General features: G+C 38.3%; 51 protein-coding genes and 2 riboswitches (2 of these 53 running past the window's edge). Of the genes, 17 read left to right on the forward strand and 34 right to left on the reverse strand.

Annotated elements, in window-relative coordinates; translation table 11 throughout:
* From HXV90_RS08150 to HXV90_RS08165, 4 genes are all read left to right on the forward strand, one after another.
* Positions 1-671, forward strand: partial view of a PucR family transcriptional regulator gene (locus tag HXV90_RS08150; RefSeq protein WP_269898783.1) — the 3' end only. It extends 1,048 nt beyond the left edge of the window; the window shows 671 of its 1,719 coding nt (coding positions 1,049-1,719); its start codon lies beyond the left edge, outside the window; it ends in the stop codon at positions 669-671.
* Between the two features lie 131 nt (positions 672-802).
* Positions 803-2,560, forward strand: coding sequence for an ABC transporter ATP-binding protein (locus HXV90_RS08155; protein ID WP_269898784.1), 1,758 nt, complete (start codon positions 803-805; stop codon positions 2,558-2,560).
* 14 nt (positions 2,561-2,574) lie between these two features.
* Entirely contained in the window at positions 2,575-3,252 is a 678-nt protein-coding gene (locus HXV90_RS08160; protein ID WP_103117749.1) for a response regulator transcription factor, read from the forward strand.
* Entirely contained in the window at positions 3,249-4,322 is a 1,074-nt protein-coding gene (locus HXV90_RS08165) for a sensor histidine kinase (RefSeq protein ID WP_269898785.1), read from the forward strand. Before HXV90_RS08160 ends, HXV90_RS08165 begins: the two co-directional genes overlap by 4 nt.
* Before the next feature lie 24 nt (positions 4,323-4,346).
* On the opposite strand, the gene HXV90_RS08170 is transcribed toward HXV90_RS08165, so the two are convergent.
* Positions 4,347-4,934, reverse strand: coding sequence for an NAD(P)H-dependent oxidoreductase (locus HXV90_RS08170; protein WP_269898786.1), 588 nt, complete (start codon positions 4,932-4,934; stop codon positions 4,347-4,349).
* 121 nt (positions 4,935-5,055) lie between these two features.
* Between HXV90_RS08170 and HXV90_RS08175 the strand changes: the two genes are divergently transcribed.
* The gene (locus tag HXV90_RS08175) at positions 5,056-5,493 is read left to right on the forward strand and encodes a MarR family winged helix-turn-helix transcriptional regulator (RefSeq protein ID WP_016994314.1); all 438 of its coding nucleotides are present in this window, start codon (positions 5,056-5,058) and stop codon (positions 5,491-5,493) included.
* A 523-nt stretch (positions 5,494-6,016) separates the two neighbouring features.
* Positions 6,017-6,820, forward strand: a complete 804-nt coding sequence (locus HXV90_RS08180) for a YqcI/YcgG family protein (protein ID WP_016994316.1) — start codon at positions 6,017-6,019, stop codon at positions 6,818-6,820.
* Here HXV90_RS08180 and HXV90_RS08185 read toward each other — a convergent pair.
* The gene (locus tag HXV90_RS08185; RefSeq protein ID WP_269898787.1) at positions 6,767-8,080 is read right to left on the reverse strand and encodes an amino acid permease; all 1,314 of its coding nucleotides are present in this window, start codon (positions 8,078-8,080) and stop codon (positions 6,767-6,769) included. The genes HXV90_RS08180 and HXV90_RS08185 overlap by 54 nt on opposite strands.
* A gap of 17 nt (positions 8,081-8,097) precedes the next feature.
* Positions 8,098-9,033: an arginine deiminase family protein gene (locus tag HXV90_RS08190; protein ID WP_048389934.1), complete on the reverse strand. Its 936-nt coding sequence runs from the start codon at positions 9,031-9,033 to the stop codon at positions 8,098-8,100.
* Between the two features lie 123 nt (positions 9,034-9,156).
* Between HXV90_RS08190 and HXV90_RS08195 the strand changes: the two genes are divergently transcribed.
* Complete coding sequence (locus tag HXV90_RS08195) at positions 9,157-9,627, forward strand: NUDIX hydrolase (RefSeq protein WP_269898788.1); 471 nt, start codon at positions 9,157-9,159, stop codon at positions 9,625-9,627.
* A gap of 3 nt (positions 9,628-9,630) precedes the next feature.
* Here the strand turns inward: HXV90_RS08195 and splB are convergent, their stop codons facing one another.
* Entirely contained in the window at positions 9,631-10,659 is a 1,029-nt protein-coding gene (gene splB, locus HXV90_RS08200; RefSeq protein WP_112117699.1) for a spore photoproduct lyase, read from the reverse strand.
* Positions 10,660-10,670: 11 nt separating this feature from the next.
* Complete coding sequence (locus HXV90_RS08205) at positions 10,671-10,895, reverse strand: transcriptional regulator SplA domain-containing protein (RefSeq protein ID WP_004232790.1); 225 nt, start codon at positions 10,893-10,895, stop codon at positions 10,671-10,673.
* Between the two features lie 371 nt (positions 10,896-11,266).
* Here HXV90_RS08205 and HXV90_RS08210 point away from each other — a divergent pair, with 371 nt between their 5' ends.
* Complete coding sequence (locus HXV90_RS08210; protein WP_269898789.1) at positions 11,267-14,365, forward strand: copper amine oxidase N-terminal domain-containing protein; 3,099 nt, start codon at positions 11,267-11,269, stop codon at positions 14,363-14,365.
* A gap of 151 nt (positions 14,366-14,516) precedes the next feature.
* Here HXV90_RS08210 and HXV90_RS08215 read toward each other — a convergent pair whose 3' ends face one another.
* The 7 genes from HXV90_RS08215 to ribE form a co-directional block, all read right to left on the reverse strand.
* Positions 14,517-15,362, reverse strand: coding sequence for a GNAT family N-acetyltransferase (locus tag HXV90_RS08215; RefSeq protein ID WP_066037655.1), 846 nt, complete (start codon positions 15,360-15,362; stop codon positions 14,517-14,519).
* 13 nt (positions 15,363-15,375) lie between these two features.
* On the reverse strand, positions 15,376-15,924 hold the full coding sequence (locus tag HXV90_RS08220) for a histidine phosphatase family protein (protein WP_066037654.1): 549 nt from the start codon (positions 15,922-15,924) through the stop codon (positions 15,376-15,378).
* 100 nt (positions 15,925-16,024) lie between these two features.
* On the reverse strand, positions 16,025-17,332 hold the full coding sequence (locus HXV90_RS08225; protein ID WP_269898790.1) for an ATP-binding protein: 1,308 nt from the start codon (positions 17,330-17,332) through the stop codon (positions 16,025-16,027).
* A 321-nt stretch (positions 17,333-17,653) separates the two neighbouring features.
* A complete protein-coding gene (locus HXV90_RS08230; protein ID WP_269898791.1) occupies positions 17,654-19,093 on the reverse strand; it encodes a spore germination protein in 1,440 nt (479 codons plus the stop codon).
* 138 nt (positions 19,094-19,231) lie between these two features.
* Positions 19,232-19,714, reverse strand: a complete 483-nt coding sequence (gene ribH, locus HXV90_RS08235; RefSeq protein ID WP_048389922.1) for a 6,7-dimethyl-8-ribityllumazine synthase — start codon at positions 19,712-19,714, stop codon at positions 19,232-19,234.
* A 15-nt stretch (positions 19,715-19,729) separates the two neighbouring features.
* The gene (gene ribB, locus HXV90_RS08240; protein WP_048390479.1) at positions 19,730-20,359 is read right to left on the reverse strand and encodes a 3,4-dihydroxy-2-butanone-4-phosphate synthase; all 630 of its coding nucleotides are present in this window, start codon (positions 20,357-20,359) and stop codon (positions 19,730-19,732) included.
* Between the two features lie 24 nt (positions 20,360-20,383).
* Positions 20,384-21,022 carry a riboflavin synthase gene (gene ribE / locus HXV90_RS08245; RefSeq protein ID WP_269898792.1) on the reverse strand — a complete coding sequence of 213 codons (639 nt, stop codon included), beginning with the start codon at positions 21,020-21,022 and terminating at the stop codon, positions 20,384-20,386.
* 199 nt (positions 21,023-21,221) lie between these two features.
* Positions 21,222-21,347: riboswitch (FMN riboswitch) on the reverse strand.
* A gap of 116 nt (positions 21,348-21,463) precedes the next feature.
* Positions 21,464-21,589: riboswitch (FMN riboswitch) on the reverse strand.
* Positions 21,590-21,809: 220 nt separating this feature from the next.
* Between ribE and HXV90_RS08250 the strand changes: the two genes are divergently transcribed.
* The 3 genes from HXV90_RS08250 to HXV90_RS08260 all read left to right on the forward strand — a co-directional run bounded on the left by HXV90_RS08250 (position 21,810) and on the right by HXV90_RS08260 (position 24,565).
* Positions 21,810-22,934 carry a YibE/F family protein gene (locus HXV90_RS08250; protein ID WP_112117694.1) on the forward strand — a complete coding sequence of 375 codons (1,125 nt, stop codon included), beginning with the start codon at positions 21,810-21,812 and terminating at the stop codon, positions 22,932-22,934.
* Entirely contained in the window at positions 22,931-23,707 is a 777-nt protein-coding gene (locus tag HXV90_RS08255; RefSeq protein ID WP_269898793.1) for a YibE/F family protein, read from the forward strand. The genes HXV90_RS08250 and HXV90_RS08255 overlap by 4 nt, the downstream gene beginning before the upstream one ends.
* Before the next feature lie 240 nt (positions 23,708-23,947).
* Complete coding sequence (locus HXV90_RS08260) at positions 23,948-24,565, forward strand: HAD-IA family hydrolase (RefSeq protein WP_048389915.1); 618 nt, start codon at positions 23,948-23,950, stop codon at positions 24,563-24,565.
* A 46-nt stretch (positions 24,566-24,611) separates the two neighbouring features.
* Here the strand turns inward: HXV90_RS08260 and HXV90_RS08265 are convergent, their stop codons facing one another.
* The 4 genes from HXV90_RS08265 to HXV90_RS08280 form a co-directional block, all read right to left on the reverse strand.
* Positions 24,612-25,436, reverse strand: coding sequence for a methyl-accepting chemotaxis protein (locus HXV90_RS08265; RefSeq protein WP_048389914.1), 825 nt, complete (start codon positions 25,434-25,436; stop codon positions 24,612-24,614).
* Between the two features lie 97 nt (positions 25,437-25,533).
* A complete protein-coding gene (locus HXV90_RS08270) occupies positions 25,534-26,514 on the reverse strand; it encodes a VanW family protein (RefSeq protein WP_269898794.1) in 981 nt (326 codons plus the stop codon).
* Positions 26,515-26,815: 301 nt separating this feature from the next.
* Positions 26,816-27,424 carry a CAP domain-containing protein gene (locus tag HXV90_RS08275; protein ID WP_269898795.1) on the reverse strand — a complete coding sequence of 203 codons (609 nt, stop codon included), beginning with the start codon at positions 27,422-27,424 and terminating at the stop codon, positions 26,816-26,818.
* Positions 27,425-27,655: 231 nt separating this feature from the next.
* Complete coding sequence (locus HXV90_RS08280) at positions 27,656-28,285, reverse strand: transmembrane-type terpene cyclase (RefSeq protein WP_016995451.1); 630 nt, start codon at positions 28,283-28,285, stop codon at positions 27,656-27,658.
* A 157-nt stretch (positions 28,286-28,442) separates the two neighbouring features.
* Here HXV90_RS08280 and pgeF point away from each other — a divergent pair, with 157 nt between their 5' ends.
* Positions 28,443-29,207 carry a peptidoglycan editing factor PgeF gene (pgeF, locus tag HXV90_RS08285; protein ID WP_048389906.1) on the forward strand — a complete coding sequence of 255 codons (765 nt, stop codon included), beginning with the start codon at positions 28,443-28,445 and terminating at the stop codon, positions 29,205-29,207.
* Between the two features lie 36 nt (positions 29,208-29,243).
* On the opposite strand, the gene HXV90_RS08290 is transcribed toward pgeF, so the two are convergent.
* The 10 genes from HXV90_RS08290 to HXV90_RS08335 all read right to left on the reverse strand — a co-directional run bounded on the left by HXV90_RS08290 (position 29,244) and on the right by HXV90_RS08335 (position 42,140).
* Positions 29,244-30,356: a Ger(x)C family spore germination protein gene (locus HXV90_RS08290; RefSeq protein ID WP_269898796.1), complete on the reverse strand. Its 1,113-nt coding sequence runs from the start codon at positions 30,354-30,356 to the stop codon at positions 29,244-29,246.
* Positions 30,353-31,435 (reverse strand): GerAB/ArcD/ProY family transporter, encoded by a 1,083-nt coding sequence (locus HXV90_RS08295; RefSeq protein ID WP_054550732.1) that lies wholly within the window; start codon positions 31,433-31,435, stop codon positions 30,353-30,355. Before HXV90_RS08295 ends, HXV90_RS08290 begins: the two co-directional genes overlap by 4 nt.
* Before the next feature lie 28 nt (positions 31,436-31,463).
* Complete coding sequence (locus HXV90_RS08300; RefSeq protein WP_269898797.1) at positions 31,464-32,858, reverse strand: spore germination protein; 1,395 nt, start codon at positions 32,856-32,858, stop codon at positions 31,464-31,466.
* A gap of 153 nt (positions 32,859-33,011) precedes the next feature.
* Positions 33,012-34,385: an amino acid permease gene (locus tag HXV90_RS08305; RefSeq protein WP_257961404.1), complete on the reverse strand. Its 1,374-nt coding sequence runs from the start codon at positions 34,383-34,385 to the stop codon at positions 33,012-33,014.
* Positions 34,386-34,630: 245 nt separating this feature from the next.
* Complete coding sequence (locus tag HXV90_RS08310) at positions 34,631-34,840, reverse strand: hypothetical protein (RefSeq protein ID WP_016995612.1); 210 nt, start codon at positions 34,838-34,840, stop codon at positions 34,631-34,633.
* A gap of 45 nt (positions 34,841-34,885) precedes the next feature.
* The gene (locus HXV90_RS08315) at positions 34,886-36,400 is read right to left on the reverse strand and encodes an NCS1 family transporter (protein WP_257961405.1); all 1,515 of its coding nucleotides are present in this window, start codon (positions 36,398-36,400) and stop codon (positions 34,886-34,888) included.
* Between the two features lie 124 nt (positions 36,401-36,524).
* A complete protein-coding gene (gene preA, locus HXV90_RS08320) occupies positions 36,525-37,787 on the reverse strand; it encodes an NAD-dependent dihydropyrimidine dehydrogenase subunit PreA (RefSeq protein WP_048389894.1) in 1,263 nt (420 codons plus the stop codon).
* 193 nt (positions 37,788-37,980) lie between these two features.
* Entirely contained in the window at positions 37,981-39,348 is a 1,368-nt protein-coding gene (locus tag HXV90_RS08325; RefSeq protein ID WP_269898798.1) for an NAD(P)-dependent oxidoreductase, read from the reverse strand.
* A gap of 99 nt (positions 39,349-39,447) precedes the next feature.
* The gene (hydA, locus tag HXV90_RS08330) at positions 39,448-40,851 is read right to left on the reverse strand and encodes a dihydropyrimidinase (RefSeq protein WP_048389890.1); all 1,404 of its coding nucleotides are present in this window, start codon (positions 40,849-40,851) and stop codon (positions 39,448-39,450) included.
* A 44-nt stretch (positions 40,852-40,895) separates the two neighbouring features.
* Complete coding sequence (locus HXV90_RS08335; protein ID WP_009370856.1) at positions 40,896-42,140, reverse strand: Zn-dependent hydrolase; 1,245 nt, start codon at positions 42,138-42,140, stop codon at positions 40,896-40,898.
* Between the two features lie 139 nt (positions 42,141-42,279).
* Here HXV90_RS08335 and HXV90_RS08340 point away from each other — a divergent pair, with 139 nt between their 5' ends.
* The 3 genes from HXV90_RS08340 to HXV90_RS08350 all read left to right on the forward strand — a co-directional run bounded on the left by HXV90_RS08340 (position 42,280) and on the right by HXV90_RS08350 (position 46,517).
* Positions 42,280-43,449, forward strand: a complete 1,170-nt coding sequence (locus HXV90_RS08340; RefSeq protein ID WP_048389885.1) for a PucR family transcriptional regulator — start codon at positions 42,280-42,282, stop codon at positions 43,447-43,449.
* 172 nt (positions 43,450-43,621) lie between these two features.
* Positions 43,622-44,983, forward strand: a complete 1,362-nt coding sequence (locus HXV90_RS08345; protein ID WP_269898799.1) for an aspartate aminotransferase family protein — start codon at positions 43,622-43,624, stop codon at positions 44,981-44,983.
* Between the two features lie 13 nt (positions 44,984-44,996).
* Entirely contained in the window at positions 44,997-46,517 is a 1,521-nt protein-coding gene (locus HXV90_RS08350; RefSeq protein WP_269898800.1) for a CoA-acylating methylmalonate-semialdehyde dehydrogenase, read from the forward strand.
* A 92-nt stretch (positions 46,518-46,609) separates the two neighbouring features.
* On the opposite strand, the gene HXV90_RS08355 is transcribed toward HXV90_RS08350, so the two are convergent.
* The 5 genes from HXV90_RS08355 to HXV90_RS08375 all read right to left on the reverse strand — a co-directional run bounded on the left by HXV90_RS08355 (position 46,610) and on the right by HXV90_RS08375 (position 49,860).
* On the reverse strand, positions 46,610-46,927 hold the full coding sequence (locus tag HXV90_RS08355; RefSeq protein WP_048389879.1) for a DUF378 domain-containing protein: 318 nt from the start codon (positions 46,925-46,927) through the stop codon (positions 46,610-46,612).
* A 182-nt stretch (positions 46,928-47,109) separates the two neighbouring features.
* Entirely contained in the window at positions 47,110-47,595 is a 486-nt protein-coding gene (locus HXV90_RS08360; RefSeq protein WP_112117680.1) for a methylated-DNA--[protein]-cysteine S-methyltransferase, read from the reverse strand.
* Positions 47,582-48,496 carry a DNA-3-methyladenine glycosylase family protein gene (locus tag HXV90_RS08365; protein WP_115673431.1) on the reverse strand — a complete coding sequence of 305 codons (915 nt, stop codon included), beginning with the start codon at positions 48,494-48,496 and terminating at the stop codon, positions 47,582-47,584. Before HXV90_RS08365 ends, HXV90_RS08360 begins: the two co-directional genes overlap by 14 nt.
* 14 nt (positions 48,497-48,510) lie before the next feature.
* Positions 48,511-49,068 (reverse strand): bifunctional transcriptional activator/DNA repair enzyme AdaA, encoded by a 558-nt coding sequence (locus HXV90_RS08370; protein WP_269898801.1) that lies wholly within the window; start codon positions 49,066-49,068, stop codon positions 48,511-48,513.
* A gap of 24 nt (positions 49,069-49,092) precedes the next feature.
* Complete coding sequence (locus tag HXV90_RS08375; RefSeq protein WP_269898802.1) at positions 49,093-49,860, reverse strand: isocitrate lyase/PEP mutase family protein; 768 nt, start codon at positions 49,858-49,860, stop codon at positions 49,093-49,095.
* A gap of 470 nt (positions 49,861-50,330) precedes the next feature.
* On the opposite strand from HXV90_RS08375, the gene HXV90_RS23510 reads away from it, so the two are divergent.
* Entirely contained in the window at positions 50,331-50,468 is a 138-nt protein-coding gene (locus HXV90_RS23510; RefSeq protein ID WP_403019993.1) for a hypothetical protein, read from the forward strand.
* Positions 50,469-50,614: 146 nt separating this feature from the next.
* Here the strand turns inward: HXV90_RS23510 and HXV90_RS08380 are convergent, their stop codons facing one another.
* Together HXV90_RS08380 and HXV90_RS08385 are read right to left on the reverse strand one after the other, a co-directional pair.
* Entirely contained in the window at positions 50,615-51,913 is a 1,299-nt protein-coding gene (locus HXV90_RS08380; protein ID WP_048389869.1) for an MFS transporter, read from the reverse strand.
* A gap of 22 nt (positions 51,914-51,935) precedes the next feature.
* A complete protein-coding gene (locus tag HXV90_RS08385) occupies positions 51,936-53,969 on the reverse strand; it encodes a CocE/NonD family hydrolase (protein WP_115673434.1) in 2,034 nt (677 codons plus the stop codon).
* Positions 53,970-54,292: 323 nt separating this feature from the next.
* On the opposite strand from HXV90_RS08385, the gene HXV90_RS08390 reads away from it, so the two are divergent.
* The gene (locus HXV90_RS08390) at positions 54,293-54,943 is read left to right on the forward strand and encodes a TetR/AcrR family transcriptional regulator (RefSeq protein ID WP_048390477.1); all 651 of its coding nucleotides are present in this window, start codon (positions 54,293-54,295) and stop codon (positions 54,941-54,943) included.
* 82 nt (positions 54,944-55,025) lie between these two features.
* Here HXV90_RS08390 and dinG read toward each other — a convergent pair whose 3' ends face one another.
* Positions 55,026-57,671: the 3' portion of an ATP-dependent DNA helicase DinG gene (dinG, locus tag HXV90_RS08395; protein WP_115673435.1), read on the reverse strand. The gene runs 126 nt beyond the window's last position; the window shows 2,646 of its 2,772 coding nt (coding positions 127-2,772); the start codon falls outside the window, past its right edge; it ends in the stop codon at positions 55,026-55,028.

Genomic DNA, 57,671 nt, shown 5'->3' on the forward strand with positions numbered 1-57,671 from the left:
CCGATAATATTGCAAAAAAATGTATGAATTTAATTTATGAGCACTCTAGCACAATTAATGGGGAAATTACATGCCTTTATCGCAACAATCAAATCATTATATTAGTTGGACAGCAAGACAGCAAACAAGATTTCACGATCAATGAAACAAAGCAATACGCAGAAAACATTCTCCAATTATTAGTACAGCAACATACGCAAAGTTCTTTCTTAATGGGAATTGGCAAAGAATATAAACATATACGTTTTGTCCATAAAAGCTTTGCAGAGGCACATGAAGCTCTCCGTCTTATGCACCGCTTCGAAGAGCGTGGAGCAGTGGCTCATTATGCGGATCACTCCATTTATCATTTTTTAGATTCGAATATTAATGAAGTGCAGCTAAAGGACTTTTTCTTAGAAAGCTTGGGTTCTGTCTTTGAGCATGATCTATTACATGGGACAAGCTATCTACTTACATTAGAAAATTACTTTATCAATCATATGAATCTAAGTGAAACAGCCAAGGAAATGTTTATCCATCGCAATACGTTAATTTATCGGATTGAAAAGATTAAAGAAATTTTAAAAACCGATTTAAAAAGCTATGAGGAGCTGTTACAAATCCAGCTAGCCTTAAGAATCTATCGCTTGCTTGGTAAGTCTTTATACCACGATGAATTTGCAGACTAGTATCAAAAGGTGGTGATCGCATCACCTTTTTTGATGACCATTCATTTCATATTCAGTTCATAAACGCATGCTATAGTAAAGCCATAGAAACGAAATACATTGTTTTCAGACAATGAAGGAGGCTTATTTCTTTGCAAGAAACATCAAATGATATGTCTAAACAAAAAGATTGGCGCCGTTTTATACAGTTAGTAAAACGGGCCGAACCACCGATATGGCTACTTGTCATCGCTTTAGTGATGAGTTTAGCAACGACAGGTGTAGGGTTTATTGTTCCATTATTTACAAAACAATTAGTGGATGGCTTTTCGTTAGAATCGCTTAATTATTGGCAAATTATCGTACTAGGTATTGCCTTTATCGCACAGGCTATTGCCAGTGGATTATCCATCTATTATTTAAATCGAGTTGGACATCATGTTGTGGCAAAATTACGTGACCAGCTATGGCGAAAGCTGTTGCATTTACCAATTCCCTATTATGATGAACATGATACAGGCGAAACATTGAGCCGTGTTACGAATGACACAGGGGTTGTGAAAGAGCTTATAACAGAGCATTTAGCAAACTGTTTATCTGGCGTTATTTCCATTATAGGTTCTATCATCATTCTTCTATTTTTAGATTGGAAAATGACATTAGTCATGCTGATTGCCGTACCACTGGCTATGGTGATCTTAATGTTGTTAGGGCGACGTATGTTTGTGATTTCAAAAGGGATGCAAGATGAAACAGCAAAATTTACGTCTGTATTAAATCAAGTTTTACCTGAAACGCGCCTAGTCAAGGCTTCAAATGCTGAGCAAATTGAATATGAGCGTGGAAAAAAGGGCATTACCAATCTCTTTACATTTGGCTTAAAAGAAGCAAAAATTCATGCACTGATTTCCCCGCTGATTTCATTCGTTCTGATGTCTGTGCTTGTAGCTATTATTGGCTATGGTGGTGTCCGTGTTTCCTCTGGAGAGCTGACGGCTGGCGATATGGTGGCATTTATTTTATATTTAATCCAAATCATTATGCCAATGACGCAATTAACGATGTTCTTTACCCAGCTCCAAAAAGCCATGGGTGCTACAGAACGAATTAGTGCATTGCTTGAATACGAAGAAGAACATATTGAAGAAGGCTTAACAGTAGAAAAAGTAGATCAACCCATTTATCTTAAAAATGTTGATTTTTCTTATGGTGAGGAGCCCATTTTATCCGATATTAACTTCACAATTGAGCCAGGCAAAGTAACAGCCATCGTTGGACCAAGTGGTGGCGGTAAAACAACCACATTTTCACTGCTAGAACGATATTATCAGCCAACGAACGGCAGTATCACACTAGGAGATACACCAATCGAAACTTTTTCACTCCACTCTTGGCGCAGTCAAATCGGCTATGTAGCGCAGGAAAGTGCCCTGCTATCAGGAACAATTCGAGAAAATATTTGCTATGGTATAGACCGTGAAGTGCAAGATGATGAGCTAGAAAAAGTGGCTAAAATGGCCTATGCAGATCAATTTATTAACGAGCTTCCAGATAAGTTCGATACTGAAGTTGGAGAACGAGGCATCAAGCTTTCAGGAGGACAACGACAGCGTATCTCTATCGCAAGAGCGCTCTTACGTAATCCGCAAATATTAATGCTGGATGAGGCAACATCAAGCTTAGATAGTAATTCAGAAATTTATGTACAAAAAGCATTAGACAACTTAATGCAAGGACGCACAACACTAGTCATTGCGCACCGTTTATCGACAGTGGTAGATGCCGATCAAATATTGTTTATTGAGAAAGGGCATATTACAGGCTGTGGTACACACGAAACACTCTTTGAAACACATGCTATGTATCGTGAGTTTGCCATGCAGCAATTACGCATTAAAGACGTAGAATAAAGGGGTTTGTTGAGATGACAAAACTATTAGTCGTGGATGATGATGCACATATTCGCGAATTGGTAAAAGTGTTTCTGCAAAACGAGGGCTTAGAAGTAATAGAGGCTATCGATGGTGTCGATGCACTGTCTAAATTAGACACTGAGAAAGTCGATATGGTCGTGATGGATATTATGATGCCCAACATGGATGGCTGGGCATTATGTGAGGAAATACGTTCATTCAATACAGATCTACCAATCCTTATGCTAACAGCTAAAGGAGAAACCTCTCAAAAAATCAAGGGCTTTCATTTAGGGACAGATGATTATCTTGTGAAGCCATTCGAGCCTGCCGAGCTAATCGTACGTGTTAAGTCTATTTTAAAAAGATATCGTATCTCCCTTTCTCAAGTTGTAGAGGCTGGTCATGTCAAATTAAATCGCCATACACATGAAGTGGAAATGAACGGCGAGACGATTCTCCTTCGTTTGAAGGAGTTCGAGCTATTATTTACACTTGCAAGCTATGTTGGCAAAACCTTTTCCCGTGAACAGTTGATCGAAGAAATCTGGGGCTACGACTATGAGGGAGATGAACGAACAGTTGATGTCCATATCAAAAGAATACGAGAACGCTTTCCACAGGAGACGAGTGGCTTTGTCATTCGCACCATTCGTGGTCTTGGTTACCGCTTGGAACTAGGCACATGAGAAAACGAAGATTCTTGTTAAGATTAGCGCTGGTCTTTTGCCTGTTTCTGATTGCAAACACCGTTTTCGCTTTTATTTCCTATCATGTAACTTCATGGCTGTATGGACGGTTAGGAACTGAGCCTCATGGATTTTGGCTACAACTAGCAACAGTGATTGGGGTGTTTGCACTCTTTGCCTGTTCAGCTGCCATTATCTTTTTAATCGGACTAAATCGACAACGTAACTATTGGGATACGATTGTAGATGCATTAAGCCGCATGGCAAAAGGTGATTTTGATGTTCAGCTGGATTTGAGAGCAGATGAGGAGGATCAATTTGGGCAATTGATTCATGGTATTAATCATATGGCTGTTGAGTTAGGTGAACTGGAAAGAATGCGTCAGGAGTTCATTTCCAATGTCTCCCATGAAATTCAATCACCTTTAACATCTATTAATGGCTTTGCCAAGGCTTTGAAAAATATTAACCTACCTGAAGAAAAACGTCAGCATTATCTAGCTATAATTGAATTAGAAAGTAATCGTCTATCAAAAATTAGCGACAATTTACTCAAGCTAACTTCCTTAGAATCGCAGCATCATCCATTTGAGCCTATAACTTATCGACTCGATAAACAACTACGCAATGTTGTGCTGGCACTAGAACCGAATTGGTTAGCCAAACAGATTGACTTTGATCTCGATCTTGATAACCTGAGCATCACTGCAGATGAGGATTTGATGAATCAAGTCTGGATGAATTTACTGACAAACAGTATTAAGTTTACACCTACCAATGGAACCATCTCATTATCTATGAAAAAGCAGTTCGACACGATAACCGTTCGGGTTCAAGATACTGGCATAGGCTTAACCGAAGAACAACAAAAGCATATTTTCGAAAGGTTTTATAAGGCCGATCAATCGCGAACTGCTGGAAATGGCGGTAGCGGATTAGGGCTAGCCATTGTCAAAAAAATAATTGAGATGCATCATGGAACCATTGCTGTAGAAAGCCAAATAGCAGAATATACAAGATTTTTGATTACTGTCCCCATCGACAGTACGCCAACTCATGCAAACGACTAACCCCGTCTGCATGAGTTGTTTTTTCTAGTATGCTACTTTACTAAAGTATCGATATACTTTATTTAGTTTTTGCTGTTGCTTCCCCTTTTTACTTTCCATATTACCAAACTCAAAAAACTTCACTTTTTTCATTCCAACAAATTTAAACAACGCCCTTTTCATTAAAATTTTATGTGCATTGTTTAACCATAAAAATGGATAATTGGTTGGCCCCTTCATCGTGGACACACAGACTACAGTTTTCCCTTTTAAAAGACCCTCTGGAAATAAACCCTTTGTATCTCGATAAGCAAAATTTGCTGCAAATAATTGGTCGATATATCCTAACAGCATGGCTGGCGGTCTCCCCCACCAGATCGGATAAACAAATACAATTTGATCTGCCCAAGAGAGCTGTTGGCGGTATTTTTCCATTTTCGGATCCCGATACATATCACGACGTCGTTTATGTTCATGGAAAATTAAGCGTGGATCGAACTCTTCTTCATATAAATCTAGTATCTGAATCTCCTCGATGGCAGGATTCTCTCGACACCCCTTTATCACTTCTTGTAAAAAAGCATAATTTAAACTTTTATGGTTGGGATATGTATAAACAATTAACGTTTTCATTGTGCGCCTCCTCATTACTTATCATTTGATAACAAAATAATAATTCATTTCATTTTAGTTGTCAAATGATAATTGTTTTAGGACAAGTTATTTGTTATCTTGACAGTAAGAGGTGATCCCATTGAATAAAAGCGCTTTATTTCATCAGTTTGTAGCATTTACAGCCACAATCCATCAAGTGACACATGATCTCACACAAAATGTTAACACTGCGAATATCACACCGCTACAATATAAAATTCTTGAATATATTAAAGTAAGCCAACCTGTCACACCAACGGAAATCAGTGAATGTCAGCATATGTCCCTACCCAACACAAGCCGTGAACTTCGGAAATTGCAGGAACGGCAGCTAATCGAAAAATTTAACGACACAGCCGACCGCAGAAAGCAGTATGTCCGTTTATCCAAAGAGGGTGAAAAAATGATGGAGGAGGCATTTGCCTGTATCGAAGAACGCTTTTTACAGCTTATTCAACACGCAACACAGGATGATCTAAAGGACATCCAACATGCTCTAACCATTTTAGAGGAAAAGGTTTTACAGCAAAACGGCTAAGACCATGCTGCTTTTCGGGTGTGGTGATCGCTACTATTGGAGAAGCAGGAGGCGAGATCTTTTTTGACTGAAATTGCTCTTGCTTTGGTTTGAAGTGATCATTTTTTCAAAACCGATCTTTTCTTTGCTCGAAGTGATTATTTTTTGTTCAAAACCGCTCTTTCCTTTGCTCTAAGTGATCACTTTTCAATCGCTACCGCTCTTGCTTTGGTTTAAAGTGCTCGCTTCTGATTCAAAGCCGCTCTTTTATTGGCTTGAAGCACTCTCTTTTCATGCAAAGCCGCTCTTTTCTTGGTTCGAAGCGCTCTCTTTTACTTCAAATTGCTCATCTCCTTGCTCGGAGTGATCACTTCTAAACCGAAACTGCTTATTCTTCTTTATGGAATTATTCATCTTACACGCAAAAAGGTTAGCCATAATTTGACTTGAATCATTAAAAATCTTTAGTGTCACGCACCACAGATTCGTAACCACTTTGTCTTTTCTTTAATAGTATAAAGGTGAGTAGAAGGAGGAGTCTCAAGTGGAAGTAGTGTTTGATCGGGAGTGGATTGAAGAACAGTTTGATACACTTCCATTATGGCAACGGTCAGCCTATACAGATTTTGCTGCCACGATTGCGGATGAAGCAAATACGTTTCCGTGTATACCAGCAAGAATGGGCTTTTTATCAAACCATTTGCGCTATAGTTTTGTCGGGGATCCACGGGAAGAGCAATCGATTAAAATGTTAGCACAATGCTTAAAGGACTATACGAAAGCATCACGAACTTTCGGGAAGTATACAACTCTTACTGTGTTCTTTCATACCCCTCACGATATGCAAGATAGCTTTGAGGTAGCAGATTATCAGCAGTTATTTTGGTCCATATTAAATAATTTAACCAATTTGGATGAGATGAATTGGCCTGAAGGAATACCAATGGAGCCTACTCACCATGAATGGGAGTTTTGCTTTCATGGTGAACCCTATTTTATCTCTTGTGCAACACCAGCCCATAAATTGCGAAAGAGTCGTCATTTTTCCACTTTATTAATGGCCATTCAACCCCGTTGGATATTCGATGATATAAACGACACCACAGCCTTTGGGCGAAAAATCAAAAAGCTCATTCGTCAGCGGATTGCAGACTACGACACAGTTCCAGGACATCCAGATTTAAAATGGTATGGGCAAGAAGATAGTTATGAATGGAAGCAGTACTTCTTAAGTGATGATAACCATAGTCCATCCAAATGTCCTTTTTTAAGGATGTCTCAGGAAAACGGTTCATTACGTAATGTTTTTTTGCCTTTTCACAACAATCCAGGTCGCCACACTGATTAAGGCTATAAAGAGCAGGCTCACATAAAAACCGAGTCTGCTTGTTTTTTCACCTAAAGTTCCAGATACCGTCACAGCAATGAGCAACATCCCCATAGCATTCTTTACATGCCCCCACTTAGTTAACTCCATGAGCTTCCAGTAGGTTACTAAAATAAAAAGCCAATTATAGATCAACATTAAACCCGCCGCTGTAATCAAATATTCGAAGATTTTTTCTGGCATCAAAAAACCAATTACAATCGTAATTACTAGCCCACTCGTTAAAAATAAAAAGGCTGGAAAAGGAACTTTCATTTTTCCTTTCTTTGCAAGGACTGCCGGTGCATCATGATCCTCTGCAAGTGTAGTGAGAATGGTGATCACCGCGTAAAGCGAGGCCACCATCGTTGAAAAACCAGCAATGATTAGCACACCATTAAAGATATCTGCCACAAAAGGGATATGGTGTCCTTGAAGCGCTGTAATAAAGGGACTTTCATCAATCGAAAAGTCTTTCCTCGAAACGAGTACTAATGCAAGGGCGATGGCCATGATAAAAATAACGGTAATCACGATCAGCATAATTCTCCCCGCTTTTGGCGCCTCTTTTGGATTTTTCAAATCGATGACCATTAAACCCATCACTTCAATTCCTCCGTAGGCATAAAAGGCATAAAGTAATCCGAGCCAAATACCTTTTAGTCCTTGTGAAAAAAATGCTTCATAATTAGCTTGAAGTGAAGCCATTGTAGTAGATGGTGTACCTCTCATGATGATAACCACTGCAACAATAATGAACATAATGATGGCAGCTGCCTTTAAGGCACCGAAGATATTTTGGAAATTTTCAAAGCCCTTCATGCCTGTGAGAATAACGACTAAACCAATAGCAGCATAAATCGAAGCAGCAATCCACAGGGGCAGTGCCGGAAACCAAAATTTCGTAAAAATGCCGAGCGCCATCAGCTGGCTTCCCATGATTAATAGCTCAGAAATCAAGTACACCCAGCCATTGCTAAATCCTGCCCAGCGTCCAAAGGCTTGCTTGGCATAGGTACGAAAAGAGCCTTTATCTGGATTTTCCACAGACATTTTAACAAGTGCATCATACACGATATACGTACAAATGGCCGCTAATAAAAAAGGAATTAATACCGCAGGCCCACTTTTATGAATGGCCATACTTGTCCCAAGAAAAAAGCCCGTGCCCAAAGTACAACCGATTCCAAGAAGCGAAAGCTGCCACCAGGCCATACTTCCTTTAGCTGATTTTGAAGTCATTTGTTCTCAACCCTTCGTTACGTTCTTACCAATGGCAATGTCATACATCGAATGCCACCACCGCCTTTTTCAAGCTCCGTGACATCAACTTCAAGCAAGTTTTTATTCTTCAGCAGTGGATGCGCTAATAATTGTTGTTGTGTTGCCTGCTTGCTTATCAACAGTGTTTCTGGATTCAGGTTAATAAAGTTGATGTCTGGAATGGTCTTATACGAGTTCAGCCAGTAAACATCCAAACCATGACGCTTTAAAAATGACTCTACCATATCAAAACGACTGCTTTGAGCTGTTAACACCTGAATAGGAAAATGGCGTACAAAGCTTTTAGCAACAACCAGATTCGCATTTACAACATTACAATTCATATCTAAATGCAGCGTATCATTGCTTTTCGGTAAATCAATTATGGCAATTTCAGAAAACCCCTCTTGAAAAATGCCTTCCTTTAAGCTTTCGATAGCTTCTATCGAAGTTCTCATTCCAAGATTAATAAGTACAGCATCTTTATTTAAAATTAACAAATCTCCACATTCGAAGGAATGAAGCGGCTGCAAATTAGCTTTCCATTGTTGTGGAAACCATTTTTCTAATAGTGAATGTGCAAGAGGGTACTCTGGTTTTCTAAGTGAGGTTCCAGCATTTCCAAGTAAAAGCCGATTCCCAATGACACAGGCTAGGTCACGCACAAAATAACGATTGAGGAGCTGCTCACTTAATAGCTGCTGATCGTGGGCTAGTTCTCTTGCATAATCAAGTACATGTACCCCTGCGTTTTCGAATGTTGTCTTTAATGCCATGAAATTATCCATCGCCTTCTGATGGTTGACTGTATCACTCCAACCAACCTGCTCTGCTATTGTTAAATCCGTTACATCTACGAGTGAAGGTGCACAAAGCATCACTACTTTCAGTTCTCCATGTTCTGACCAACAATTTAGTTGAAATGAATCCATTCAAGTATTCTCTCCTTCTTCACAACAATCTCTGTTAGCGTTACCATTGACTTTCAGATTATACAAAGACCATAATTAAGAAGAATTTACCAATTAAAACTATTTAGAGAAAGGGGTGTCATTATGGAATACTATAAATTTTTAAGACAGTATGTAGGACACCAACCAATTATTTTACCTGGTTCGGTGGTTCTCATTCTTAATACTGAAAACGAAATATTACTACAAAAAAGATATGATGGCGGTTGGGGGCTCCCTGGAGGCTTAATGGAATTAGGCGAGAGCTTAGAGGATACTGCCAAAAGAGAGGTACAAGAAGAGACAGGACTAGCCATCACAGATTTACAGTTACTAGGTGTTTTTTCTGGTCCGGATTGTTACCTTAAAGTTTCGAATGGGGACGAATTATACGCCGTTACAGCAGTCTTCTATACAAGAAATGTGCTTGGTAATTTAGTGATTGATTACAATGAATCAGAGACAATGCAATATTTCTCTCTTTACCATTTACCAAACGATTTAAAAGATCGTCGATATATTGAACCATATATCGCACAATTAATTGAGAGAGAAAACAAGCCGTTCTCTCTCTAATTGTCATGTAAAATATTCTAATTTTGCTTGAGGGAAAAATTTCTGCATATAGCCATACAAATGTTCCTTAATGTCTTCCTCTTCCTCTTTTTGATAAATGTATTTACCAATGCCATATTTGCCCCATTTATATCGTCTTACCGTCTCGTCGAGCTCTAGCTTTGTCATTGGATAATTTTTTTCAATCACTCGTTTTGCAGGCTTTGTAAAGCGATGTTGAATAAATTCAAAGGTGATGTCATCGCGCACATCCTTTGGCAATTCAGCGTCCAATCGCTCAAACATATGATAATAGCCCTCCTGCCAGCCATCATGAAGATAGATTGGCGCAACAATAAATCCGAGTGGGTATCCAGCTCTTGCCACTTTCCCCGCTGCCTCAATGCGCTTTTCCAATGGTGATGTACCTGGCTCAAAGTGCTTAATCACATAATCAGCATTGACACTAAAACGAAACCTTGTACGACCATTATGCTTGGCATCTAATAAATGATCCACATGATGGAATTTCGTTACAAATCGTAACTGACCTAGCTCACTTTGTCCAAAATGCTCAATGGCTCGCTTTAAGGTATGGGTAAGATGATCAATTCCTACAATATCAGAAGTACAGGATGCCTCAAAGCGAGTGATGTCAGGTGCTCGTTCAGCCATATAGTGATCGGCCTGTTCTAGGATTTCATCGACATTGACATACGTCCGAATATAAGGTTTGCTGCCCATAGTTGTTTGTAAATAGCAATAATGACAATGTCCCATACAGCCAGTCGCAAATGGGATGGCATATTCTGCTGAGGGCTTAGATGTATCAAACTTTAATGTTTTTCGAATACCCACTACTAAGGTCGATTTTGCTACCCGATACTTTTGAAAATCATTGTCTCCAGGAAGGTTTCTCACTTGATTATGGGAAGTTGTATAGCGAATTTCAATTCCCATCTGCTCAAACTTCTCTTTTAGCTCCTGACCTAATGGATACTGGAGGGCATCTGGCTCAAAATAAACAAGCTGAGGGGTAAATGGCTTTATCATATGAGTCCTCCTTAATGAAAATACTGGTGATAGGCCTGTTCAGCCGCCATCTCGCTTGCAAAAATTACCATGTCATTCGTGATTGGATAATAGGTTTCAAATAAAAATAGAGCTAGCTCCTCTGGTTTTTCTGGATGATAAACGACTGCCGCTTCCTGTATATTCGTTACATCTTGAATATGTGGATTGCGGTAAAAAATATAAACAATATCACCCACATCAAATGGTTGTTGCATCTCTTCACCTTCCTCTGCCTTTCCATTAGTTTGGTGAAAGTGTACAAAAAATATGTCATAAAAAATTTAGTTGGTAATATACATACAGTCGTGCAGTTATTTTAAGAAAATTGCACTTCCCGTAAATTGTAACACTTCAATTTAACCTGCTTTATTCAAATCTCCTACGTCGAATAGTGTGAGGTCATCCACTCAAAATTCCCTTACTCTTTTCAATCCTCTTGTAAGGAAAGTAAGCCAGAATACGTATCAAAACTGCATGATGGTTAAATTTTCTTCAAAAGGTAAAAGGGTGAAACTTTTAGGCTGCTCATACGTTAAATTAGATGTCATGCTAAGTCAATCAAATGGCATGAAGAAGGGTGGAATTTATGAAAAAAATATGGACTTTACTTTTTGCTGTGATACTTATTGTACCGTTAGTATTACAGCCGGCAACCGCACAAGCGGCAAAAGCCATCACAATTAATGTGGATGGGGTGCAATTAAAAACCGATCAGCCACCAGCGATGATTCAAGGACGTGTTATGCTACCACTTAGAGCGATCTTTGAAGCATTGAATGCAAGCGTAAACTGGGACCAAAAGACTCAAACAGTCACAGGGATAAAAGGTGATACAACGGTAGTTCTCAAGATTAAATCAAAGACAGCTACTATTAATAACCAGACAGTAACGCTTGATGTACCAGCACAGGTATTAAAAGGTAGAACAATGGTACCAGTACGCTTCGTCAGTGAAGCACTTGGGCAGGATGTTGATTGGAACTCGGAAAAACAGCAAGTATCTATTAAATCTGACACTCCAAGTAATATCAGTATTGCTCCAGCGAGCAATGTGGCAGTTCGAGATGTGAATGATCAGGGAGATGGGCGTGATCTTGAGGTTAGCTTCTCTAAATCGTCTACAGAATCATATGTAGATCATTATCGGGTTATGGTTGTGAAGGCCTCTAAAAGTTTTAATTTGTCATCAGCTCTTAAAGTCTCCTCTTCTAATTATTCGGTGGTATCGACTTCAAATGCGAATCGTGCCATAACTTTATTGCAAAGCTCACGAGATGTGGACGGAGACTACATAAAAAATGATCAGTCTTATGTGGTTTATATACTTGCCATTGGCAAAGGTTCTTATTCTAGCGTACTATCAACTTCTTCTCCGAAGATTACTCTAACAAACATGTCTACTGTTACAGCGGTAACAAATGTGAAGATTAGCGATATTAACGATTTTGGCGATGGACGTGATGTCTCAGTTAGCTTTACTCGTCCACAAAATGATAGCAATACTTCCAATTACCGTGTGTTTATAGTAAAGACCAAGGATGCTAACAATTTTAGTCTTACCACTGCGAATAATTTATCCAGCAATTATTATACAACAGTGGACAAATCAGGAAGCTACGGCAGTACGTTGATAGCAACTCTGTCTTCCTCAACACGAGATACTTCAGGTGACTTTATAAAGAATAACGAATCCTACACAGCGTTCGTTATGTCTGTAAGTAATACGAATTCTGGCATGAATAAACTCTCGCCTGCTTCATTAGCAGTAACGCTTACTGTATCTACTCCCACTATTACACAAGTAGATGATGTTAATGATTTTGGCGATGGACGCGATTTGAGAGTTAGCTTCAACAAAGTGTCTGATGAATCTAATGTTAACTCTTACCGAATTTTTGTTGTAAGAGCTAACAACTATACGAACTTTACATTGACAAAAGCCAACAGTTTACCTAACACTTATTACACACAAGTGAACAAAACAGGCAGCAATATTACTCAGGTGCTCTCTGCAGGGGCAAAAGATACTGACGGTTATGCCATTCAAAATGGCGTTAGCTATCGTGTATTTATTATGGCAGTAACTAATAACTCTGCAAATAATGTGCTTTCTTCAGCCTCCAATATGATTTCGCTGCTTAGCAACAATGTGGGTTCAGTGTCGAATATCATTGCCAGCGATGTGAGCGATTATGGTAACGGTCGTGACCTCTTTGTGTCATTCAATAAAGCTGTTGATGAGGCACCTATTAATCACTATCGAATTATGGTGGTACCAACAGCAAATTACAATAATTTTAGTCTAACGGATGCTAATAGCGTATCCAGCAGCAATTACACAACTGTTAATAAATCTGGGAAATCCACATATGAGCAAGCGTTATCTGAAAATACTCGGGATGTGCGCGGAAATACTATTAAAGAAGGTACGAACTACCGTATCTATGTACTGACTGTTGCCAATGGAAATACATTAGGAAACAATGCGCTAACTGCCGCAACGTCTACAGTTACACTAACTAAGAACTTCACTGTGCAAGCTGTAACTAATTTGAATGTTGCAGATATCGATGATAAAGGGGATGGCCGTGATGTGCAAGTAACATTCACGAAGCCTACAGATGAATCGAATGTTAATCATTATCGGATTTTAATGGTACCAACTGCATATTACAGTAGCTTTAATCTTTCACAAGCCAATAGTAGCTCTTATTACATCACAGAAAGCAAAGGTGGAAATTTAGCAGCAAATAGAACATTGGATGGGATTAGGGATGTACGAGGTAATTTTATTACAGAAGGAACTAGCTATCGCGTCTATGTACTGACTGTTGCCAATGGTAACTCTTTAAATGCCTACGCTTTATCCTCTCCTTCACCTGTGATTACAATTAGTAAAAGCAAAGCTGTTCAGGCAGTAAGCAATATTAATGTTAGCGATGTTGGTGATTATGGAGATGGTCGAGATCTACAGATTTCGTTTACAAAACCTTCTGATGAATCAAATATAGATAGTTACCGTATTCTAGTTGTGCCCGCATCAAAGGCAAATGACTTTGATCTGAATACAGCTATTAGAGCAACTAATTATACAGGTTGGAGTAAAGGCCAGTATAGTGTGAAATTAGGGGCTAATAGTAGAGATACAGACGGAAGACTTATAACGAATGGCCAAGAATATCGCGTATACATCTTGTCTGTAGGTGGTGGAAATTCTAAGGAAATGTATAGCTTATCCTACCCATCTTCCTACATTGCTTTGGAAGACCTTTCAGCTCCTGGATCAGTGGAGAAAGTAACACTCAGTCTTCAGGGCGACGGATATAAATATAACAATATAAACATTAGCTTTGATGTCAAAAATGGTCAAAGCGTAACGGAGTATAGAGTGTTTATGTTACCTAAGGATAAAGCAGATAGTTTCAAATTGGAGGATGCTATTAGCAATCCAAATAGCACCAGAATTTATCCGAATAATCTCTCTAACGTCAGCCAAGCGCTAAGCATACCAGTAGATGCATTTGGTAATCAACTTGATTCATCTACAGAATATGTTGCTAAGGTTCTGACTTTGGCGAAAGGAACTTCTTCGCTATCGAACACATCCAATAATTCGGTGCAACTCAATAAATCTCCTGATAATAACAATAATGAGGCACCCCAAGACCCTCAAATTAATCAATAGGTCAATTATTTTTTCATAGCTGGGACTCCTTATGGCGCTTCATGTACCATAAGGAGCCCTTGTTGTTTTGTAATTACTTTTCCCTCTGCTTTTTACATACGTCGCTCTATTTCCACTCTTTATTAATTTGTATACTGAACGACAGCCTGGCTTATAGTTGCTTTGTCATCTGTACCTGCTCTGTTGTCACCTTTAATCCATGCTTTAACAAATAGCTCGTTGCTGGATTGCTCGCTAAGAAATTCACTGTCGTCAAATGGACTTTATGTGTTGTAATACTTGCTAAAAACTGTGTTATTAACTCTACATTACTTTCCTCTAGTATCACCATTTGATAAAGTAGAATACGCTCCACCTCACCATATTCATTCCACAATGTTTTGTATAGCATATAGCCAAGTGGTTCATGGTTATCATTATAAAACACCTTTGCTTCCCCATGCTTCACGCTCTGCCAGTTACACTGCCAAGGAACATTTTCCCGATAGAAAGATAGATGTGCTAGCTGCTCTGGGCGAATGGTCGCTATATGAAGGGCTACTGTAGATGTTACCTTGGCTTCATACTCGCCGCTTAAAAATAGTAATTGATTGGCAACCACATAGCCATATTTTTCATACAAGGCAATGGCTACCTGATTTTCCTTAATGGCTTCTAACGTACCCAATTCTACATTTTCTCGCTTATAGATAGCTAGGGTTTCCTCCATTAATATGCGCGAGACACCCTTACCACGATATGCTGGAGAAATACCAGTCCCACCATTCCAAGCTGTTTTTTGGCCATCGATGGTACGAAAGCCATTCATCACAATGGCAATCGGTTCCTCTTGATCAAAAACGACAATAGAATGCTCAGAAGATAAGCCTTCCCCCACTAGTCGCTGTAAAAACATTTCTGCTGTCATATTAATTTCAATAAAATAACCTTCAAAGCCTTTGTTCCATGCTTTCAATACTTCATCTAATGTACATTGTGCAACTGTTTTAATCTTCATACAATCCCTCTTTTCAAATGGAATCTAATGCTGCTAGATTTTCTAAGGTTAGTTTTCTCACAATCTCATAACCATGTCCTTGACCTTTAGGTTTTATGACAACCGTCCCCATATTCGAAATGATGCCCAGCCCCACATTTCTTGGAAAGCTATGCCCAATAATTATGTTGTTTATGCCCTCAGGAGGAATGATTTCCAGCATCGATGTAGAAATCGTTAATATACTGCTTTGCACTACTGTAGGAAGATTGCCACCTAACATAAAGATTTCAAACAAGAAGGGGTCAATTTGGAGATTGCTGTTTGGAAATGCCAAACGTGCTGTTTCAATGGTGCGACAAAAAGGACTGGTAGTGATGGTGGAAAGGATGGGAATTTGCCAATAGCGTAGCATTTGACCATAATAAATTGCCTCCCTACGACCTTGATCGGATAAATTCCGTTGATTTTGACAACTTTGAAATGTACCATATGCTTGATCTACACCAATAGTTGCTGTTCCGTGTCTTGCATATAAAGTTAGCCCACCTTTTCTCAATAACGCTAGGAGACCCTTTTCCATTTTCTTCATCTCCTTCATCATATCACTTTCTACTTTGTAATGTATGTACTGTACATAGAAAAAAGCTCCCCACAACTTTTTGTAGGAAGCTTTTTTTCTGTTATTTTATTGGAATTCTGACAATAGCAGTCGTTTCTAAATGTTTTGATGAATCAATTGAAATATGACCATTATATTTAGTGACAATTTCTTTGACAATAAATAAGCCTTGCCCTCTTAGTCTACCATTCTCATGTTTTTTCGTTGAAAATCCTTGTTTGAATATGTGATCGGGATTCGCAATATTTGGCCCAGTATTGGTAATTTTAAATTCATACTGTGATTCATCTGCTGTACAGCAAATCTTAATCTTACGTTGTTCCTCAGGTAATTCAACAGCAGCATCAATCGCATTATCAATTAAATTGGATAGAATCTTGATTAAATCTGTCGTTTTAATCTTATTAAAGTCATTTTGAGAAAGCGTAAAATCCATATCAATATGGTGATTTTGAGCCGTTAATTTCTTCGTTTGCAATAAGATGGACAAACCTGGATGATCAATATTTAATTTTAATGACTTGATCGCCTGAACTTCTTTTGATAGTGAGGATAAATATTGTCTCGCCTGATCTGTTTTTTCTAATTGTAATAAACCATGTAACACTTGGATATGGTTCGTAAAATCATGACGTAGGGACGACACCGAAGTAATCAATGTTTTGATTTCTGCTAGATATGTGTCCTCTGTAGCGCCAACTTCCTTCGCTACCTCTTTTTGATACCATCTTTGTAAAAATAAAAAAGAACCGATGACAATTAAAATAAGTACACCATTAAAAATAAAATTAAATAGGTTGTCTTCAATGACTTTACCCTTAATACCATTTAGCGTATCTGCACTAATGTCAATGCCTAAATACCCGATAATTGTTCCATTATCATCTTTGATGGGTGCACCAACAGATAAATAAGACCCATGTTCAGAATCATGAATTACCTCTGTAACATAGGTTTCACCATTATAGGCCTTTTCAACATGCTTTGCAGGGACAGTACAAACCACGCCAATACCGAAGCCCTCTTTCATTTCTTTTGGCATCCCTGTAATCATGGCTATAGATACTTCAGGATTATCCACCTTTAAGGTGTAAACAAATAGTGCACCTAATTTTATCCTTGCATCGTTTAAATAATTTCTTACTTTCCAATAATAATCATTTTCCTGTGGATTATTTAAAAATTGCTGATAGGAATCCGTATCTATGGATGCAGCAATAGAATGGGCTGCCTCTAAGCTTTGATTGGCAATCGACTCTTCAACGGTCTTTTTTATTTTTACATAGGATGTAAAGATGTTTAAACTTGTAAACAAACATAATAAAATCGTTGATAGAATTAATATTAGTTTTATTTTTCTATTTTTCATAAAAAACGGTACTTCCTCATCTATAAATATTCTAGAATATTATTATATTATAATTAACTCTATTTTTTGTTTGTAAAGCAAACATTGCTTGTATATCCTACATAAATTAAAACACAAAATCAATTTTTATTTTATTCATACCCAAAATTACACACTGTAACAAATAGTTTAATAATCCTTGACAAGAAAGTAAACTAAAAAGATAAGTAATAACTTTTTATGTCTCATTTCCTATTTAAATGGAAAATTGAAAAAACCACTAAAGCAAAGGTATCAAAAAAAGATCAGGTATCGACAATACCTGATCTCATCACAATATGCTTATTTTTTACTTGAAGTCCGTGTTTGATCTTGCGGCTTTAGAAAGGTAGGTCGTTTACTATAGCCCTTTGGAGAAAGTCTCAATAACGACTTACGTATATTGCCCTTTTCAAAATCAGCACTAAAATTTACATACGGCACTCCCAAGACTCTCATATTCGCAGTGTATAAAAGGATGAAAAACACGGATATAAAAAAACCAAATAATCCAAAAAACGCCGAAGCCATAATAATGATTAATCGAAAAATACTCATAGCCGTCACAAAGGATTGATTGACCAATGTAAATGCAGCGATACTAGAAATGGCAATCACAACTATCATTGAGGGGCTTGTAACACCTGCTTTAATCGCTGCATCCCCAATAATTAGTCCCCCTACCACACTAACTGAGCCACTGATTGCACTAGGAAGGCGCAAGTTAGCCTCTCGAAACAATTCAAACATAAATAGCATCATTAAAATTTCTAGAATGGTTGGAAAGGGCAATCCTGACCTCGATTCTACAACCGTAGCAAGTAGAAGAAATGGAAGCTGTTCTTGATGATAAGTCGTCAATGCAAGCCAAAAACCTGGCAGTAGCATACTTATTAATATCCCGACAATTCTGAGTAATCGTTCCATCGAACTAACGATGATTGGGTACTCATTATCCTCTGCTGATTTAAAGAGCAACATAATATTTGTAGGTGTAATTATGGCATAGGACACACCATCAATCATTAAGAGTATTCTTCCTCTAATTAAGGCCTGCATAGCAAAATCAGGTCTTCCTGTATAATCATGTCTTGGAAGAATTGTCGCTGTCCTTTCAATTTTTTCCATTAATAAGTCGCCATTGATAACAATATCCGTGTCAATTTTTTGTAATTGAAGTCGAATTTGTTCCAGCATATTTAAATTCACAATGTCTTCCATATATAGTATGGCTACGGTTGTTTTAGAACGCTTACCAATTTCTAATGTCTCTACACTAAAAGAATTAGTCGGTAATCGTTTTCTTAATAAAGCAATATTAATAAAAACATCTTCAATAAAGTCATCTCTAGGTCCCTTTACTACTAGTTCTAATGTTGTTTCCCCAGGCTCTCGATTGGGTCTTTTTGAAATATCACTAGAATAAAGTAATTGATTTTCTTCAAAATACAGTAAAACATGGCCTTTATAGACCCTAGTTACCGTATCTTCTTTCGATAAAATCTTTTGTAAATAGGGAATGTGTAAATGCTGTTCAATTTCTTCCTCTAGCATGTCCTCCGTGACATTGCATAACAAAGATTGAACACGTTGAACAACCACAGTTTGAAGTATTTGCTCATTGACCATTGCATCACAAGTTATCAAATGTACTGTATATTGCTGAAAATTATATTGTTGGAAAATCACATCAGCAGAGCGTTGAAATAGTGATTTCAACATTTTCAAATTAATTTGTTCCATTGATGAAATACTTCTCATCTCCTACTGAGCCAGCTCAAGATTAGTACATTTATGAAAACAATCACCTTCAATAAATACACTTAAGCATATTTTTCCCATGGTTGTTCAAAATATTCAAAGAAACGAATGTTGTGAAGACTATTCAAATTGTCCTGATCCAATCATTTTCTTTAGATTTGCCATCTCAATTGCAGACATTGCCGCATCATAGCCTTTATTACCAGATTTTGTTCCTGCACGTTCAATTGCCTGTTCAATATTTTCAGTAGTAACAATTCCAAAAATAACAGGTACATTCGTTGACAATGACACATTGGCAATGCCTTTTGCTGATTCATTACAAACATAGTCATAGTGTGTTGTAGAGCCACGAATAACAGTACCTAAACCAATAATAGCATCATATTTCTTTGTTTCTGCCAGTTGTTTTGCTATAAAAGGAACTTCAAAAGCCCCTGGCACCCATGCAACATCAATAGATGCAGAATCAACCCCATGACGAGTTAAACCATCCATTGCCCCATCCAATAATTTGCTAGTAATAAACTCATTAAAACGACCCACTACTACTGCAATTTTCAAATCCGTTCCAATTAATTGTGCTTCAAATGTTTGACCCATTGTTCCTTCTCCTTTTTACATAGAAATTTTAGTTTTATTAGTGGATAATTGTTTACGATAAGCAACCAATGCTTCTATCGAGATCATTTTTAAGCCATGATGTGCAGCGTAATTTGTTAGTTCTTCAAACCGAAGCATATGCCCATCATCACCCATAATTTCGCAAATAACACCTGCAGGTACGCTATGACAAAGCTTCGCTAGGTCAATAGTGGCCTCCGTGTGCCCTCTCCGTTCCAGCACGCCTTGCTCTTTCGCAATCAACGGAAAAATATGGCCTGGTCGACGAAAATCAGTTGGCTTAGCTTGCTTTTCTATCATTCTTTGTATCGTTAGCGCACGCTCAAAGGCGCTAATCCCTGTCGTTGTTTCTACATGATCGATACTTACCGTAAATGCGGTTTGATGGTTATCTGTATTGTGCTGAACCATTGGATATAAATCTAGCTTTTGTGCAAGCTGCTGCGAAATCGGCGTACAAATTAAACCTCTACCATTGGTTGCCATAAAGTTGATTGTTGCTGGTGTGATGAATTCAGCGAGTGCCAGAAGATCTCCTTCATTTTCTCGATCCTCATCATCAACCACCACAATCATATTGCCCTGCCTTAAATCCTCTATGGCTTCTTCAATTGAATGTAGCACGATGATCAACTCCTATTCTGTGATTTAAAAACCATGTTGTGCTAAATAATCTCTTGTAATAGCTGGTGTTGTTTGCCCCTTTTTTAATTGCCCTATAATGTATTTTCCAACTAAATCGGTTTCGATATTAACGATTGCTCCAACCCTCTTCATACCTAAAACGGTTTCTTTGTAAGTATGAGGAATAAGTGAAATTGTGACACTATTGGCTTCAACATGAAAAAGGGTTAAGCTTGTGCCATCAATTGTTATGGAACCCTTTGGAATACAAAAGTTGGTTAGCTCCTCTGACATTTCGATATCAATATATACAGCGTTTGCTACTGGACGTTTTCGCAAAATTTTGCCGACTCCATCAACATGACCAGCAACAAAATGGCCACCAAATCGCCCATTAGCAGGCATGGCACGCTCCAAATTAACAGAATCACCTATTGCCAGCTGCTGTAGATTTGTTGCTTTGACTGTTTCAGGCATAACATCCATCGTAAGCTGCTGTTGTGTGAAATTTGTCACCGTTAAACAAACTCCATTGACCGCTATACTGTCACCAAGCTTGACATCCTCCGTTATCTTGGCTGATTGAACCGTAATTTTCATACTGTCCCGATCACTTTGCAAGGCTTTTATGATACCAATATCCTCTACAAGTCCTGTAAACATTCCATCACCTACTCTACTTTATTAGCACTTCTATCCTTAACTTTTAAAGTTGATCTACCTATTTTTGTGCCTTATCCTTCTCCCTTCTCTCGTTAGCAATAAAAAATAAAAACCCCTTTACATCAAAGGGGTTTTGGGAGTATAAGACATCAACAAATAAGCCTATTTGAAAACAATTTTTTCATAGACTGTCATCTCACTCGTTCTTCTCCCATCCAGACTATCACTGTCGGTTTTGGATTTGCACCAAATCAGCTTGCGCTCACGGACTTTGAATTGCTTCATCACCGCCGATTGGGAATTTCACCCTACCCCGAAGAACATCTTCTATTCGATTGTAGCTAAATAAAAAAACTTCCCACAAGATGATTGGGAAGTTTTGTAATAAATGCATAGTCAAATAAACCTTCTAAATTAGAATCAATTTAAAAAGTTCGCATTTTTACCCTTCTCCCATCCAGACTGTAACTGTCGGTTTTGGATTTGCACCAAATCAGCTTGCGCTCACGGACTTTGAATTGCTTCATCACCGCCGATCGGGAATTTCACCCTACCCCGAAGAATATTTTTATTTAGCTAGTCTTACGATAACACTATTTTATTATATTATCCATCCTTCTTTTTAAATTTTTTTCGAAGCATAAATTTTAAACAGCTTTGACTCGACTTGAAAAATGTAAAAGATGTTATTAAAATGATGACATTTAACCTGTTTATGGAACTTCTTAATCAAAAAAACGTTCCTTTACAAGTGACTATTCAGTCTAGCAGTTTGGAGGTCATTTACTTGACATTTTTTAAAAATATACCTTTTAAACAAGCTATTTTCTATACCCTATTAGCACTCTGTTGTGGGGTTTCGATCGTTTTCGTACATCATAACGAACAATTTTATGATCGACCGATAGCGGAAATAACGCAAGTGGATGTAACAGCATCAGAACCGATGACAGATATGTATGAAAATGAGGATTTTTTGTTTACACAGGAGATTATGGCCATTATCAAAAATGGTCAGCATAAGGGGCAATCCATTCATTTGACGAATGACTATTCTTCGTCTGGTGCTTTTGATCAAGAATACCATGTAGGCAATGAAATCTTTGTCACGCTAGATGATCGCACAACACAATCTGTTTTAACAGGAACCATTCTCGATTTAAAACGAGATCAAACCATGGTAATGATTGCATGGATTTTTATTTTTGCCCTACTTATTGTAGGTAAAAGACAAGGCTTATTTTCTATCATTAGTTTGAGTGTCAATGCTGTGATTTTATCATTCGCATTAGATCTTTATGTGAAGCATGGGGGCGTAAGCCTGTTATTAGTCAGCGGCATTTGCGCCCTGCTATTTACGATTATTTCGCTACTACTTATTAGTGGATTGCATACAAAAACATATGTAGCCATCGTGTCCACACTTTTAGGCACTGTTATAGCGCTTATCATAAGCTCTATTGTAATGTGGTTGACAGGTGAAAATGGTCTTCGTTATGAAGAAATGCAATTTTTAACACGTCCCTATCGTACCGTCTTTATGGCAGGTTTATTTATTGGCTCACTTGGGGCAGTAATGGATGTTTCTATTACAATGGCTTCCTCAATTTTTGCTTTATACGAGCAAGATCCTACAATCTCTGTCAAGGCTCTGAAATCTTCGGGACATGAAATCGGTAAAGATATTATGGGTACCATTACAAGTATCTTATTCTTTGCCTACCTTTGCGGCTCCATACCTATGATTATTCTCTATTTAAAAAATTCTTCCACATTAGGGCTTACATTGTCCTTAAATCTTTCATTAGAATTAGCCCGTGCCTTAGCAGGGGGTATTGGTGTTGTCCTTACGATTCCTATCAGTCAGTATACCGCTATATTTTTCATTAATCGAAAGAGGGTTCAAGGATGAATGTTGTCGTCTTATTAGCAGTTATATTATTCGTGTTAATGGTACTTGTCGGCGGTAGACAGGGGATACGCTCATTTCTTTCTTTATTCCTAAACTTTGGTGTGCTCTTTGTCACCATTTTTTTAATGACAAACCCTAAAAATAGCCCCATCATCTTGACGTTTATTGCCTGTACGGTCATTAGCTGTATTAGTCTTTTCTATATCAATAAAACAAACAGTAAAACCATTACAGCCTTTATCTCGACGATGGTGACGATAGGTATGTTACTACTCTTTATTACCTTTGTAACGGAAAAGTCGATGATCCAAGGGTTTGGCGAAGAATCAACTGAAGAAATCAGCATCTTTTCTCTCTACATTGGTGTTAATTTTGTGCAGATTGGTGCATCAGTCATCATTATGAGTACGATTGGTGCCATTATGGATGTAGCCATTTCCATCGCTACCTCTATGCATGAGATTTTTTATCGCAATCCTTCGATGAGTAGAAAAAAATTATTTACAGCTGGCTTAAGCATAGGAAGAGATATATTAGGAACCGATACTAATACGTTATTTTTTGCTTTCTTTGGTGGCTATTTAAGCTTATTAATCTGGTTCAAGGACCTCTCCTATTCGATTGGGGAAATTGTTAACTCCAAGGTTTTTAGTGCCGAAATGACAACCATTTTTTGTGCAGGAATCGGCATTGCATTGATTATTCCGATTGCCGCCTGCATCAATGCCTTTTATTTAATTCAAACACGCGAAAAAACAGAAAAACTTTTATAAAAATTACCAGTACCTATCATAAAACACAATAATGTCTAGGTGTCTCAATGGATTTTTGAGACACCTCCTTTTGTTGTACTATTTTCATTGCAATCGCCGTATTTTCTGATAATATTTACCATAAGATGTTTACGTACGCTCAAAATGGTTGTTATTTCAAGAATACTAGATGCCCATTCCATGTAACATTTTTTAGCATAGAACGTCAATACAACGAGATGAAAAAGGAGAAAGTTTGCAATGAAGCATATTATCTTTGATTTTGATGGGACGCTTGCAGATTCTACTGCTGTGTTTGCCTCAGCATGGAATACTTTAGCCCAAAAATATAAATTTAAAGGCATTGAATTAAAGGAAATTGATACATTAAAAAAATTATCAATTTCAGAACGCAGTAAATTATTCGACTTTCCAATGTATAAGTTGCCTATGATTTTACCGCAATTTTATAAATTGTATCGTCAATCATTAAATGATGTTCATCTTTTTGAAGGAATGAAAGAACTATTAATAGAGATTGATAAAAGAGGCTATAAAATCCTGATTATTTCCTCAAACTCTAAAGAGAATATTTTAGAATTTCTTAAAATGAACGGTATTCATTGTGTAGCAGATGTACTTTGCTCTAACCGCATTTTTGGTAAGGACAAAGTAATGAAAAAGTTTTTAAAGGAAGCAAATGTCGACTCGTCTAACGTCGTATACATTGGAGACGAGCAAAGGGATATTGTTGCTTGTAAGAAAGCCGGTATACCAATTATTTGGGTGGAATGGGGCTATGATGCCAAAGAAGTCGTGCAAAATGACGAACCAGAATACAGTGTCTCTACACCACAGGAAATTTTAGAGATCATTTAATCATGAAAAAGGATAATAGCACTTGTCTATTATCCTTTTTATATGCCTATCCTTTGATGTCACTAATTTGCATTAGCTTTTCTGCTGTACTATTAACCCCTTTGTAGGCATCTGTTAATTCATGCATACTCGCAGCAAACTGCTGTGTAAACGCAGCAATTTGATTTGTTGATGCATTGACCTGATCGATGGATTGTTTAATATTTTCTAGTTGCACAGTTATGCTATCAGCACTTTCTGTACTACTCTGGGACATTTTTTGTATTTCAGAAGCGACCACCGCAAAGCCACGCCCATGCTCACCTGAACGTGCTGCTTCTATCGATGCGTTTAGACCAAGAATTCTCGATTTCATAGCTAAATCTTTTACTAAATGGACAATCACATTAATTTGTTCAATATCGCCTGTCATCGATTCCGCGAAATTAGATAGCTCTTCCAAACGATTGGATACATCCTTACTGGCAGTGGCTAATCCTTCATTTGTAGCTGTCATTTCTTCTACAGCACTCGAAAGCTCAGTTGCCAATAGACGCATACTATCCATTTTTTCGTTGGAAATAATGGCACTTACTACGCCAATAATACGTCCTCCTTCAAAAATAGGCTGGGCAGAGGCGATATAGGCCATACCAAAACCTTCTGCGCTACGCTCCTCTTTCACAAATTTTCCTGAACTTAACGCTATTTCTGTTGCTGTACCTCGATATTTATGTACTGGGTCACCAACCCCAACTTTTAAGTCAACCTTTTTTCCTGGTTTGTAGGCAAGCACTTTTTCCGTATCTGCCACGATGACACAAGCATCCTCTGGGTAAGTTGCTTGGTATAAATCAATCGAATCAATCGTTGCTTGTAGTTTAGGATGCATTGTCTTTTCCCCCTAAAATTTTCTGAATTGTATCAATTTAACTATATCATGCGATCCGAAAAAAGACACCAATGTCCAGTGGTGTCTCCTTACAACATTATGGTTTTTTCAATAATTCTACATATTTTTCTGCCGTTCGAATTTCAATTGTTAGAGAATTCTCTCCATAACTTGCCTTAATTAAAAATGGTACATCATTTGAGTTTTGAAACCTAAAATCTAACGTATCATAAGAAACCGTAGCATCTCTTCCTTTTGGGACATATCCTACATCTAACGAATGATGATGGCGCTCGACATATTTGATGGGAATTTGGTCAACTGCATTAAACAAGGTTGAAGAAGTTTGACAGATTCCACCACCAATTCCCATGACTACCTTCTTATTAATAATTTCAGGTGCGGGTTGATAGCCATTTGCCTCATCTCTTGGACCTACAATTGTATTAAAAGAAAAATAATCGCCACTGCCTACAATCACATTATGAATGGCTCTAGCAGAGAGCTCAATATTTTTATTTCTTCCTAAATCAGCACGATTGAAATAAGTTGTATAAGATGCAACAACCACTTCCTCTAATAAAGGAAGATCCTCAAAATAATAGCCACTTTCTGTTATATAGAGCGGCATTTCTACCTGACCGCCAGTCGCAGAAGCTTCGATAATACGCTCCACTAGCTCACTTTCCTTTAAAATGATTTGCGGCTTCCCCTTGATCACTTGCCCGTTTTCATCCAATCGATCAAGCATCATACGCTGATCATAGCCATTTGATGTGTCCGTTCCTCTCGCCCATTCCCTTGCTAATTGTTCGATATGCTTTTGATAGGCTTGTGGGTCCGTATCGAAGCCAAATTCCTTTGGAGATATTGTTTTAAGTACCTTACTCGTAGTTGGATCAACAACCTCTACAATAGGATCAATCATTTGTTCTTGTTCATATGTAACAGGTTGCTGTATTTCCTCACGTTGTTGAATTTCTTGTTCTAGCTTGTTATCAGAGACTGCTGTTTTTTCACAACCTACGAGACCCGTCATACAGATAACGCAACATGTAGCTAACCACTTCTTTTTCAACCATAAACACCACCTCTATCTTCATACTACAGAGACATCTTATTCGTCTATTGCTCATAGTGTGTTGTTTTTTGGTTATTTTTATTTGTCAAGATAGCAAAAACACGCTACATTATCCTTAGCCTGACATATCTAAAGATAGTTTGATGTGTATTCTTGTACTTAATTAACCTTTTAATGATTTAGGGGGATTAATTCTAGAAGAAGTAATATACGCTTCCAATACGGTATACTTTAGAATTTTACGCGAAAAAGAGCATCTACTAGCTATCACAAAAGCCAATAGATACTCTTTCTTTTTTTATTTTTGAATAAACATTTGTGTCCAGTAATTACCTTCCTGTACATAGCCTACACCAATATGTGTGTAGCTTTTATTAAGGATATTGGCACGGTGTCCTTCACTGTTCATCCAGTCCGTTACAACTTCCTGTGCGGAGCGTTGGCCCTTCGCAATATTTTCACCAGCAGATTTATACGTAATACCGAAGTTTTTCATCATGGTAAAAGGTGTACAATACGTTGGACTTGTGTGGTCAAAGTAATTTTTATCCTGCATATCTTGCGACTTATATTTAGCAACCCTTGATAGCTCCCAATCTTCTTGCAATGCTGGAAGACCTGCTTTTGCCCGTTCTGCATTGACAAGTTTCACAACCTCTTGTTCAACTGTTGCCTGTTCTTTTACAGGGACGTTAATTTTTTGACCTGGAGAAATTTGATTTGGGTTAGCGAGTTGTGGGTTGGCATCAATTAATTCCTGTACACCCGTTTCTGTTTTTAATGCTATTTTCCATAGAGTATCACCAGATGTCACTGTATAGGATTCGGCGGCCATTGCCGCAACTGGCACTAATAATGAAGTTGCTACTACTGAAGCTAGTGCTACTTTTTTTATTTTTTTAAACATGTTAATCACCCTTCCTAATTGCTCTACCATTATCGTAAATAGTTTCTGAGCCATAATCATCACAAAATATTTGGAAGGATTTTTACAATTGTATGACAAGCTCGCCATATGTTTGGTTAAAGCCCTTTCTCTCGCTATTCTTTCCCATTGGAATTGTCATCAAGTTGCAATATGTTTGTAATTGGCATACATTACTAATAGATTCAGTGATCAATTGCTGCACAAAATATCCTATTTTGCTAATTGCTTACGCTGTAATCGATAAATTAAGAGAATATAGAGCCAATCATAAAAGAGCGTTGCTACAGAAATAATGGTAATTAAAGGTGTGCGGAAGTATAGATAAAAGCCTACCGCTGCAAATAATGTACCCACCATCTTACAAACTGCAATCCCCATGGATTGACCAGCTAAATTCCCTCTTTGCAAGAGTAAAGCAATAAATAGACCTGACATCATAAGATTTTGAAAGAATGCTACGTACTTTCCTTCGAAATCTTGAAATTCATAGACTATACCTAAAATGATCAGCATGCTAAAGATTAACGTGATCAAAAAGGAGAAATACAATAGCTTTTTTGATAGCATCTTTCGATATTCATTTGGAGCATAACGTAAAAATTGCATCAAAATAAAGACATCCAATACAAACCAAATCAGCGTAATATAGCGTTGCAGGTCATTTTGTGGGTAGAAAAAGGCAAAGATAAATTCCCATGAAATATTGGCACAAATAGCGACCATAGGCATGCCATAGGTTTTATCTTGCCATCCTTTGTAAATAACAAGTATATATGTAAAAATCCAAAAAAGACCCATTCCTACTTGGCAAATTAATAATATGTCTTGTTCACTCAACATTCACGCTCTCCCCCTCTCTAGCATTCCTTCTACTATATGAGGAAATCGATTCTTTATGTCTAAAAGTTTGATAGACGGGTAAAAGAGTGCGAAATAGTAAAAAACGGCAACCTATACATTCCACAAGCGATCCTATATAGTAAAACGAGGTGATTAAATGAAAATAAAAATGTATATAGATAATGAGCAATTTATCGCAGGAACGACCTTAAAAGATGAGATGGAGATTGAACACAATAATATGGCTTTGCATAGTTGCCATGATGTTCAAGCTATCATTAACAATCGTCAGCATTTAGCTGCGACATTGAACTGTGATTTACAAAATTTTATTTGTACAGAGCAAACACATAGTGCGAACTTTCATAAAGTCACATTAGCCGATCAAGGACGAGGAGCTGCGCAAATGGATACAGCGGTGAAGAATACAGACGCGCTTTATACACTTGAGCCTAACTTACTATTATGTAGTTTTACAGCAGATTGCGTGCCCGTTATTTTTTATAATGCTGTGAATGGACTCGTCGGTGTGATTCATTCGGGATGGCAAGGAACAGTCAAAGAAATAACACCCAAACTGTTTCAGCATCTTATGAATGAAGAACAGTGTCGACCTGAGGACTTTCATGTTCAAATCGGTATGGCACTGAGTCAGCAGAAATTTGAGGTAGACGCAGATGTATATGAAAAATTTCACAGTCTTGGTTATGCCGAAGAATTTATGTATTACAATGCAGAAACGAAAAAATACCATATTGATAATCAGCAGACAGTCAAAAAGCAATGTGAGCTTGCGGGTATTCCAGTGAATCAAATACAAATTGATGAAACCTGTACATTCCTTAGTCCCGATGGCTTTTCTTATCGTCAAGATAAACAAGCTGGAAGACATTTAAGCTTTATTATGCGAAAAACTCAATAACAGCAAAGACCCTTCTTATCGAATGGGTCTTTGCTGTTATTTTAAAGTACCTGTACTAATAATGGACGTTTCTACATGGACCTTCACGTCTAATTTTCTAATAAGCTCTCTTGTTTTTTTCGATGTCCATTTTCCATGATGATACATTCTAAATTCTTCACTTAAGCCAGCTGGATCTACCTCTGTTTTATTTAATCGCGCTAAAAATTCATTAATATCCTGTTCCAGCTGTTTATTCACATCTTTTTCCAAATCACTTATACTTTCAACTGTAAATAAATGTGATTCTCTTTCTCCCTTATATTCGCTTAAAGTACCCTTTATTTTTAAGAAAATCGTTAATTTGGGTGATTCCATATTTTTATTACTCTCTTTTTTCACACTGCTCTCGATTAAATCAATCATTACCTTTTCTTCTCCATGTCCCGCATTTAAATCAAGGTGCAAAGGAGCAAGATTTTTCTGTCCACTTAAAGCTTGAATAACTAGTGCTTCCTCAGGTTTAATTAATTCATGCATCTGATTCCCTTTAAATATGGCAACGCCTTTAATCTCTAATTTCTCCCCTCGTTTTTCAACATAGGGTAATACTGTATCAACTACAGGATTTGTAATCGAGTACATAAAATCATGAATATTGGTATTGGGATTAAAAGCAGTATTGATACTCGGCTCTAATAGATTGTTCAAATAAAAATTAATACTTGGCTTATCAGGATAATCACCTTTTAAAATCGCTTCCGCATTATCCTTCACAACAGCTATCAATACTTTATTACCTACTTCCGCATTGCGATATAAGTGCTGAACGATTTTTCGAACATTCCCTTTCCGCGCAAAATCTTCGTTTACTAAGACAACTCGCAATTGATTGAAGACTATTTTCTTATCGGATTGCTTTTCTATTTCCACGATGCCGCTTGATACTAAATCTGTTGTGATAGAAAAAGTTTGTGTGTCTTTTTCTGCGTCTGGAGAATATTGGGGGATCGCTACTGTGAGTCTCATCTGGTTCTCATCGATATAGTCAAAAGCCATCGAGTCTACCATCCCAACATCCTCTAGAGGAACTTTTATTTCTTTTTTAGAACAGCCTGCAAGGAAAACGAAAATCAAAAAAGAAATGATGCATAGACGTTTATTTTTCATACCTGCACCTGCTTTTTTCGAATAACATATATCAGGATTAAAAACACTGGCCAGCTTACCAGCACATAGCCTACATAGTTACTTGCCATAAATAATTTTTCCTGGAATTCACGCGAAAAGGGCATTTTTACAATAAAGAAAATGATCAAGGCGATGATATACAACTGATAACTTTGCTTTTTCTTTTTAAGGAAGGTATCCATACCCCTTTTTGCACACCATACATAGGCTGTAATCGAGGATAAGATTAGAAAAACCCAAAGCGTAATGCCAATGATATCGATTCGCTCAATAAAGGTAAATTCTCCTGCCTTAAATAGGTTTAATACTGAAAACTCTACATTTTTTAATTGCCACTCTGAATAATACATGACGCTAATAGCTGTTGTGATAAAGCATAAAAATATACTAATCCAAATACCGATTAAGGAATGACGAAATGCTTTTTTTTGATCGATGATATATGGAAAATAAAATAGAATTAATTCGTAACCAAGGATAGAAAAATATCCTTGCTTTAACGCTTCATAAAATTCCTTAGGCGTAAAATTAAAGAGAGGTAAAAAATGACTTGGATCACCTTTTTCAATGGCCCAGCGCGTAAAATAGAATAATCCAATGGTAATAAAAAATGTCATTATACAAAATCGTGCAATAGATTTAATACCCCCACTTACAATATAAATAAGTAGCAGTAAAAAGCAAAGGACAGGCATGGTGATGGTTTGTTCCTGCAATGCTGTACTTTGAATTAAGTGCATATAATTACTAATAATCCCTGCACTAAAAACAATAAATTGAATAATGACGAGTAGATTTATAAATTTTCCGAGCCATTTTCCCAATAATATTTCATTCATTCGAAATAAATCATCATTGGGAAACTTTGAACAAAGCCATACCATCGCAAATAGTGTCAGGCTAGCAATCACACCAAAGAGTAGAGGCATAAATGATTGTGTGTAGCCCATAGGACTTAATTTCTGAGGGAGCGAAAGGATACCGGTACCAATCATAATACTTTGCGCTAAGAAGATGACATGATAACGATTTAACACCTTTCCTTTTGTTGTATTCAAAGTTAACCACCTCATTCTCATTCTGACACTATTTTTTCTGTACTTTTGAAATACCGGTCTTACTTCTTATATATTTAGTTGGAAATCGGATGACACTATCCAATAAATCGCTTGGCTTTCTTGGAATAGCAGGTGTCATATAATGCGTTCCTAAGGATTTGAGACTTAATAAATGGTGGATTAACCACGCAAAGGCGAGCATCTGTCCAAACAAGCCAAATAAACCTGCTGATAAGATAAAAATATAACGAATAAATCGGCTAGTATTACTCATTAAGAAAATGGGCGGTAAGAAGGAAAGTAGTGCTGAGGTAGCGACTAACACAATGAGTATATTACTGAGTAATCCAGCTTCTACGGCCGCTGTACCAATTACAATACCTCCTACGATACCAATGGTTTGTCCGACTTTGGCAGGCATTCGAGAGCCCGCTTCTCGTAAGACTTCAATTATAAGCTCGATAAATAATACCTCAATCAGTGGTGGAAAAGGTACCTTACTTCTTGATTCTTGAAGATTTAGTAATAATTCGTATGGCAAAATTTCTGGATGAAAGGTTAAGGCTGATATATACATTGGTGTAATCATGATCGTTAAGAAAAAACCAAAAAAGCGCAGCATCCTTAATAAAGATGCTGTTGTCCAACGGTTGTAGTAATCCTCAATCGACACGAACATTTCAAAAAAAGAAGTGGGACAGACAATGGCTAGTTGACTATTATCCATAAAAACGACGATTCTACCATCCAGAAGATAACGGCAAATACTATCTGGACGGACTGTCATGTAATATTGAGGAAAGGGCGATAATGGATTATCCTCAATTAATTGCTTCAACACGGATATATCCGTAAATAACGGATAATCTACCTGGTCAATACGGTTTCTTAAATCATCTAAATTTTCATGGCTCACGATATTATCCATATACATAATCGATATTTTAATATTGGCTTCTGACCCAACAATTCGGTTTTCATTTTTTAGCATGGAGCTTTGAATCCGTCTTCTCACTAACGATATATTCGTTTCCAGTGATTCTGTAAATGCATCCTGTGGACCGATTACAGTCGACTCTGTTTCCGTATCCGTAATGGCCCTTGTAGGCGCACTATACGTATCGATACTTAATAGGGCGTTGGTTTCGTGAAAAAAAAGAAGGGTTTGCCCAGCATTCAATTTTTTAACGACACCTTTCACATCTTTCGGGTCCACATATTGAGCCATTTGATAAATTTGTTTCAAATTATTAGCTAGTGGAATCGTCACCATGGTTTGTAAGGTCATTTTTTCGATGAGTGAGGAGAAATAAATGACCGTCACATCCCCTTCTTCTGTAGCGATCATTTTCAGTTTTACGTCATCGACTTCGTTAATCTCCTGCTTTAATTTAGTGACAATCTGCTCGGGTATCTCGTTCATTTTTGCTCCACCCCTTTTGTTCCGATAAATACCAGTCCATATCATTCATTTTTTAGTAGTTTGCCTTTTTATCATTTAATTATGTAAAAATTGTGCTAGCAAAAATAGCCATACAAAAAGGATGCATCCCAATTAGAGATACATCCTTAAAGGTTATTCTATAGAATCTTTGCTGTATCGGTTTTTACCAATACCAAATACGTAGTAGCTAATGGTTACGAGAATCAAGAAAATAATGCCCACTATTAATGACACGCGTGTATCATCATTGAACCACATGCCGACTAGTACCATGATTAAAAAGATGATTGTTACATAGTTTGTAATCGGTGCGAACGGCATTTTAAAAGGATGCTTTGCTAGCTGCGCTCCCTTTACTTTTCTAAAACGAATTTGACTTATTAAAATGATAAACCATGGAATCATCCCTGGTAAAACACTTGCACTATACACATAAACAAATAAGTTTTCAGGGGCAATATAACTTAGAATAACACCAACGACTAAGCCAACTAATACGCCCGCTGTTCCAAATAAAGGCACACCATTACTAGAAAGCTTTGCGAAAAATTTTGGTGCTTGTCCATTCATAGCAAGTGTATATAACATACGTCCAGCACTATAGATTCCACTGTTACATCCTGACATTGCAGCTGTGATGACGACGAAATTAATAATACCTGCAGCAGCTGTGATACCTACCTTAGCAAATGTCGCAACGAAAGGACTACCAATTGTGCCAAGCTCATCCCAAGGATACACTGTAACAATGACAAAGATTGCACCGATATAGAAAATTAAAATACGCCAAATAATGCTTTGGATGGCATTCGTAATCGTTTGTTGAGGATTTTTTGCTTCTCCTGCAGTAATCCCAATGAGCTCCACCCCTTGATAGGCAGCAACGACTAAAGATAAGGCAAAGAAAAATCCTGTCCAGCCACCTGTAAAGAAGCCACCGTGACTCCAAAGATTGGATAAGCCGATTGCTATTCCATCATTGCCAAAGCCAAAGAAGATGAGTCCGACCCCTGCAATAATCATTAAAATAATCGTAACAATTTTAATCATCGCAAACCAGAATTCAAATTCTCCAAACGATTTGACAGAAATGAAGTTCGCCACACCCAAAATCACCATTGCAATTAGACCAGGTATCCAAGCTGGTAATTCTGGATACCAATATTGCATATACGTTCCTACTGCTATAATTTCAGACATCCCAACAATAACCCATTGGAACCAGTTACTCCACGCTGTTAAATACCCTGCTAAAGGATGAATATATTTATAGCCAAATGTGGCAAAAGAGCCTGTACTTGGCTCCATATAAAGCATCTCACCCATTGCCCTCATAATGAAAAAAATAAAAATACCTGCAATACCATAGGCAAGGAGTACAGAAGGTCCTGTCCATTGAATAGCACTTGCTGAGCCCATAAATAGCCCAACACCAATCGTACCGCCAAGTGCAATCATTTGAATATGACGTGCTTCTAATCCTCTTTTCAATTCCTTATTGGCCACTCCATAACGCCTCTTTTCCTGATGTTCTTTCTACGATGTTTTTACTTTAAAATAATAATCAATTTTTCTAAAAAAGACAAATGTATTTTTAGGAAAAACAAAAAATATTGCTATTTTAATAGAATAACAAAAAATAGGTAATAACGACGATTTATACGAAATATGATGTTACTTCAACATAATTTAAATCAGAAAATTCAAAAAACTCTATTCCGTTCAAGTCGAAAGGAATAGAGTTTACTTCGTTATTGTAATAAAGTTTGTTCCTGTAATTTTGCAGAGAAGTATTTACGTGCATCTGCTGTTAGAATTTGTAGCAATGTCACTTCTTCTTGACGAGCAAATTCTACAAACATCCCACTTAAATTCTCGTAGACATATTTGATTTTAAAGCCACTATCTAAATAATGATCTACTTTTTGAATTTCCTCTGTGCTTTGTTGGAATTCAGACATGCCATCACCTCACCTTCTTTTGAAAATGTCTTGATGTTGTCTCACTTACTCGGCACCCTTCATCTCTAACAGAGGATCTGGTTGCTCCACCAGTTCATCTTCATCTGGGAGCGCCGCTGGAGCTGCTGGTTGGCCAAATATTTCATCTAAATTATGTCCGACTGTAATTCCTAAATATTTGGCATCACTTGGATCATCTAGCTCAGCTTGTGGATACTTTTTAAACCACCAATACTTCGCTAATACATAATATACAATCGCGCCTACAGCGAACCCTACTAAAGAAGAGTAAGTTGAAAATATATTGGCAACTGCACCACCGATTACCCAAGCGATTAATCCAGCCATATTAAAGCCCTTATAATATTTAAATTGCCCATCTAATTCATAAAGCTCTTTGACATGTACGCGCCGTTTACGAATCAGGTAGTAATCAGCAAATAAAATACCTACAATCGCTGTTAAAATACCGCCAATGATTAATAGGACATTGACCATGACATCAAATAGACTCCAAGGCTGTGCAAGAATACCAATAATCCCTGCAATAACTACCCCTACCCAGAATGGCACTTTCGGTCCACCGATATTAGAGAAAATAGTAGCTGCTGGTACAACGTTGGCAGAGGTATTTGTCGACCATTGTGCTAATACAATCATCAGCAATAGAATCCCAAGAATAAAGCCGCTTGCACTTTGCTGTAAGGCATTAATTGGGTCTGCCGAGGCAACTGCCATATAGCAAACTGCACCAATCGTAACAATGAATGTGTTTGTAATGGGCATGACAATTAAAGAGCCTACAAGCTGTGTTTTATTACGCTTGAACCAATTACGCTCATTTTTGGGTGCTTTAAAGAAACGTGACAAGGATGGCATATCTGCTGCTAAGGTTGCCCAAAAGCCCATATTTGCCATCACCACTACCATAAAGGCGGTAAAAGCAGCGAAGCCTGTTGTTGGGGTTTCCACCCACGTCCAAATATTTTTTCCCTGAGATGTTGCATTATCTGCCAATGTGTAATACATCCAACAAGAAATTAAAATAATGACAGGAGCTGCTAAATCAGCAAAACGCTCAATGGATTTAATACCAAGAGATGTATTAAAGAGTTGAAGCGCTGCAAACACAAGGAAGCAGATAAACCAATTATCAAAGCCAAACAATAAATTTAAAATTCCGTTTATCGCTAATGCACCAAAATACGTATTCAAACCAAACCAACAGGCAGCTGTAACACCACGTACAAGGGAAGGTATATGAGTACCGAATGTGCCAAATGGTGCACGCATATAAACAGGGAAAGATAATCCATGCTCTATTCCTATGTCACCAATTAACGTCATAAAGACGCCAATTAAACAAGAACCTACCAATGTTGCCACAATCACCATTGGTAAGGATAAATTCATGATAGCCGAACCACCAATGGCAAAAGCTGCTAATACAATTGCCATTCCTATCCAAATCACCGCAAAACCAAATGTTCCAATATTTCTTTGTTGATGTGTCACTGGAAGTAAATCTGGGGATTTTAAATAATTCCCTTCACGTTCCATAATGTTTCTCTCCTTTTTTTCTAATTTCCGTGACAACCTACTTGAAGTGCCTTCCTTCACCCAAAATGCTGAAGGAAGGTGGAATTTCGATTTTAATCTTTATTCAAAAATGAACAACGGTCCTTTATTTTGATAGACTGCTAAGAAGTGATTGGCGTTCATTCCATGTCATTGGCGGAATTGTAGATGGGCGTTCAACCATTGAAATGGCTCCATCGACAGGACAAACAATTGAGCATAAATTACAGCCTACGCAGTCTTCCTCACGAACCTTTAGCATTGGGCGACCATCCTCCGTATAAAGGTCAATACATTGATGGGATGTATCCTCGCAAGCAATATGACACTTATTGCAATTAATACAAACATCATTATTAATTTCTGCGACAATTTTATAATTTAAATCTAAATCACCCCAGTTTGAATACCTTTGTACAGAGCGACCAACTAAATCCATGACTGAAGCTAGACCTTTATCATCTAAGTAGTTATTCAGCCCATCAATCATATCCTCCACAATACTAAAGCCATGATGCATTGCTGCTGTACATACCTGTACGCCTGTCGCACCCATTAAAATAAATTCCGCTGCATCTTGCCAATTGGAGATCCCCCCAATGCCCGAAATCGGTACATTGACTAATGGATTACGAGCACATTCTGCAACCATGTTCAGTGCAATTGGTTTAACTGCTGGACCACAATAGCCCCCATGAGCTCCTTTTCCAGCCACATGTGGTACTGTATTCCAAGAATCTAAATCAACACCAGCTAAACTGTTAATCGTATTAATCATACTCACAGCATCTGCTCCACCTCGTGTTGCCGCTTCCGCCGTCACGGTAATATCCGTAATGTTGGGCGTTAGTTTAACAATAACAGGTGTACGCGCCGCTTCCTTTACCCAGTACGTTTGTTTTTCCACCAATTCAGGGACTTGACCAGAGGCAGAACCCATGCCTCGTTCTGCCATCCCATGTGGACAACCAAAGTTAAGCTCAAGACCATCAACCCCCACATCTTCTACTCGTTTCACAATTTCATGCCATTTTTCTTGCTTTGGTTCCACCATTAACGAGGCAATAATTGCGTGATTAGGAAATTTCTTTTTCGTCTCATAAATTTCTTGTAAATTCACTTCTAATGGTCGATCCGTAATTAATTCAATATTGTTAAAGCCTGCCACACGTTGGCCATTATAGCTAACTGCTGCAAAACGGGAAGACACATTTAAAATCGGTTCTCCTAACGTTTTCCAAACTGCGCCACCCCAGCCCGCTTCAAATGCACGTTGGACTTGATAGCCTGAATTCGTTGGTGGAGCAGATGCTAGCCAAAATGGATTCGGCGATTTGATGCCCGCTAAATTAATGCGTAAGTCTGCCATATAAGTTCCCCCTCTATCCGTACTAACAATCTTTTGTCAACTGAAAGCATAGTGCCAGATACAGGCTGTATGACCACCATTTCAAAACATAGGCTAATGTAATCATTCAGATGGGGGATTAACAGCCTGTATAAACCCGATTGGTGAATCTAACAATCAGTGGAGGAAGAGCCTCCCTGATTGAAGGTTCACTTTATGCAATCTCACTTGGTTTTCTTAAACATTCATGAATCTTATATGCTGCATCTTTTCCTTGCTGTACAGCGGTCACTACCATCGCTTCACCCTGTCCATTACCAAAGACAACATCTCCACATGCAAATACTTTGTCATTGGACGTTTGCATTGTTGTCTCATCAATGTCTACGACACCATTTGTATGAGCTAAACCAAAGGCTTCAATTAATGATACAAAACGAGTTTGCCCGATGGCTTTAATAACAGCATCCACTTCAATGATAAAATTGGAGCCCTTTACTTCTTCAGGGCGTTGTCGACCATCAGGACCTGCCTCACCAAGCTTCATTTTCACACATTCAATGCCTGTCACCTTTCCTACTTCATTGCCAATAATTTTTTTAGGTGCAGTTAGCCATTTAAATTCCACACCATCCTGCTTGGCAAATTCATATTCAAATTTGTATGCTGTCATTTCTTTTTCTGTTCTACGATAGAGAATTTGTACATTATCTGCGCCTAAACGCACCGCACTTGTAGCACCGTCTATCGCCGTGTTTCCAGCACCGATTACGGCTACTCGTTTCCCTACAATATCATTTGTAAGCGGTCCCATTTTTGTTTTTCGAATAAACTCAATGGCATCATGTACCCCTTCTAATTCTTCCCCATCAATGCCCAAATTTGGGACAGCACCCATACCGACAGCTAAAATCACACTGTCATACTGAGCCAAAATTTCATCAGCAGAAATATCCTCACCTACAGCTGTATTCGTTTGAATGTCCACACCGAGCTGTTCAATCTGCTCTACTTCCCAATCTACGACATCATTTGGTAATCGGAATGCTACAATCCCATAGCTTCCTAAGCCCCCCGCCTTCGCTTCAGCCTCATAAATAGTTACTTGATAGCCTAAACGACTGAGCTCACGTGCTGCCGATAAACCAGCAGGACCTGCCCCTACAATGGCTATTTTCTGTCCATTATGTGGACCTGCCTTAAATAGCTGAGCATTGGTTTCCATTGCCCAATCCGTTGCATAACGTTGTAACTCACCAATTTTAATTGGCTTTGTTGAAGAATTTAAGACACACGCCCCTTCACACAATTCTTCCGTTGGACAAACTCTTGCACAGCTTGCACCAATTGGGTTTGCTTCTAATATAGTCGTAGCCGAACCCTTCATATTACCAGATGCAATTTTTTTTATGAAATTTGGTATTTGAATACTTGTTGGACATGCTTTAATACATGGTGCGTCATAGCAATACAAACAACGATTGGCTTCCTCAATAGCCTCATTCTTTGTCATCTTACCTTTTAATTCCACAAAATTACGTCTAAGCTGCACGGTCATTGCATTTTCTTGAATCGGAACCATTTCCACATCCCCCTCATGTGTTCATTTTTTCCGTACCCTAATTACGAAACCGATTGTTTTGCTCTCCAGTCAAAACAATCGGTCCTATCCTGTAGGAAGCTAAATGTTTAGAGCTTCCGCAGTTACTGTTTTTAATGGACGTTTAATGTATCGTCCACTGCCAAGTACACCTACAAATTCTTTATTTTTAATGACATATTCCCCACGTACGAGTACACTAACAGGCTCACCTGTTACCTCCCAGCCTTCATATGGGTTATAGTCCACATTCATATGATGTGTTTTAGCTGAAATTTGACGCTGTGCCTCTGGGTCAAAAATGACGATATCCGCATCTGAACCAATTGCAATCGTTCCTTTTTGCGGGAATAAGCCAAATATTTTTGCGGCACTAGTAGAGATCATATCAACAAATTCATTGATGGAAATTCTGCCTTTTGCCACGCCCTCAGAGTATAAGATACTGAAGCGGTCTTCAATGAATGGTCCGCCATTTGGAATTTTCGAGAAATCATTTAAGCCTAATTGCTTTTTACCTTTAAAGCTAAAGGAGCATTGGTCTGAGCCAATCGTCTGTAGCTGTTTTGCCTTTAAGGCATTCCATAAATGTTCTTGATGATATTTAGGACGAAGTGGCGGTGACCAAACATATTTGGCTCCTTCAAAGCCTGGTTGCGCTAATGCGGATTGATCGAGCGTTAAATACGGTGGACATGTTTCACCATAAACATCATAGCCCTTTTCACGAGCGGCAATAATTTCATCTACCGCTTCTTTACATGTCACATGCACCACATAGAGCTTCGCACCAGCTATATGCGCTAATTCGATAGCACGCTTTGTTGCCTCTCCCTCCAATTCCGCTGGACGAGTTAGTGCATGATAGATCGGTTCCTTATGTCCAGCACGTCTTGCCTCCTCTACTAGCTCATCTATAACAGAGCCATTTTCACAATGGACCATTACTATCGCACCAAGATCCTTAGCGATTTTAAAGGCTTTAAATAATGTACGATCTGTCGCTTGAAATTCTTTTGCATAAGCCATGAAGACCTTGACAGAAGTAATGCCCTCTTGCTCTAATAATTGTGGTAATTCAGCTTCGGTTTCAGGTGTTAGATCACCAATCATCAAGTGGAAGCCATAGTCAATAGCAGACTTCCCTTTTGCCTTGTCATGCCATTTCTCTACGGCTGTCGATAATTTTTCTTCTCCTGCTGTTAAACAGAAATCTAAAATAGTAGTTGTCCCACCAAAAGCCGCTGCAATAGTGCCTGATTTCCAGTCATCATCCGTCACCGTGTTATTGAATGGCATGTCTAAATGCGTATGGGGATCAATGCCACCAGGCAATACGTACTTGCCAGTAGCATCAATAATTTCAGCGCCAGCATCCGTTAAATTTTGTCCAATTTGAACAATTTTACCGTTCTCAATTAAAATATCTGCCTCAAATACATCAGCAGCAGTTGCTACTCGTCCACCTTTAATGATTTTTTTCACTATGCCTCTCACCCTTCATCGAAAAATTAGAGAATGCTTGATAGTTAATGCAGTGTATATGTTTCGCCCATACTAAACTTCGTTTGTAGCGTTAACACCGTCTCCAATAAAATATCTGCGCCCTTTGCACAATCTTCAAAGGCTGTTTCCTCTTCTTCACAATGACTCTTCCCTTGAATGCTTGGAACAAAAATCATCGCGGAAGGAACCATACTTGCCATATACTGTGCATCATGTCCAGCGCCACTAAACATACGATGAGATGAATAGCCAAAGCTTTGACAAGCTCTTTCTACTTCATTGCAAATCGCACTATCAAAATGCACGGTATCTCTGCCCCATAACTTGACAGGCTGAATATGGCATCCGCCCGCTGTCTCAGGTAGCGCGTTGAGAATATCCTCAACCTGTTGCATGACCTCTGGCTTTTGATGACGTGAATCAATTGTAAATGTCACCTTATTTGGGATGACGGTATGAATATTCGGGGAAACATTCATACGACCAAAAGTAAAAACAAGTTGTTCGTCAATTTTTCCTAATTGTTCATATAGCTCTTTAATGATGGTTGATGCCACAATCATTGGGTCTTTACGCATTGACATTGGGGTTGTACCTGCATGGTTTGATTGCCCACTAATTGTAATTTCATAGCAGACCATGCCTAGCACACCTTCAACCACACCAATTTCCTGCTGTTTTGCTTCTAATACTGGCCCTTGTTCAATATGCAATTCAATATAAGCAAGTGCCTCCTTCAGACGATTGGCTTGCTCTCCCTCATAGCCACTTGCTTGTAAAGCTTGTTGAAAACGAATGCCGTTTTTATCCGTAGATTGGAGCATTTTTTCTTTGTCAAATTTCGAGGTGATGACGCCTGAACTCATCATGGCTGGATCAAAACGTGCCCCTTCTTCATTCGTGAAATTGACAATCGTAAGAGGAATGTCCACTTCGATATCATTTTCCTTTATTGTTCGAATGGCCTCGATCGCTGTTAGTACACCTAACACACCATCAAATCTTCCACCTTTTTCTACTGAATCTAGATGGGAACCCATGACAATGGGTGGCACATTCTTTTTACCAGGAAGAGTGGCGTAAATGTTGCCCATATCGTCCACCTGAATATCCATTCCTAACGTTTTGCAACACTCACAAAAATAGTTTCTTGCTAATACATCCTCATTCGAAAGAGACAAACGTGTGACGCCACCATTTTCGGTGGCCCCAAATTGACTAAATTGTTCAATTAACTCTTGCAATCGTCTACTATTACATTTATACATATGCAAGTCCTCTCTTTCACAGTAGTTAATAAACATTCTAAAATAGATAAAATTTGTGAGATATGGATAGTAAACTAAAAAAATATGTGCAACTGCACATCATATATGGTAAGTTATGTTCATAATTAAGGGGGAACGTATGGGGACGATTCGTAAAATTGTAGAGGGAGTTCATTTCCCAATGCTCACATTAGTCGCTGGACATAGTGGTACGTATCGCAGAGTTACTGGTATTAATGTTGTGGAAAGCAGTGATTTAATCATGTTTTGTAGACCCAATGAATTAGTCGTCACAACAGGTATTAATTTAGATGCGCAGCAAGACTCCTTGGAACATCTTGTCAAACAGGCATACACGAAAAAAGTAGCTGGCTTTATCATTAATACAGGACCATTCATTCCTAGCATTCCAGAAGCCGTCATCTCTTTTGCCAATCAACATGATTTCCCTATTTTTCAAATGCCATGGAATTATCGCATTGCTGATCTATTAAAAACTACCTTTCAATTTATTGCCAATCACCATCAAGAGCTTTCTATCGAAGAAAAGGTTCTTTTCAATCTACTATTTCATTACAAACAAAACACTAACACAATGAAAGATCAACTAGCACAGCTAGGATTTCCTCAAGGAAGAGAATTAGCGATCATAACTTGTACAACCATTGGCTCCAAAGCAGCTATTGACCGTTATGAGGTCATGATCCAATTCGCTTTTCAAAATCGCTATCAACGCTTCTTAAAATTAAAGCATAAAAATCACCTCATCTTTTTAATTGATAAAGCACAAATCAATACACCTAATATACCCTTCTCAAAAGTTGTGGAAGAAATCTATGAAAAAATCACGCTAAAAAATGGTTACTTGGATATTATTATCGGCAAAGGTAACTTTCATAAAGAGCTAGAAAATGTTCGCCAAAGCTATGATGAGTCCTTAACCGTCATCCATTTAGCACAGCTTCATAACAATCGTTATTTGTATAAATACAAAGAAATCGGTGCCTATAAAATATTGATGGCTGTGAAAAATCAGCCCCTAATGAAATCGTTTAGTCAGGATATTTTAGGACAACTTTATCGCTATGATGAACTACATGGGACAGACTATGTACCTTTTTTACGTATTTTTGTTGAGGAAAATGGCAGTACAAGCAGGATTAGTGAACGTCAATTTATACATCGAAACACCGTCCTCTATAAAATCAAGAAAATTGAAATGCTATTAGATATGGACTTAAGCAATCCCTTTACGAAGACTAATTTGTATATTGCCTTTTTAATTGAGGATGTGTTAATGCATCAATAGCCTGTCACAACTTTAAATTAACTGAATTATCTTTCTCATTAAATACTCCTTCTAAAATTCTTGAAGCATACATATAAAGTACAAATGGGGGCGACTGCGCATTTTTGTTGTCCACATCTGAGGAAAACATATGCATGCTAATCAACTACCTGTTTAGAAGGAGTGAAGCTTCGTGACAAATGTAACAAGTCCCAATTGGCAAGTAAAAGATGAACAATTCGTATGGCATTCTATGAAGCCCTACAATCCAAATGCAACAATGATCGTCCAATCCTCTAAAGGGGCATGGATTACTGACATTGAAGGCAAGCGCTATTTAGATGCAATGGCAGGTTTATGGTGTGTAAACGTTGGCTATGGACGTGAGGAGATTGCCAAAGCTGCCTATGAGCAATTGCTAGAAAATACGTATACCCCATTATCTGTTGGGCATATCCCTGCTATTCAATTAAGTGAAAAAATTAATGAGCTTTTAGGGGATGATTATGTCGTCTTCTTCTCCAATAGTGGCTCCGAGGCAAATGAGGCAGCCTTCAAAATAGCTAGACAATATCATCAACAAAAAGGTCACGTCAATCGAACGAAAATTATTTCTCGTTACCGGGCCTATCATGGTAGCTCGATGGGTGCTCTTGCAGCAACTGGACAAGCTCAACGAAAATATAAATATGAGCCACTGGCACCAGGTTTTTTACATGTCACTCCACCTGACGCTTATCGTGCCAATGAAGACCATATTCAAAGTAAGGACCCTTGTGCATTACCATCCGTCCAAGCAATCGATCATGTCATGACTTGGGAAATGTCAGATTCCATAGCAGCAGTCATTATGGAGCCTATTATTACTGGCGGTGGTGTAATTATGCCCCACGACAGCTACTTACAAGGAGTTAAAGCTGTTTGTGAGAAGCATGGCGCACTACTCATTGTCGATGAAGTCATTTGTGGTTTTGGTCGTACAGGCAAAGCTTTTGGATTCCAAAACTACGGCATCCAGCCTGATATTGTGACTATGGCGAAAGGCTTAACTAGCGCTTATATGCCACTGTCTGCTACAGCTGTTCGTCGTGAAATTTATGAGGCGTTTGCTGGAACTGAGGAATATGACTTTTTCCGTCATGTCAACACATTCGGTGGATCACCAGCAGCATGTGCGGTCGCATTAAAAAATATTGAAATAATGGAAAAGGAAAATTTATTTGCCCACTCGGCTGCACTAGGTGCTACATTACTCACTACATTACAGGAGCAATTAAAGGAGCACCCGAATGCTGGGGATATTCGTGGGAAAGGCTTATTAATTGGCGTAGAGCTAGTACAAGATAAAGATAGCAAAACACCGCTCGACATGACACTTGTGAACAAAGTGATCACACAATGTAAGGAACAAGGATTAATCATTGGGAAAAATGGGGTAACCGTGGCAGGTTTCAATAATGTGTTAACCTTATCTCCTCCTCTGATTATTTCCTCAGATGAGACGAATTTCATTGTTGAAAAATTTGTACAAGCCTTACATTCTATTAAACTGTAGGAGGAATAGCTAAATGGTAACGAATACAGACATACAGGATTTAGGTCATTTTATCAATGGACAAACAGTTCTAGGGAAAAGCGGTCAGTTTTCAGATGTTTACAATCCAAGCACAGGTACTGTCATTGCTCGCGTACCTTTGGCAACAAAACAAGAGGTACAGGAAGCGATTGCTGCTGCCCAAGCGGCATTTCCTGCTTGGCGTGCCTTATCAGTTGGTAAACGAGCTGAAATTATCCTTAGATTCCGCCAACTCATAACAGAAAATATCGATGAACTAATTGATATGATTTGTACAGAGAGTGGCAAAACGATTGAGGATGCCAAGGGCGAAATTACTCGCGGTTTAGAATCTGTTGATTTAGCTATCAATGCCCCCCATTTACTTAAAGGAGAGTATTCGGTGAATGTTGGTGGTCATATCAATGCCTATTCTCTGAAAGAACCATTAGGCATTGTAGCGGCTATTTCCCCCTTTAATTTCCCTGTCATGGTACCGCTAGCAATTACAAGTATGGCGGTGGCTGTAGGAAACTGTGTGATTCTGAAGCCGTCAGAGCGGGTTCCTTGCTCAGCATTATTTTTATCAGAGCTGTGGAAAGAGGCAGGCTTACCAGATGGGGTTTGGACTGTTATTAATGGAGACAAAGATGCTGTTAATGAGCTGTTATGCCATCCTGCCATTGAAGCGATTTCCTTTGTAGGCTCTACGCCAGTTGCAGAAGCCATTTATGCTACAGCCTCTAAACATGGGAAGCGTGTTACAGCACTTGGGGGAGGTAAAAATAATATGGTGGTTATGCCAGATGCTGACCTAGAGCATGTAGCAAATGCCTTTTTAGGTGCTGCCTATGGAGCTGCCTCCCAGCGTTGTATGGCACTGTCAACCATTATTCCTGTTGGGGAGGATACAGCCAATAAATTAGTGGGTATTCTTGCCGATAAAATTGCCAAATTAAAAGTGGGTCCCTATACAGATGACGAAGTTGATTTTGGACCAGTCATTACTCAGCAATCAAAGGATGCCATCATTGGCTATATCGATCGTAGCCTAGAAGAAGGCGCAACACTGGTCTGCGATGGGCGAAATCCAGAAATTTCCAAACAATCGAACGGTTTCTATCTTGGACCTACATTACTCGATCATGTAAAGCCTGGAATGGAAATTTATGAACAAGAGGTTTTTGGACCTGCACGTAATGTCGTCCGCGTGGCATCATTAGAGGAAGCTATAGCCCTTATTAATGCCCATGAATTAGGAAATGGTGTAACCATCTTTACGAACAATGGTGCAGCAGCTCGAAAGTTTACCACTGAAATTGAAGTAGGTATGGTAGGTGTCAATGTACCCATTCCTATTCCAGTAGGCTATCATAACTTTGGTGGCTGGAAACGATCAAGATTTGGTGAGGGGCATATGTTTGGACCTGACCAAGTACGTTTCTTCACAAAAGCGAAAACCATTTCAGAAAAATGGATAGAACAAGGGAATGACGTTACATCTTCTTTTGCATTTCCAAGTAATCAGGACTAATCCTTAAAAATAAATATTCGCGTAGTCAATAGCTACGCGAATATTTTGAAAAAACTGACGCGAAAACATGGTCACTAGTTTTTACAGTTTAACTATTTGTTCTCTTTTTTCTCTTCCGTTTTTCTTACTTCTGAGAAGTCTGTTTCTTCTCCAGCCTCCATGCCATAGCTAGGATTTCTATCCATACGAGTAAATGTATCTACATCATCCTCGTCTTCAAATCGCTTTACAAGAATTGGAATCGAAATTAGCCCAGCAAGACCAACGAGTGCATAAACCCAACGAGATAAGACCGCCGTTTGTCCACCAAATAAATAAGCCACTAAATCAAATCTAAAGAATCCAATGAGTCCCCAGTTGATTGCACCTATAATAACTAGTACTAAGGCGATTCTATAAAGCACGCTCATGTGTACACCTCCTTTATTTTCAATACTCCAAGCTATATTTCTTAGCAGGGAGGTGTCATAAGAAGCGATAAAATGACAAAGACTAGTCATTACAACCGCCATTTTGACGGTCTTATTTTTTGCAATAACCTCTTTTTTATACTGTGTACAAATGGCGAAATGACGTACTCTGATGAATGGCGTTACTTGGATGATTTTTTATGTGTCTGCTCATGCTGAAGCAGCCATTCTTTGCGCCACATCCCGCCTCCATAACCTGTCAGCGTTCCATTGGAGCCGATAATTCGATGACATGGCACAACAATGCTGATATTATTTTTACCATTCGCACTACCAACAGCCCTTACAGCTTTTTCATTGTTAATAGCAATGGCGATATCCTTGTATGAAGCCGTTTCACCAAATCCTACACTCGGTAAAACATGCCAAACAGCTTGTTGAAAATCTGTACCTCGAAAAACATAAGGAAACGAGAACTCCTGACGATCACCTAGAAAATACTCATGCAATTGCTTAACACATTCTAGTAAAACTTCAGGTGTGTCTTGCTGAGGAGCATTGACGACCTGCTCTCGCTCTGCAAAGTTAATGGCATCAATTGCTGTATCACTTCCCTCAACTTCTATAATCCCAATTGGTGATGAATAATCTAATTTATACCGTTTCATACAGTGACCTCCATAAATAAAAGGTGGCATAAGCTTGCCAGCCTTGCCAATGTTCCGCATAGTTCTTTAATTCTTCAATTGTTGGTTTTCGTTCTAATGCTAGTTGTATTTTTAAAGCATTATGTAGACCTACATCTGCTATAGGAAATGCTGTCGGTTGTTGCAGACATTTCATAAGCACATAATCTGCTGTCCATGCACCAATTCCTCGAATGTCCATTAATCGTTTTTTCATGGCTTCGTAGTCCTCTTGTTGCCACAGCAAATTTTTTGTCAATTGTCCGCTTGCGATAATTTTGGCAATTTCAATAATGTATTCTGATTTCCTCCGTGTAAATTGGAGGTGGATTAAATCATCTACCTCAATAACGGCTATTCTCTCTGGCGTTGGAAACAGCCAGTAGCTTTGCCCCTCAAAGTAAACATATTCTCCAAAATGCTCGACAAATCTCTTTTTTAACATATAGGCAAAAGTTAAATTTATTTGTTGACCAATAATTGCCCAAACTAATGCTTCAAATAAATCAGGAATCCCGATTAACCGTAATCCGTTATATTTCTTCACAAGTGGCTTTAGGATTTGATCGTTTTCAGCCATCTGGTAATACCCCTGCAAATCCTTTGTTAAATCAAACCACTCTGCGATATATTGTGCGATGATCGCCTGTTCATGGCTAGCTGGCTGTTTCATTGGAAATATTACTATTATTTTATGTGCTTGTTCAGTTATTTCACATAAAATAAATTGTTCATCAATCTTCAATAATTTGTAGAGCACATCATCCTTTATATGATGAAGTATTTCGTGATGTGAGCGCTTTAAGAACTGCAAACACTCTCTATAATTAAATGCTTGTGGTAACTCGATAACTAAATAGCCAACATCGTTTGTCCATTTCATATCATGTCCCCCTGCTACGATAGGTTACGGTATTCTGTAGGCGAACAATTTTTCAGCCGCCGAAAAACTTTATAAAAATTAGATGGGCTTTGAAAGCCAGCTTCATAACATATTTCTAAATTTGTAAAGTCGGTATGTTTTAATAGATGGGCAGCCTTATCAATTCTGATTTTCTCTAAATACGTTCGAGGCGTCTCAGCAGTCACTTGTTTAAATAGTCGTTCAAGGTGAAAGGGACTGAGGCCAACATGCTCCGCCATATCCTGTAAAGTCACTCTTTGTTTATATTCGTTCATAATAAAAGTCGTGACATTTTTAATCAATTGCGTGTGTGGGGAATGTTCGATTTCAGGCTGACATCGTTTACATGCCCGATAGCCAGCCGCCTCTACTTTTTGGATATCTTCATAAAATTCAACATTCATCTTTTTCGGCTTTCTGGATTTACAGGAAGGACGGCAATAAATCTTAGTAGTTTTAACCGCTGTATAAAAAAGCCCATCATAGGTTTGATCACATGTTATAATCTTTTCCCACTTTTCCTCAAAAGATAAATTGATTGCATTGTCCACGATTATCTCACCCATTCCCATCGACTATATATATAACGCAGAAGTATCTTGGTCTTTTAATAATTGTGCAGCATGCTGTGTTAAATGCACAATTATTTTATCTGAAAGTGCATTTCCAAAGCTAAAGCGTTTCACCCCTAATTCTTTTAGTAGCTTGACATTCGTTAAACTAGGTAATGAAAGAAGATTGAGGGGCGCATTTATATTACGAGTCATCGCGCTTATTTCATTGGCATCTGTTAAGCCTGGGATAAATATACCACTTGCTCCGCTCTCAATATAAGCTTTTGCTCTTGTTATTGTTTCTTCAAATGGTTGCTCTAATTGAAAATACGTATCTGTTCGAGCATTAATAAAGAAATCTTTATAGCCATGATTATCTAATTCTTTCCTCATGTTTGTTAATAAATAACAGTGTTCAATTATGCTCCTTAAGCCTGTTTGATGTTTAAGGGAATCTTCAATGTTAATCCCTGCTACTCCTACATCTGCCGTTCTCAAAACATTGTCGATAATACTTTGTTCATCATGGCCATACCCCGCTTCTATATCTGCTGATACGGGTATCTTGACTTGCTCTGTAATGGATTGAATAATTGTTAGATGTCGTTGAAAATCGATTTGTTCACCGTCTGCATAGCCAAGTGAGTTCGCTATGCCCCAGCTTGTTGTACCGATTGCTTGAAAGCCTGCCTTTTCTAATGTTAATGCTGATATAACATCCCAAGCATTCCCAATAAATAATAGCTCTTGTGAAAAATGTAAATCATAAAATTGCTGAATTTTTGACATAATATAAGCCTCCATGCTGTTTGTTAGACCTTATATTATCAGGAACTATCCTTTTATTTCGTCCTCAATCTTGCTGTTATGGTCTATAATAATGTTTTAACAAATAACATGGAAAATACAATAGTCAGAAAAATAAATTTATTCACACTTATTATCCTAGTTATGTTCGCTCTCATCCCCCCCTGTTAGCGCAATAGCCCAACAGATAAGCTTCTAGATCCTATTGTGTTAGGACAGCATTTAATTCCAAAATGGTCTCCATCGAAGATATATTGAGTGATGTCCATGATCATTCTTTTGTGGCTAGAAATCAATCGTATCCATTCTTCTGGCATACGAGAGATACTATTTGGTTACGTTTATCCATGGATAATATTTGAATAGATAAAAATGAATCCCATTGGCTAGAGGTAACAGATAAACTAGATAGCATTGATATGTATATCATTATTGGAGTGACTTGCTTTGTGATGGGCGATACAATTCATTCCTTATTATCTAGATGTGATAAGGCTTTATATCAGGCCAAACACCATGGTGGAAATCGTGTGGAATTTTTACTGGATCATACAAAACCGGAGACGAAAATAGAGGCGTCATTATCTTGACGCCTCTGTTTCCGTGTTTACATATTGATTTGTGAATAATCAACTTGTATAAATAGTAAAAAACTATTCGCAGCCTTTTTAGCTATTCATCATTATGTTTAAAAAAAGCTCGCTTTGGAAGAAACCAATGTTAGTTCTAAACTAAATTAAGTAAGTGCCTGTTCCTTGGAAAGCTTTCGTTGTAAAGCAATTTCTCGGCGTTTTTCTTTCGTCACACGCTGCCAAATGACTACTGTAATGAATCCAATAATAGCTAAGCCTAATAAAATACCAAAGAATACTTTATAGCCCGCTGTGCCACCCCAGTAATCTAAACAAGCACCTGCAATAATTGGCATAAAGATTTCACCACTATAACCAATTATCATCAGTGGCATGGACACAGTTCCTGTTGATTCTACTGGATAATCGCCTTCTACTAGAATTGCAAAATGCATCGCTTGCAAAGCATACATAGATGTATAGATAATCCCAATGAACACTAAAAGCATAAGGATAAAAGAAGCTTTTCCTGGTAATAAAATGAGCCCTACTAAACCAAATGCTAATAAAATATAGCCGATTAACACCATATTCGACACACCAATTCGGTCGCCTATGATTCCTGCACTAAAACTACCAATAGGACGACAATATTGCGAGAAGTAGCCCAAAGCCGCAGCAATTAACGTAGACGCACCAAATGCGGCCGTTGCATAAGGTGTAATGTAATAATAGCTAATAATCATCGCGTAGGACGTAAAGATAAGTATAGTCGCAAGCCAGGTAGTTGGCATCTTCAACACTTTCCAAAGGACTGCCCAATCAAACGTTTTACTGCTCTCTCTATCTTCTGGACTGACAGTTGCTTGATCTGGATCTTTATACAGCATCATAATCATGAGGCCCAACAAAAGACAAATCACAGAATACACTGTAATAACTGCTGAAAGAGCCATTTTATCACTCATATGTTTTGCAAAAAAAGCAAAAATCCCTAAAATCACAGCAGATTGAATAATGTTGGTTACACCACGTCCGCCTTCAAAAAATCCAAAAGCTTTTCCTTGTTCATTTTCAGAGCCTAAAGAACGAACCGCTTTTACTAATGCTCCCCAGAACGTCATAATGGACGTGATTCCCCAAGCAGCATGAATCAGTAGAAGTACTGGATAGGGTGGATACAATAATAATGTAAACCCTAATAATCCTGTGGCTACTAAAGAAATGGTTAATAAATATTTCGTTTTCCAACGATCTGCACAAAATCCTCCAAAAATATAGGAAATTAAACAACAAACACCATACGCACTACCAAGTGTCCCCATTTGTGTATTGGTTAAATGAAATGCATCCAGAAAGACATCATAATAGTAGTTTCTAAAATAAGGCAATGCGTAAATTAAGGCACCTGAAACAGCTAAAATAACTAAAGTAGCTGTATTCTTTTTTAACTTAGCTTCCATATGTTTACCCCTTATATGTTATTTACAAGCCATGACGTTTAATTTTTTGATTCCATTCCTTATGGAAGACTTGTTTGTCATTTTCTTTGATGACCATTTCCCCAACAATTTGGAAGTTTTCCTGATCAGATGTTTTGGTAACCGTAATATCCGCGTCAATCCACCAGCCTTCACGACCAATTTTCATTTTTTGATAGATTGTATACTGAGCTGACAGTGGATCAGCATTCGTTAAGGTTAATTCTCGTTTTAAATTATGTTCTACAGTGACATCAATATCATCAAAGCGATAAATACCTTCTCCAAATACGCCTCCAACCCCATCTGTAATACATGTCCATGTATCTGTTAAAATATCATAGGATATCGAACGATCGACTCTGCCTTCTTGCAGTGTTGTGATTGGCGTTAATGGTGCACTTTCAGCATTCATATTAGGTCCTACTACCTGCTGACCATGGAAAGTTGGCAATGATAAGGTAGCGGTTTCTAGATTTAATGTCAATGTAGCGTCTTCTGGCATTGGCCAAAACATAGGCCAAAACGTTGTAGCTAAGGATAGGCGTAAACGATGCCCCGCTTTAAATTGATGGCCACAGCAATCTAACTGAACAAAGGCCTTCACTTTTTCACCAGGTGTTAACAGGTCAACATGATCATGCCCATTTAAGTGTGTCAGGTTCATCACGCCATAGGATACACGAGTGACAGCTCCATCGGGTGCTACGTCTGATAGCTGTGCAAATAGCATTGCATGTGGTTTGTCACTCATTAATTCCACTTCAAATTTTGGATAGCCCACAATCTCTAGGGCTTTCTCTAGCCTATCCGTTTCAAAAACCATGGCCATTCCATCATCTAATCGTTGGTCTGCTGGACTTTCACCTAGTACGCCAGCGCCCATCCATTCACCAGATAAAAGACCATGATTTTGAGGAGTTTTTAGTAGGACTTGCTCTTGTTGCTCACTGCGGTTTTCTACTAGTTTTCCATGTGTCAGTTGATACACCTTAGTTTGTATCGATTCCGCTGCTGGCCACGATTCTAAACCAACCCAATAGCCTTTGCTAATTGGTTTCTTAACGGATGGCTCCATGCTCTCTTCTACCCAGACATTCACCATTGGTCCATCCATTACATCGTTGTCTATTCCTTTTAACCAATGATCCCACCATTTCACAGCTTCTTGTAGAAAGCCCATTGCTGGACCCGGCACTCCATCGTGGGGATAAACATGTGCCCATGGGCCAATAATGCCTTTTCTCGGAACAGAAAGCCCTTCCATTAAACTTAAGACTGTGTTTGTATAGGAATCTTCCCAGCCATCTAGCGCAAAAACTGGGATTTCTATGTCTTGATAATTCTCACAAACTGAACCATGTTTCCAATAATCGTCTCTTGTTTGATGCTCCATCCATTGTGCCATCCACAAAGGCATATTTTCTAATCGTTCCATCCATTTATCACGCCAGCTATCGCCAACAATATGTGGATCAATTGGACGTAACTGGTAGGCTAACATAATAGCACCCCACCAGAAGTTATCGTTTAACAAGCAACCGCCCTTATAGTGAATATCATTGTTATAACGATCATCTGTAAAGCCTACGGTAATAATCGCCTTTAACGCCTTTGGTCGACGAGCTGCTACTTGTAGAGAATTAAATCCGCCCCACGATTTCCCCATCATCCCGATATTGCCATCACACCAGCTTTGGTTAGCAATCCATTCAATGACTTCAAGGGCATCATCCTGCTCTTGCTTTAGATATTCGTCCTTTAATAAACCATCTGACTCACCTGAACCTCGCATATCCACTCGCACAACAGCATAACCATGTCCTGCAAAATAACCGTGCATAGGCTCATCTCTTGCTCTTGTCCCATCTGTTTTACGATAAGGAATATACTCTAAAATGGCTGGTACTTTCTCTCCCAATTTTACATTTGGTAGCCAAATACGACTAGAAAGCCTTGTGCCGTCAGCTAACTCGATCCATGTGTTTTCAATTGTTTCATATGTACACTCAAATTGTGTCACAATTTTTTTACTCATTGTATAATCCTCCCCTTGTGTCTAAGTGCAAGACTCCTAGTTATAACATCCTCTTCGTCTAATTATTCCGAATCTTGATTATTTAGTAATCATGATTATAAAATAATTGTGATTAGTATATCACCTGAAATTCTAATGCACAACTCTGAAAATGACAAAAGCTAATGCTATAATGAAAGAAGATAATTAAAATTGCTATGCTATAATAAGTTTAAATTAGCTACAAGAAGGTAAATATATACATTTAATTAATGATTTTACAGTAATTAATTGTTTGTTAGGGGGATATTACTTTGAAGAAAAAGGAAATACAAAGGAGTCGTATGTGGAAATACTTTGTAGATGCCACTGCGGAAATCATCGAAGAAGAAGGGCTGGAAAATGTCACAATCCGGAAGGTTGCTGATAAAGCAGGTTACAACAGTGCTACTATCTACAATTATTTTTCGGAAATCTCGCATCTTCTATTTTTTGCATCGATGAGATGCATGCAAGACTATACCAACGAAGTTGCTCGCTACATAGAAAGAGGCAAAGATCCTATTGAAAAATACTTATTGGCTTGGGAGTGCTTTTGTCAATATTCCTTCAAACAACCTCAGATTTTTCACGCAGTCTTTATCATGGATTTAGGGGAAACACCAGAAGCACTATTGGAAAATTATTATAATTTTTACCCCAATGATTTAATCAATATCCCTGATGATTTAAAGACCATTTTATTTCAACACAGTCTAACGAAACGAGGGCGTTCTATGTTAGAGATCGCTTTAAAAGAAGGCTACTTAACTGAAGGCAATGTTGATGCCATCAATGAAATTACACTATTAATTTGGCAAGGTATGTTTACAAACCTATTGAATAATCGCAAAAGTTATGATGCCAAACAAGCAACGGCAATCACTATGAAATATATTACAGAAATCGTTCGTAATGCTAACCTTTTTGATGAGCAAACTAAAAACAAGCAATGAGAATCATACTAGCAATTGCCTTTCTTTAAACGCTTATAAAATACGTAAAAACCCCTTCTAGCAATGCTAAAAGGGGTTTCTGCTATTTTTGCCAATGATTTAGTTCCTTTAACAATTCGGGTAGCTGCAATTTCTTTACATCGATAGGAGGTAATGCCTTAATAAACTCTTTCCCATATGACTTACTAGTAATTCGTCGGTCTAGGACAATAAAAGCTCCTTTATCCTGCGAGGAACGTATTAATCGACCAAAGCCTTGCTTAAACCTCATGATCGCTTCTGGTAAGGAAAGCTCCGTAAAGGAATTGCGGCCTAGGGTAGTTAGATGCTTTGCCCTCGCCTTAAAAACAGGCTCTTCTGGTGAAGAAAATGGTAATCGTACGACAATAACAGAGGCAAGTGCATCTCCTGGAACATCTACCCCCTCCCAAAAACTGTTTGTGCCAAATAGAACGGCATGACTAAATTTTTGGAAGGATTTTAGAATGCGCATACGGCTACCGCCTGTAACACCTTGTGCAAATAGCATGTAATCATCTAATAGTTCACTATCTTGGATAAGCTCAACTGTTTTTCGTAGCATATCCTGTGCTGTAAAGAGTACAAAGCAACGCCCTTCTGTCATTCGAACAGTCCGCGTAATTGCATGGGCAACAGCCTCAATGTATTCTTCTTGGCTGACATGCTGAATATCTGGCATATCGGTGACGATAAATGCCTTAGCCCCAGCATAGTAGGCTGGTGGAGCTTGTAGTTTCAAGACTTCAACATTATCAGAAATGCCTAACTGGCGTGTAACAAAGCGCTCATTGCCTGGTACCGTTAATGTACCTGATGTCCAAACAATACTTGCTTGCTGACGTAATGGTGCTAATACTTGTTCAATTATCGGCGTCACATTGACAGGCTTCTTAAAAACATGGAGACTGCCAGGGACACTCCGTACATCAAATTCTAACCAAACAGAATTGCCTTCCTGTGGTGACAGAAAAATATCGTCCCATTCAGCAATTTTTATCTTCACTTCTCGAATCCAATATTGCCATTCAGATAATACATATTGATCGTTTTTATCTAGCTGCTCAATCGCATTTTCGAACGACTGTGTAATGCTAGTAGCGAGATCCAGCCATTGCTGGGTTAGTTTGCTTACTTGTGCAAACGTTTCTTTCGCAAATGAAACATCCTCTAAAAACAAGGTGCATTTACTACCTGCTTGTTTCCCTTTCATTTGCTGTTGCAATTTTTGAATAGTTCTCTGGATTGTTTCATCAAATGTCCGCTGCAAACGTATGAATTGTGCATCAAGATGCTGTAAATTTTGCATGGCTACTCGCTGTTTTCTCTTCGCTGCCTGGCAAAACTGTTGAAATAAAGCCGTGTCCTCCATCGTACCAATTTGTCCAAAAATATACTTCCATTGTGTATAGGAGAAGACTACTTCATCCTGCTGCATAGCTGCCTGAATAAATTGATGCGCCTCGTCAATAATCCAGCCATCTATTTCTGTAAAAAGTGGTGTTTGACGCACTAAATCACTTAAAACCATGGCATGATTCGTTACAATACAGTCAGCAACTGCACTGTTCTTTAAAGCTTGCTCATAGAAATCAAAGCCCTTTGAAGGCTTGTCATTCGGTATTTTTCGGATTTTCTCTAAAAACAGTTGTCCGCCACCAGAAACATTGAGCTCGCTCAACACACCAGTCTCTGTTTTGGTCAACCACACAAGTATTTGTAAAATAGTAAATGTATCATCATAGGATTCATCAGCATATGCCATACATTGCTCAAAGCGATCGAGATCAATATAATGCTGCATTCCCTTCAGCACACACAAATTCACCTTTGTCCCAAGGATTTTTTCGATCTTTGGTAGCTCTTCTTCTACAAGCTGTTCTTGTAAATAGGAAGTATACGTACTGATGGCAATCTTTTTATTAACAGCACGGGCAAATAAGATGGCTGGAAGTAAATAGCCAGCAGTTTTACCAATACCCGTAGAAGCTTCAATCACGCACTCCTGTTGTTCATGTAATGCCCGCCAAATCGTGTCCATCATGTCAAATTGTGCAGGACGTTCCTCAAAATTTGGCAGTGCCTTTGACATTAAAGTTATTTTCTCATCTACTGATTGAGGGTAGGCAATCGTTTCTGTCACATGCTCATGCTTATTTCGGCCATTGCCAATCGCAAAATTACGGTAATAGTGTACATTTTCGCGGCCCGTCGTATGCTGGCGCTTAATTTGCAACGCCTCAAAAAAAAGCTGAGAAATATTTGATTTTAAGCGAAAGGAACGCTTATGCATCTGTTCAAGTGTAAGCTGTGGTAAACTTAGTAGCTCCTTCCAGCAATGCTTGAATAGCTCCGCTGTCGCGCGAGCATCGTCATCCGCTCGATGAGCATTTGCTAACTCAATATTTAAATCGGCCGCTAAATCCCCTAGCTTAAAACCAAGGGACATAGGGAACAAAATTTTAGCTAGCTCCACCGTATCCATTTTTTTACCTTGCCATTTCGGTAGTCCAGCACGTTTAAACTCTGCTTGTAAAAAGGATAAGTCAAAATCTGCATTATGTGCAACAAATACACAGTCAGCAAGTAGCTCATATATGTAATCCGCATGCGCTTCAAATGGGAAGGCATCCTTTACATCCTCATTCGTTATATGCGTTAAATCTTGAATGAAAGTGGGAATAGCTTTCCCTGGATTTATGAACTTCGT

This window comes from Lysinibacillus sp. JK80 (assembly GCF_027557635.1).
Lineage (GTDB): Bacteria > Bacillota > Bacilli > Bacillales_A > Planococcaceae > Lysinibacillus > Lysinibacillus capsici.

Excerpts from the sequence above, each read along its gene's own strand:
- HXV90_RS08185 (WP_269898787.1), bottom strand. The coding sequence starts at position 8,080 with ATGACTTCAAAATCAGCTAAAGGAAGTATGGCCTGGTGGCAGCTTTCG.
- ribH (WP_048389922.1), bottom strand. The coding sequence starts at position 19,714 with ATGGGTCAAACATTTGAAGCACAATTAATTGGAACGGATTTGAAAATT.
- HXV90_RS08355 (WP_048389879.1), bottom strand. The coding sequence starts at position 46,927 with ATGAGCGTGCTTTATAGAATCGCCTTAGTACTAGTTATTATAGGTGCA.
- splB (WP_112117699.1), bottom strand. The coding sequence starts at position 10,659 with ATGATAAAGCCATTTACCCCTCAGCTTGTTTATTTTGAGCCAGATGCC.
- HXV90_RS08275 (WP_269898795.1), bottom strand. The coding sequence starts at position 27,424 with ATGTTTAAAAAAATAAAAAAAGTAGCACTAGCTTCAGTAGTAGCAACT.
- HXV90_RS08205 (WP_004232790.1), bottom strand. The coding sequence starts at position 10,895 with ATGCAACAACCATTTGATGTGGGTGATATTGTTTATATTTTTTACCGC.
- HXV90_RS08315 (WP_257961405.1), bottom strand. The coding sequence starts at position 36,400 with ATGGAACGTGAAGGGAATTATTTAAAATCCCCAGATTTACTTCCAGTG.
- HXV90_RS08335 (WP_009370856.1), bottom strand. The coding sequence starts at position 42,140 with ATGTATAAATGTAATAGTAGACGATTGCAAGAGTTAATTGAACAATTT.
- HXV90_RS08195 (WP_269898788.1), top strand. The coding sequence starts at position 9,157 with ATGGAATACTATAAATTTTTAAGACAGTATGTAGGACACCAACCAATT.
- HXV90_RS08225 (WP_269898790.1), bottom strand. The coding sequence starts at position 17,332 with ATGAAAAATAGAAAAATAAAACTAATATTAATTCTATCAACGATTTTA.
- HXV90_RS08165 (WP_269898785.1), top strand. The coding sequence starts at position 3,249 with ATGAGAAAACGAAGATTCTTGTTAAGATTAGCGCTGGTCTTTTGCCTG.
- HXV90_RS08300 (WP_269898797.1), bottom strand. The coding sequence starts at position 32,858 with ATGAACGAGATACCCGAGCAGATTGTCACTAAATTAAAGCAGGAGATT.
- HXV90_RS08290 (WP_269898796.1), bottom strand. The coding sequence starts at position 30,356 with ATGAAAAATAAACGTCTATGCATCATTTCTTTTTTGATTTTCGTTTTC.
- HXV90_RS08215 (WP_066037655.1), bottom strand. The coding sequence starts at position 15,362 with ATGAAGATTAAAACAGTTGCACAATGTACATTAGATGAAGTATTGAAA.
- HXV90_RS08310 (WP_016995612.1), bottom strand. The coding sequence starts at position 34,840 with ATGTCTGAATTCCAACAAAGCACAGAGGAAATTCAAAAAGTAGATCAT.
- pgeF (WP_048389906.1), top strand. The coding sequence starts at position 28,443 with ATGAAAATAAAAATGTATATAGATAATGAGCAATTTATCGCAGGAACG.
- HXV90_RS08265 (WP_048389914.1), bottom strand. The coding sequence starts at position 25,436 with ATGCATCCTAAACTACAAGCAACGATTGATTCGATTGATTTATACCAA.
- ribE (WP_269898792.1), bottom strand. The coding sequence starts at position 21,022 with ATGTTTACAGGACTTGTAGAGGATATTGGTATCATAAAAGCCTTGCAA.
- HXV90_RS08340 (WP_048389885.1), top strand. The coding sequence starts at position 42,280 with ATGGGGACGATTCGTAAAATTGTAGAGGGAGTTCATTTCCCAATGCTC.
- HXV90_RS08160 (WP_103117749.1), top strand. The coding sequence starts at position 2,575 with ATGACAAAACTATTAGTCGTGGATGATGATGCACATATTCGCGAATTG.
- HXV90_RS08260 (WP_048389915.1), top strand. The coding sequence starts at position 23,948 with ATGAAGCATATTATCTTTGATTTTGATGGGACGCTTGCAGATTCTACT.
- HXV90_RS08230 (WP_269898791.1), bottom strand. The coding sequence starts at position 19,093 with ATGGAACAAATTAATTTGAAAATGTTGAAATCACTATTTCAACGCTCT.
- HXV90_RS23510 (WP_403019993.1), top strand. The coding sequence starts at position 50,331 with ATGGGCGATACAATTCATTCCTTATTATCTAGATGTGATAAGGCTTTA.
- HXV90_RS08375 (WP_269898802.1), bottom strand. The coding sequence starts at position 49,860 with ATGTCAAAAATTCAGCAATTTTATGATTTACATTTTTCACAAGAGCTA.
- HXV90_RS08280 (WP_016995451.1), bottom strand. The coding sequence starts at position 28,285 with ATGTTGAGTGAACAAGACATATTATTAATTTGCCAAGTAGGAATGGGT.
- HXV90_RS08365 (WP_115673431.1), bottom strand. The coding sequence starts at position 48,496 with ATGAAATGGACAAACGATGTTGGCTATTTAGTTATCGAGTTACCACAA.
- HXV90_RS08220 (WP_066037654.1), bottom strand. The coding sequence starts at position 15,924 with ATGGAAAAGGGTCTCCTAGCGTTATTGAGAAAAGGTGGGCTAACTTTA.
- HXV90_RS08380 (WP_048389869.1), bottom strand. The coding sequence starts at position 51,913 with ATGGAAGCTAAGTTAAAAAAGAATACAGCTACTTTAGTTATTTTAGCT.
- HXV90_RS08325 (WP_269898798.1), bottom strand. The coding sequence starts at position 39,348 with ATGGTTCCGATTCAAGAAAATGCAATGACCGTGCAGCTTAGACGTAAT.
- preA (WP_048389894.1), bottom strand. The coding sequence starts at position 37,787 with ATGGCAGACTTACGCATTAATTTAGCGGGCATCAAATCGCCGAATCCA.
- HXV90_RS08190 (WP_048389934.1), bottom strand. The coding sequence starts at position 9,033 with ATGGATTCATTTCAACTAAATTGTTGGTCAGAACATGGAGAACTGAAA.
- HXV90_RS08170 (WP_269898786.1), bottom strand. The coding sequence starts at position 4,934 with ATGAAAACGTTAATTGTTTATACATATCCCAACCATAAAAGTTTAAAT.
- HXV90_RS08390 (WP_048390477.1), top strand. The coding sequence starts at position 54,293 with ATGTGGAAATACTTTGTAGATGCCACTGCGGAAATCATCGAAGAAGAA.
- HXV90_RS08360 (WP_112117680.1), bottom strand. The coding sequence starts at position 47,595 with ATGAAACGGTATAAATTAGATTATTCATCACCAATTGGGATTATAGAA.
- HXV90_RS08255 (WP_269898793.1), top strand. The coding sequence starts at position 22,931 with ATGAATGTTGTCGTCTTATTAGCAGTTATATTATTCGTGTTAATGGTA.
- HXV90_RS08350 (WP_269898800.1), top strand. The coding sequence starts at position 44,997 with ATGGTAACGAATACAGACATACAGGATTTAGGTCATTTTATCAATGGA.
- HXV90_RS08210 (WP_269898789.1), top strand. The coding sequence starts at position 11,267 with ATGAAAAAAATATGGACTTTACTTTTTGCTGTGATACTTATTGTACCG.
- HXV90_RS08385 (WP_115673434.1), bottom strand. The coding sequence starts at position 53,969 with ATGAGTAAAAAAATTGTGACACAATTTGAGTGTACATATGAAACAATT.